Below are 57,332 nucleotides of genomic sequence, written 5' to 3'. Positions count from 1 at the left end.
CTCGGTGGTCGGCTTCAGTCCCGGGTTCCACATCGAGACCCACGATTATCCGACCGCGATCAGTTTTGTCGCGGCCGGCATCGGGGTCACGGTCCTGCCATCACTCGGCGCCGGGACGCTGCCGGCCGGCGTGGTGAGCCGCCCGCTTGTCAACCCGACACCGATGCGCACCATCTCGGTGCGCACCCGGCAGGCCGTGCGCGGCAACCCTGCCGTCCAGCGGATCATCGAGCTACTGCGCGAGCGCGTCGCAACTCCGGTGGCGGCCTGACCCACGCAGACCGTTGCAAGTGTGGTGAGGTGACTCATGGCCGACAACCAAGTAACTCAGGCAGTGGACAAAGCCACCGACAGCAACCTGTTCGAACGGGCCGCGCGCGGCGGCCACGTCGTCAGCGGGATCCTGCACCTACTGATCGCCTACATCATCCTGCGACTGGCCTTCGGGTCCGGCGGTAGTGCCGACCAATCGGGCGCTCTCGCCCAATTCTCCGGCAAACCCGGCGGCACCCTGGTGCTGTGGATCGCCGTCGTGGCATTCGTGGCGATGGCGCTGTGGCGCGTCGCGGAAACAATCGTGGGTCCGCACGCCACCGAACCCGGAAGCGGCGACTCCGGTGTCTCCGGGCTCTTCGACCGTGCGAAGTCGGCCAGCGTGGCCGTTGTCTACTTCGGGTTCGCCATCTCGGCGGTACAGTTTGCCCGCGGTAGCGGTCAATCGAGCGGCAAGCAGAACGCGGGCCTGTCGGCGCGGTTGATGGAGAACACTGCAGGCAAGACACTGCTCGTCGTGGTCGGACTGATCATCATCGCCGTCGGCGGCTATCACATCTACAAAGGCGTGACCAAGAACTTCCTCGACGACCTCAAGATCACCGACAACAAGGTGGTCACCCCACTCGGGATCGTCGGTTACACCGCGAAAGGTCTGGTCCTGGTGGGCGCAGGCGTCCTCGTGATCGTGGCGTCCGTCAACTCGGATCCGTCCAAGGCCACCGGCATCGACGGGGCCGTCAAGACCCTCGGCGACGCACCGTTCGGCCAGTTCTTGATGGTCGTGGCGGCATTCGGGATCGCCGCCTACGGGCTCTACAGCTTTGCGATGGCACGCTACTCCCGCATGTAAACCCCGAAAGTGTGCCCTTTTGGCGGACCCCACCTGGGGTTTTGTTCGCCAAAAGGGCACATTTTCGGTGTCAGGGGGTGGGGTCAGCCCAGCTTGCGGAGGCGGGGTTCGAGATCCTTCTGGAAGTTGGTGAGGAATCGCGCCTGGTCGTGTCCGGGGGCGTGGAACACCAGGTGGTTGAGGCCCGCATCGGTGTACGCCTTGACCTTCTCGACGGCTTCGTCGGGATCGGAGGCGACGATCCAGCGCTTGGCGACCTGCTCGATCGGCAGTTCGTCGGCCAGACGCTCCATCTCGGTCGACGAGTTCACGCTGTGCTTCTGCTCCGGTGTCAACGACAGCGGTGCCCAGAAGCGGCAGTTCTCCAGGGCCAGCTCCGGATCGGGGTCGTACGAGATCTTGATCTCGATCATCCGGTCGATGTCCTCGAAGTTGCGCTCGGCTTTCTCCGCGCCTTCCTTCACCGACGGGATCAGCTTCTCGGTGTAGAGCTCCATGCCCTTGCCCGAGGTGCAGATGAAGCCGTCGCCGCTACGACCTGCGTACCGCGCCACCACCGGACCACCGGCTGCGATGTACACCGGGACCGGCTGCTCAGGAATGTCATACATGTACGCGCCCTGCGTCTTGTAGTACTCACCGTCGAAGCTGACCTCTTCGCCGGTCCACAACTCGCGCATCAACTTGACCGCCTCACGCAACCGCGCAAAACGTTCCTTGAACTCGGGCCATTCACCCTGAAATCCGGTGGCGTATTCGTTGAGCGCTTCACCGGTGCCGACTCCGAGCATGATGCGGCCCGGGTACATGCACGCCATCGACGCGAAGGCCTGCGCGATCACCGCGGGGTTGTACCGGAAGGTCGGTGTCATCACCGAGGTGCCGATCTGAACCCGTTTGGTCCGCTCGCCCACCGCAGCCATCCAGGCCAGCGAGAACGGGGCATGGCCGCCGTTGTGGCGCCACGGCTGGAAATGGTCCGACACCGCAACCGAATCCATGCCGTGCTCTTCTGCGGCCACCGCGATCTCGACCAACTCACGAGGATTGAACTGTTCCGCCGAAGCCTTGTATCCGAGTCGCAAAACCACCGTGTCTCCCTTGATAACTATGTGCACCGTTGATTCCAGTTGACCACAACCCGCCGGCGGAAGCATCCGCCGGCCGATCAGCACCGCACTTCAGCTGCGGTTTGACTTCAAGTGAACTTGAACTCCTACAGTTGATGACATGAGCATGGAGTCAGTTGCCTGGAACACGATGTACCGGTCGGCGAACGGGCCCGACCTCGACCGCGAGAAACAACGAGGGAACCGCGGCGTGACGGTGCGCCGGATCATGACATTTGCCTCGCCACATCGTGGCAAGCTGACCGTCTTCATGATCCTCAGCGTGGTGGTCGCGGTCCTGACCGTCCTGACTCCGGTCCTGGCCGGGCAGGTGGTCAACCACATCGTCGACGGCGGTATGGCCTCAACGGTGGTGTGGCTGTCGGTCCTGATCGCGCTGATCGCGCTCGCCGAGGCCGCGGCCGGACTCGTGGTGAGCTGGCTGTCGTCCAGCATCGGCGAGGGTCTGATCTACGACCTACGCCGGGCGGTGTTCGACCACGTTCAGAAGATGCCGGTCGCGTTCTTCACGCGGACCCGCACCGGGGCCCTGGTGAGTCGCCTCAACAACGACGTCATCGGCGCGCAGCGGGCGTTCTCCGACACTCTCTCCGGAGTGGTGTCCAACATCGTCACGCTGACGCTGACCGTCGCGGTGATGATGTCGATCAGCTGGCAGATCACCCTGCTGACACTGGTCCTGCTGCCTCTGTTCGTCGTCCCGGCCCGGCGCATGGGTAAGCGGATGCAGGCATTGTCTCGAGAGGCCGCCGAGTACAACTCGCTGATGTCCACCCAGATGACCGAGCGGTTCTCGGCTCCGGGCGCCACCCTGGTGAAGTTGTTCGGACGCCCCGATCACGAATCGGATGAGTTCTCCATCCGCGCCGACAAGGTGCGGGCCATCGGAGTACGCCGTTCATTGGCCCAGAGCATCTTCGTCACCTCGCTGACACTGGTCTCGGCACTGGCGCTCGCGCTGGTCTACGGGCTGGGCGGCTACCTCGCGGTCAACGGTCATCTCGACGCAGGCGCCGTGGTGTCGTTGGCCTTGCTGCTGACCCGGATGTACGCGCCGCTGACCGCACTTGCCAACGCCCGGGTCGAGATCATGAGCGCCGTGGTCAGTTTCGAGCGTGTTTTCGAGGTCCTCGACCTCCCACCGCTGATCACCGACAAGGACGACGCCGTTACCGCACCTTCGGGCCCACAATCGCTGACCTTCGACAACGTCCGGTTCGCATATCCATCAGCCGACAAGGTCTCGTTGGCTTCACTCGAAGAAGTCGCGATCCTGGACACCCGCGGCGGCGACCAGGTCATCCACGATGTGTCGTTCACCGTGCCACCGGGAAAGATGGTGGCCCTCGTCGGCAGTTCCGGCGCCGGGAAATCGACCGTTGCCCAACTGGCCACCCGCCTGTACGACGTTGACGGAGGTTCGATCCGGCTGGGCGGCACAGATATTCGGGACATCGAGAGCGGATCGCTGCACCGCTCGATCGGACTGGTGACCCAGGACGGACACCTGTTCCACGAAACTGTCCGCCAGAATCTGCTGTTCGCCAGCCCCGACGCCTCCGAACAGGAGATCTGGGACGCGTTGCGTCGCTCTCGGCTCGACGGCCTGGTGGCGAGTCTGGCCGACGGCCTCGACACCGTTGTCGGAGAACGGGGATACCGACTGTCCGGCGGCGAGCGTCAGCGCCTGACCATCGCGCGATTGCTCCTGGCACAACCGTCCGTGGTGATCCTCGACGAGGCGACAGCCCACCTCGACTCCACGTCGGAAGCCGCGGTGCAGGAAGCGCTGGGCGAAGCACTCGCCGACCGGACATCAGTGGTGATCGCTCACCGCCTGTCGACCATCCGGGCGGCCGACGAGATACTCGTCTTGGAAGAGGGCCGCGTGGTCGAACGCGGCACGCACCTCGAACTGCTTGCGCGTGGTGGGCGTTACTCCGAGCTGTATCGAACCCAGTTCTCGGACAACAACTCCGCGCCGGTCAAGTGAATACGGCCACCCCTCAGGGCCGTACACCTGCCTGGGCGAATCCCTTCAGCGCAAACTTGTTGTAGCGGACTGTGGCGGGCAGCTTCCGGTAGATCGGATCGATGGCCCGAACGGCGGCGCAGAACCGCCGGTAGTTGCGTTCCTTGCGGTCACTCCACGGCAGGTCCAACTGCCGGCGTGAGCGTTCCGGCAGACCCCCGGTGGTGATGAATGCCGCAACAGGATTGACGATCGGCGAGATCACCTTCCAGACAACGGGTTTCATACCAGGAGGCAGCGGGTAGCCCTTGGTGACGAAACCGACGCCGTAGCGCGCGGTCTTGTGCGGTACGAGTACCTCGTCGACCATGTGATCCCAGTACGCAACGAAGTCGGCGTACGTCGCCGGAACCGGCCGTTCGCTGACACCGTAACGGCGATACCAGGTGACCGACTCGGCATAGATCTGCTCTTTTTCGGCGTCGGTGAGCTTCTTGATGAACCGGTCGGTCGCCGTCAGGACGATGTCGACAAACGTCGCATGTGCCCAGTAGTAGGTCTCGGGATTGAGCGCGTGGTACCGCTCCCCGCCGGGCATCTCACCCTTGATGTTGACGTGGAAGTCACGAACCGTCGGTCCGGCACTCGAACCCTCCGGCGAATAGACGGTGCCGTAGATACCCGGCAGCGAGCGCTTGACGCGAGCAAACGGGTCGTCGAAGAACACCGAATGTTCCAGGACCGCCTGTCCGAGTTCGGGCAGCATGTTCTCGAGCACGCCCGGTCGTGGACCCAGCAACGTCACCCGGCTGTCCCCGAAGTAACGCCAGGTCAGCGAGCCGGGGCCCAAGGGTGCGCCGACGAGCTCCGGGCGCGCATCGTCGGCCTCCGGCGCGGCGGCCGTCGTGTCGATTGCGTCGGTCATGAGGTCGACGGTAGCAGCAATGGAACAGATTCGGAAGATTGTGCCAACGTACGGCTAGCCGGTCCCCCGCAGGTGGGTGCGCCCGCTTCGTGCGGCCGCCGCAACGGCATCCTTGGCGAACCGCGCCGTCCTCGCGATGGCCCGACGTGCTTCCGGATGGCGCCCCGCCAGCGCGGGAAATGCGTGAACCTGCCAGGCATAACTGTGCATCTGCACCTTCACGCCGGCCGCGGTCAGTGACTCCACCAGTTCGAGCGCGTCCGGCTCGAGCATCTCGCCTTCGGCAGTGACGACGATGGTCGGCGGAAAGGCCACCGGCGACACGTCCACGATCCGGCGGGCCCCGTCGAATTCGATCGGCCCCCTGTCGAACTGCGGCCGGAGCGCGGCAAGTTTGCGAATCGGGAGGTATGCGTCGCTACGACTCGAGCGGTCGGGATTGGCGCCGAGATCGAGATCGAGGAACGGCGAATACCCGATATACGCGGTGGGAGATGGCACTCCGTCACGGTGGGCCAGCTCGACGATCTTGCCCGCGAGGAACCCACCGGCCGAATCACCCGCCACAACAACGTGTTTGAACCCGCGTTCGGTCACCAGTTCCAGGTAGGCCTGATAGGCATCGGCGACGGAGGTTCCGACGCCAGCCTCCGGAAGTTGCCGGTACGCAACCGAATACACGGGCAGGTCGACGTGCTCGCACAGCTTCCCGGCGACCGCCCGATGCGTGGCCAGGCCACACACGACGAGCGCCCCACCGTGCAGATAGAGCACGGCCGCCGCTTCATCGCGACCACTCGGGCGGGCGGGTACCGACAGTTCCACCGGTCGGCCTGCCAAGGTGATCTGCTCGCGCACCACAGACTTTCCCTTCGGACCCAGGGCGAAGATCTCATCGATGAGGTAGAGCGGCCGCAGCCCAAGGGCCCCGATGGGCCAGAGCGCGAGAGTGGGCTTCACAAAGAGCCGCGAACCCATCCAGATCGGGTACGACCGCAGGCTCGGTCGTGCATGTCTAGTCACCGACATCTGAAGTCCCCTTCGTCATGACCAGGGCATATCGTCTTGGACAGTGAATTTTAGACAAAGATTTCGTGAAGTTACACCTACCACTCCGTAGTTGGGTCGACCTGAGTACCTCACGCGAGGGGCTGATGTGGTCTCGTTGCATCGCATGTCCATGACCGGGCTGCAACACTTGTTCGGAAAACGTGGAGAGAAAGGCCCTTGGTGACAGCTCCAACCCTCGCGCAATTCAGCAGATCTGCGCAGGCGCCAACCGCACGGACCCTCATCGATGTATTGACCGAAACCGCGTCACTACATCCGGATGCACCGGCCATCGATGACGGCGACACGATTCTCACGTACGCCGAACTCATGGATCTGGTCGATGAAGGTGCGGCCTGGCTCGGCACGCGTGGGATCGGACACGGTGATCGTGTCGGAATCCGCATGCCGTCGGGGTCACGCGAGCTGTACCTGGCAATCCTTTCGACTCTGGCGGCCGGTGCGGCCTACGTGCCCGTCGACGCGGACGATCCGCCCGAGCGGGCCACCCTGGTGTTCGGTGAGGCCGGTGTGGCGGCGGTCCTCGGCGCCGAGGGCCTGCGCTGGCCGGCCGATCTCGGGCTCTCCCGTGGCGAGGGTGTCGAAAACCCGACCCCACCGACCATCGAAGACGACGCCTGGATCATCTTCACCTCCGGATCCACCGGCACACCCAAAGGTGTGGCTGTCACCCATCGCAATGCAGCGGCGTTCGTCGACGCCGAGGCATTGATGTTCTTGCAGGACGAACCACTCGGTCCCGGCGACCGGGTGCTCGCCGGGTTGTCGGTGGCCTTCGACGCGTCCTGCGAAGAAATGTGGCTGGCGTGGCGGTACGGCGCCTGCCTGGTCCCCGCGCCACGATCGCTGGTGCGTTCGGGCATGGACCTCGGGCCGTGGCTCGTTCAGCGTGACATCACCGTTGTGTCCACGGTCCCGACGCTCGCCGCACTCTGGCCTCCAGAGGCCCTCGAAGCCGTCCGGCTGCTGATCTTCGGCGGCGAGGCCTGCCCACCCGAACTCGGCGAGCGGCTGGCGGTCGACGGCCGCGAGGTGTGGAACACCTACGGCCCCACCGAGGCGACCGTGGTGGCCTGCGCCGCCCAACTCGACGGAAGCCAGCCCGTCCGAATCGGACTGCCACTGGCCGGCTGGGATCTGGCCGTGGTCGACGGCGAACAGAAGCAGGTCGACTTCGGCGAGGTCGGTGAACTGGTGATCGGTGGCGTCGGACTCGCCCGTTATCTGGATCCGGTCAAAGATGCCGAGAAGTTCTCGCCGATGGAGACCTTGGGCTGGGAACGCGCGTACCGCAGCGGCGACCTGGTCCGGTTCGAGGCCGAAGGCCTGGTGTTCATGGGCCGCGCCGACGATCAGGTCAAGGTGGGCGGGCGGCGCATCGAACTCGGCGAGGTCGACAACGCCCTGCAGCATCTGCCCGGAGTCGCCGGCGCCGCCGCGGCCGTCCGGAAATCGGCGGCAGGCAATTCGTTGCTGGTCGGCTATCTCGTCTCGACCGATCCCGACTTCGACGTGGATCGCGCCCGGGATCAACTCACCGAACGGCTGCCGGCTGCCCTGATCCCGCGACTGGTACTCGTGGACGAACTGCCCACCCGGACATCTGGCAAGGTCGACCGCAACGCGCTGCCGTGGCCGCTGCCGTCCGGCGATGGCGAGCCCGACACCGGTGACCTCAGCGCGACCGAGGCCTGGTTGGCCGGGCATTGGGCAACAGTGCTCGGTGTCGGCATCACCAACGCGAAAGCCGACTTCTTCTCCGAGGGTGGCGGGTCGCTCGCGGCCGCCCAGCTGGTGACCGTCTTGCGCCAGCGGTTTCCCACCGTCACCGTCGCCGACCTCTACGACCACCCCCGGCTGGGTTCGCTGGCGCAGATGCTCGACGACCTCAACCCGGGCGCGGTTGTCGAGCCCCGGATCGTCGAACCGACGCCCCGCCGGACCGGACTGGCCCAGATCGCGCTGTCCGTACCGCTGACGACCTTGACCGGTCTGCAGTGGGCGACCTGGCTGGCCATCGCGAACAACGTCCTGTCGGCGGCCTTCGACTCGTCCTGGATCCATCCGATCAACTGGTGGATCGTCCTCGCCGCCTTCATCATCTTCATCACCCCGCTGGGCCGGATGCTGACCGCCGCGGCGGGCATCCGGCTGTTGCTGGCCGGGGTCCGCCCCGGTGATCATCCCCGCGGCGGGTCGGTGCATCTGCGGCTGTGGATCGCCGAGCGCCTGACCGAGGCCAGTGGTGCCGCGAATCTCTCCGGCGCGCCCTGGATGATCTATTTCGCACGTTCGCTCGGCGCCCAGATCGGGCATGGCGTCGACATGCACACGTTGCCACCGGTGACGGGCATGATCACACTCGGCGACGGCTGCTCGGTGGAACCCGAGGTCGACCTGTCCGGTTGGTGGATCGACGGCGACGTCGTCCACATCGGTGAGATCGAGATCGGTGCCGGCACCAGTGTCGGTTCGCGGTCAACCCTGTTGCCGGGAGCCAGGATTGGCGCAGGCGCCGAAATCGCGCCGGGTTCCGCCGTGATGGGCCGGGTCAAGGACGGTCAACGCTGGGCCGGTTCGCCTGCGGTCAAGACCGGTAAGGCCCAGCGCCCCTGGCCGGAGGAACGGCCTGCCAGGCGCAGCTACTGGGTGCCGATCTTCGGGGTGTCGTCGGTGTTGCTGGCCGGGGTTCCGCTGGTGTCCTTGGCTGCCGGTCTGACGGTCATCGGGACCTGGGCAGGCGGCGCCGACGACCTCGAGTCGGTGACGCTGCGTGCGATGGCATTGCTTCCCGCCGCGACTCTGCTGAGCCTGCTGGTGTTCGCGGTGCTCACCGTGGTCCTGGTGCGGTTGCTGTCGATCGGCATGCAGAAGGGCTATCACCCGGTGCGCTCCCGGGTCGGTTGGCAGGTCTGGGCCACCGAGCGGTTGATGGACTCGGCCCGGACCTTCCTGTTCCCGCTGTACGCCTCACTGCTGACGCCGGTGTGGTTCCGGATACTGGGCGCCGACATCGGCAAGGGCACCGAGATCTCCACCGCCCTGGTGATCCCGAAGTTCACCACGGTCGGCGACGGTGCGTTCCTGGCCGACGACACCATGGTCGCGTCCTACGAACTCGGTGGCGGGTGGATGCACATCGACGAGGCCAAGGTCGGTAAACGCGCCTTCCTCGGCAACTCCGGCATGACCGGGCCCGGCCGTAAGGTCCCGAAGAACTCCCTCGTGGCTGTCCTGTCGGCCACACCGAGCAAGGCGAAATCGGGATCGAGTTGGTTGGGCAGTCCGCCGGTGCGCCTGCGCCGGTCCGCGGCCCAAACCGACACCTCCCGGACGTTCGATCCACCGACCAAACTGAAGATCGCCCGCGCGACCGTCGAGACGATGCGACTGATCCCGGTGATGGTCAGCTTCGGCCTTGGCCTGCTGGTGCTGATCGCCCTGCAGTACGTCGTGATCGAGACCAACTATTACGTGGCGGCCCTCGTCAGCGGGCTCGTGCTGCTGATCGCCGGTGCCGCTGCCTGCTGTATCGCGGCCGCCGCCAAATGGACTGTGGTCGGCCGTATCCGGGCCACCGAGTATCCGCTGTGGAGCTCGTTCGTCTGGCGCAACGAACTCTCGGATGCCTTTGTGGAAACGGTCGCCGCCCCCTGGTTCGCGAACGCAGCCACCGGAACACCCATCCTCAACGTCTGGCTGCGGATGCTCGGCGCCCACATCGGCAAGGGCGTCTGGTGCGAAACCTATTGGCTGCCGGAAGCCGACCTGGTGACCCTCGGCGACGGCGCCACCGTGCAACGCGGCTGTGTTGTCCAGACCCACCTCTTCCATGACCGGGTGATGGCCATGGACGAGGTCGTCTTGGGGCCCGGCGCCACGCTCGGACCACACTGCGTCGCGCTCCCGGCCTCCGGACTGGGCGCGGGCGCCACCGTCGGTCCCGCCTCACTCGTCATGCGCGGCGATGTTGTTCCCGATTCCACCCGCTGGCAAGGGAATCCGATCGCACCGTGGAACCCGTGATCGCGCTACACCTTGTTTCGGCGCCGTCGGCTCATCAGGTAGCCGTCGGCTCCGACGCGGCCGGTATCGGCGAGCCCGACGGCGACCAGGCCTGCGATCAGGGCGAGCGGCAGTTCATAGCCGTCGTCGTAGTTCCAGAACCCGTTGTCGATGTGGGCGTAGAAAATCGCGCCGATCATGTCGGCGATCAGCAACAACGACACCAATGGCGTCAGCACACCCAGGATGAGCAGGATGCCACCACCGAATTCGACCAGTGCGGAGTACCAGGCCGCTGCGGCAGGCCACGGGATGTCCAGCGACTTGAAGTACGCCTCGGTGGCATCGATTCCGTTGGTGTGCAACTTCTGCCACCCATGGAAGATGAAGATTATGCCCAGGATCACACGTGCGACCAGGGATGCGAAACTTCTCGATGTACCCATGACTATGGTCCTTGTCCTCGGGAAAAAGTACGTCGACTTCAGCGGCTATCTGCCCCACGGGTCTTGAAGCACCGTCGCCTCGGTGGCCATGTAACGTCACCACCGATCACGAATCGGCGGTGCGACGTCATAGATGTCCACCCACAAGCCATTCAACGCGATCGACGATGCACATCGGAACCGAACAGGAGGATTTGTGCCAGGTAAACTCGGCAGGCGCCCCTCCAGGACCGGGCAATCGCTGTTGGGCGACCCGTCGGACGGAATCGACCCGTATCTGCCTGCCAACGGCAATCTCGGATACCGGGTATCGCGCTACGACCTCGACCTCGAATACAAGGTCGCCACCAATCGGCTCGCCGGAGTCGCCGCCATCACCGCGACCACGGTCAGCAACCTGAGTCGCTTCAGCATCGACCTGTCCTCCGCGCTCAAGATCGAACGCGTCACGATCAACGGCAAGCGTCCGGCCCGGTACAGCCACCGCAGCCACAAGCTCAACATCACGCTTGCCACCGAACTCCCCGCAGGCGGCGGGATGATCATCGTGGTCAAGTACGCGGGCAACCCCAAACCGATCCGCGGCCAATGGGGCGAGGTCGGCTGGGAAGAGCTCACCGAGGGTTCACTGGTCGCCGGCCAGCCCAACGGGGCCGCATCCTGGTTTCCCTGCGACGACCACCCGAGTTCCAAAGCCGCGTACGGGATCTCGATCACCACCGACAGTCCCTTCATGGCGGTGGCCAACGGCGTTCTCAAGAGCAAGCGCACCAAGGCCGCCCAGACCACGTGGGTCTACGAACAGATCGAGCCGATGGCGTCTTATCTGGCCACCGTTCAGATCGGCGCGTATACCCGAAAGACGCTGAGTACCAAACCAGTTCCCATCCACGCCGTGATCCCGCCGCGACTGCGCAAAGAGTTCGACCTCGACTTCGCCAAGCAGCGGTCGATCATGGAAGTGTTCGTCGACCTGTTCGGCCCGTACCCGTTCCCGGAGTACACGGTGGTGGTCACCGACGACGAACTCGAGATCCCGATCGAGGCCCAGGGCATGTCGATCTTCGGCGCCAATCACTGCGACGGGACCGGTTCGTCCGAGCGTCTGATCGCACACGAATTGGCACATCAGTGGTTCGGCAATTCACTGACGCTGAACCGGTGGAAGGACATCTGGCTGCACGAGGGCTTCGCCTGCTACAGCGAATGGTTGTGGTCGGAGCGCTCGGGCGGACTCAGTGCCGAGGCCCAGGCCCGCAAGTACTACGGCCGGTTGTCGGCATCCCCCATGGATCTGGTGATCGGCGATCCCGGGCCCAAGAACATGTTCGACGACCGGGTCTACAAACGAGGCGCGCTGACGCTTCATGCCCTGCGGAAGCGTGTGGGCGACAACAACTTCTTCGATCTGCTCCGGGAATGGACGAAGGACTACCGCTACAGCTCGGTGACCTCGGCCGACTTCGCCGGCCTGGCCGCCAAGCACAGCCCGGAGCCGCTGAACGATCTGTGGCAGCACTGGCTCTATGAGAAGCCGCTGCCTGCGTACCCGGGTGTCTAGATGAGTCGGGTGGCCCTGGCGACCGTGATCGCCGCGGTGTCCGGCTATCTGGTCCTCTTGCTCGCGGCCCGCGCCCTCGGCGCCGACAGCTACGCAGCGTTCGCGGTGTTCTGGGCCGCTTACGGACTGGTCACCGGAACGCAGAACGGGCAACTCCAGGAAACGACCCGCGCGATCCGGGGCGCCCGGATCCGGGGCACCGACGACGCCCGGCCGATGCCGCTCAACGCCGCTGTCGGGGTCGGGTTGGCCCTGGTGGTTGCGGCAACCGCGATCGGCTGGGCCGGCGCGGTATTCGAGTGGTACAGAGTCGAATCGGTGCTGTTGCTCACCGCGGGTGTCGCGGCGTTCGGCATCTACGCCGGTCTCGGCGGCGCCCTGTCCGGCCTGGGACGGTGGGGACCGTTTGCCACCCTGCTCATCGTTGACGCGCTGATCCGGCTGGTACTCACCGTCATTGCCGTCATCGCCGGATGGGGTTTGTTCGCCTTTTTGGTGATGACCATCGCGGGCACGATCTCGTCGGCGGTTGTCGTCCTGTGTCTGCGGCCGGCCCGCGCAGCGCTGGGTGCCCGCGGCGATGTCCCGGTCCGGGCATTGGCCCGAAACACCTTCACGGCCATGGCCGCAGCATTGGCCAGTGCGGTCCTGGTGATGGGCTTCCCGGTGCTGATCAAGCTGTCCACCTCCGGCGACCTCGACTCGGTGGCCGGTGCCGTGATCTTGGCGGTGACCCTGACCCGAGCCCCGTTACTGGTGCCGCTGAACAGCTTTCAGGGTGTTCTGATCAGCCGGTTTGTCGAGAATCGCGACCGGGTCACGGCGTCTCTGATGGCCCCGCTACTGATTGTGACCGGTGTCGGCGTGATCGGTGCGATCGCGGCGTGGCTGGTCGGGCCGTGGCTACTCGAGACCATCTTCGGCGCCGACTACCGACTCTCCGGTGCCACCATCGCCGCGCTGACAATCGGTGCGGTGGCAATGGCGGTCCTCACGCTGACCGGCGCGATGGCCCTGGCCGTCGGAGCGCACCGCCTCTACGCAACCGGCTGGTGGGTGGCCACCAGCGCAAGCGTCGGCCTGCTGTTCGTGCCTGCAGACCTCGAGGTGCGGGTCTCGATCGCCCTCATCGCCGGACCGTTGATCGGGATGGCCGTCCACCTGTGGGCCGCGCGGTCCACGTCAACCGACGACGTGTCGCACGAGCGTGGAGACAATCGGCCACTGCCTGCCGAGTAGCGCTCCGGGCACCAACGTCGCCGCATTCAGCCGTGAGGTCGGGTGGCGACGCGCGGCACGGGCCGCATCGGGCCAGCCGATCTCGCAACACCGCTGTGCCTCGTCCGAAAAGAAGGCGCGTTCCTCATCGAATCGCCTGCCGTCGACCGCCTGCAGTGAACTCACCGATTCGGTGTGCCTGCGGTAGGAAAAGGTGACGCCTTCGGTGAGGACCAGCGCCCCACCGGCCCGCGCGATGTCGAGGAGCAGGGCCAGGTCGAGCACGATCTCCAGGCCGGGCCGGAATCCGATCGGCTTCGCGACCGAGGTCCGCCAGACCAGGGCCGGGAAGTACGTCCAGTTGCCGCGGTACAGACTCGCGGCCAGCTCCTCACCTTGTAGAACGGCAGGCGCCTGCGGTGTCATACGGGCCTTCACCCGGTCACCCAGCGGGTGGACGACGGAGTCCTCGGCATCGATGACCTGCACGCCCGGTTGCACCACAGCTGCGGCGGGATGCGCGTCGAGAGCGGCCACCGCGTTGGCCAAATGCTGCGGCGCCATGACGTCGTCGCAGCCCATGAGGGTGAATGCAGGTGCCTCGACAAGGTCCACACAGCGCCGGAAGTTGCCGTTGACGCCGAGATTCACCTCGTTGCGCAGATAGTGAACGCGGGCATCGCCGAGCGACTGCAGCCAACGCGCGGGCTCGGGGTCGGGGTACTGATCGTCGACAACCACCAGCCGAAAGTCGGTGAAGGTCTGATCCAGCACGCTGCGGACCGCGGCTTTCAGTTGATCCACGTCACCGTAGAACGGCAACATGACGTCGACAGCGAGCACGCTCCGCAGCGTACAGCGGCGATACCGATAGACTGCCTATCGGCCCGACAGCGGTTGGGTTGTCCGGGACCTGGTTCGGTACCCGGTCGACGTGTGCGTGGAGGTGTGGTCATCACTGTCTCACCCCTTGCCACCCCGCCTGCGGCCACCGGTAATTCCGATGTCTGGCTGATCGTTCCCGTGTTCAACGAGGAGCCGGTGATCCGCTCGGTGATCACCGCGGCCAAGAAGACATTCCCGAACATCGTCTGCGTCGACGACGGCAGCAAGGACGATTCCGTCTCCGAGATCCGGGCCTCGGGCGCCGATCTCGTCCGTCACCCGGTGAACCTCGGCCAAGGGGCCGCGATCCAGACCGGTGTCGAATATGCGCGGGCACAGCCGGGCGCGCAGTACTTCGTGACGTTCGATGCCGACGGCCAACACCAGGTCGACGATGTTGTCGCGATGCTGGCACGGCTGCGCAACGAGCCGCTCGACATCGTGATCGGCACCCGCTTTGCCGAAGACCGCAGCAAGAGCGTCCCGCTGTTCAAGCGGATGGCACTGCGCACCATCGTCTTCCTCAGTCCCCGGACCCGCCGGATGGGTCTGACCGACGCCCACAACGGTCTGCGGGTTTTCAACGCCACGGTGGCAGGCCAACTCGACCTGATCATGAACGGGATGAGCCACGCGTCAGAGTTCGTCGCACTCATCGATGAGCACAAGTGGCGTGTGTCCGAACAGCCGGTCACCATCCTCTACACCGAGTATTCGATGGCCAAAGGCCAGTCGCTGCTCAACGGTGTCAACATCTTGAGCGACGGTCTGCTCGGTGGCCGGATGAGGCGGTAGCACCCAATGCTGGTCATCCAGATACTTCTGATCCTTGCCGTGCTCCTGATGGTCGGCTACTTCATCACCCGCCGCGGCAGTGCCCGGGCCTCGGCGTGGGTGAAGTTGATCTTCTTGGCATTCCTGGCCTTTGGCGTCTACGCGCTGTTGCGGCCGGACGATCTGACGGTGATAGCGGGCTGGGTCGGGGTCGGTCGTGGTACCGACCTGGTGCTGTACGGACTGGTGGTGGCCTTTGCCTTCACCACGATCAGCACCTACCTGCGGTTCCGGGACGTCGAGATCAAATACGCGCGGCTCGCGCGGTCGGTGGCGCTGCAGAACGCTGCGCGCGAGAACGACCACGAGCCACCGGATCCACCCGCCGATCCGGCTCAGTGATGGTGCGGGTGCTCGGCGCCCATGATGTCGTGCAGGATTCGGTGCACGATGGCATCGGCCACCACGCGATAGTGGACGGAACGACCGGTCTTCGTGGTGGTCACCCAGCCCTGATCCCGTAGCGCCCGTAGAGACTGCGATGCAGCGTTCTCGGTGATCCCGGCCGCCTCGGCGAGTTCGGCCACCACCGCCCCGGGATGTTCGTGCATGTGGGTGATCAGGCGTAAGCGGGTGGAATCAGACAGCAGGGCAAAGCGTTTGGCCCACTCGTCCACATTCTCCCGCTGGGGTTCACTCACGGTGTTACGATACTGCACACCGCACATGTGTCTATAGCGACATATGTCTTTCTAGACATATATGAGAGGGTTCCACGTTGGCCTCGCCGCGACGCCCGATACTGCTCATGACCGCCTGTGCGCTGATCCTTGCCGGATGTTCATCACCTTCGGTCGACGACACCGACCGCGTGGTACTCGCCGACAGCCAGGAACTCGGCGGCTACAACCCGATATCGGGTTACGGCGCGCTGGGCGTATCCCCGATCTACGAGGGCCTGTTGCGCCCTGAGTCGGTCACCGACACCGGGTTACCAGCACTTGTCCCTTCGCTTGCCGAGAGCGCCCCCGAGCCGGTCGGTCCTCGCCGATGGCGTTTGGCGCTGCGCCCGGATGTCACCTTTTCCGACGGCTCGGGGTTCGATGCGGCAGATGTGATCGCCACCTATGCCGCGGTCCGCAATCCGGTTGTCGCATCCGAGATCTCGGCCGGCCTGGCACCTGTCGTCGATGTCGCCGCCGACGGACCGGATGCCGTGACCGTCACCATGAACACCGACGCCGACCCTTCGCCGTATCTCCTGCTCGGTATCGCGCCGTCGGAGATGGTCGAGGATGCACCGGCGGCCGACTGGGCGCTGAACACCAAACCTGTTGGTACCGGCCCGTATGAGCTGGAAAGCCTGGACGCCGATCAGGCCGTGATGGTCGCCCGCTCCGACTACCGGGGGGCGCTTCCCCAGGTGACCACACTGGTTTTCACGCACAGCCCCGACGACAACAGTCGGTCCGCACAGATTTCGACCGGTGAGGTCGACGGCGGTCCCCTACCCCCGAAGATGCTCGCCGCCCTCGACGGCCGCGACGGCATCGAGACCGTCGGAGTCCAGTCGGCCGATTGGCGCGGGGTGTCCTTTCCCAGCGGCAACGCCTTCACCGCCGATCCACGGACGCGGCTCGCCATGAACCACGGCGTCGACCGCGCTGCCATGATCACCGATGTCCTGGCCGGTCACGGTCGGCCCGCCAGCACCCCGGTGGCGGCCGTCTACGGGGACGCCTACAACCCGGATGCGGTGTTCGGCTACGACCCGGCGCAGGCCTCCGCGATGCTCGACGCTGCCGGCTGGCGGATTGCAGGGGCCGGGGATGTCCGCGAAAAAGATGGCGTCCAAGCATCATTCGAGTTGCTCTACAACGCGCAGGACACCCTTCGACGCGACCTTGCCGTCGCATTTGCCGCGGCCATGCAGCCGTTGGGCATCAAGGTCACACCCCGTGGCAGTAGCTGGGACGACATCGAAACCAGAATGGGCACTTCGGCAGTCCTGCTCGGCGGCGGAGATACGCCGTACAGCATCGACTCTCAGGTCTACAACACACTGCACACCCGGGTTCCGGATTCGTCGCCCTACTCCAACCCGGGCAACTTCACCGCCCCCGGATTGGACAACCTCCTGGAGCAGGCCCGCGAATCGGCGACCTCGCCGGAGAACGACGCCCGGTACCGCGAGATCCAGACCATGTACATGACGCAGCCGTCGTCGGTCTTCCTGGCATTCCTCGACCACACGTACGCATACCGCGACCTCGGCTGGCAACAGAGCGCGCCAATCCTCGAACCGCACTCCCACGGGGTGACGTGGGGTCCGTGGTGGCGCATCTCCGCCTGGCAACGGTGAATGCGACACGGCGCCGGATGGTCCCGGCGGTTCGCTTGCTGGGACTTCGCGCACTGATCGCGATCCCGGTGACCGTTGCGGTCTCGGCCGCCATCTTCCTGCTGGCGTCGCTGTCGCCATTTGATCCGCTGGCCGCCTATCTGGGCGACAACTATCAAAGCGCCACCCAGTCGCAGCGACAGGCAACTGCCGATGCCTACCACACCGACCAGTCCTGGTACGGCGCGTGGTGGCAGTGGATTCGCGATCTGCTTCACGGCGATCTGGGGTGGTCATCGACCCAATCTCTGCCGGTGGCAGAGGTTCTCACCAGCAGGTTGCCGTTCACCCTCGGCCTGTCCGCGGCCGCGTTGCTCGCCGCAACGCTCATCGCCGTCGGGCTCGGTGCGGTGGCCGGTATGCGCCGCGGTGGCCTCGTCGACAGGCTCTGCTCGGGTGCATCCGCACTGTTCGCATCGGTTCCGCCGTTTGTGGTGTCCCTCGTCCTGGTGTCGGTACTGGCCGTGGGGCTGCGGTGGTTCCCCACCTCAGGGGCCCGCGATCCCGGAGATCCGTACACCGCATCCGGCATACTCATGCACGCCGTGTTGCCCTTTGTGGCACTGACACTTTCACAGATTCCGTGGCTGCTCCTCACCACCCGGGCGTCGGTTGTCGAATCAATCGGCTCCGATGCGGTCCGAGCCGCAAGGGCACGGGGCATCGGCGGCGCGGCCCTGATGCGCGGTCACGTTCTTCCGACCTCGGTGGTTCCGACCCTTGCCCTGCTCGGGACCCGGTTGCCCGAGGTCATTGCCGGCGCAGCCATCGTCGAGACCATATTCGGCTGGCCGGGCGTGGCATCGGTCCTGGTCGACTCTGCTGCCGCACTGGACTTTCCCCTGATGGCCGCGCTCGCGGTCGGCTCCGCACTGGCCGTGCTGCTGGGATCCGCATTGTCCGATGCCGCCGCGACGGCGCTGGATCCCCGGATCGGGATGGCGGCATGATCGCGCAGTCACTGATGCGGCGGCGGACGGTCCGGCACTGGCCGTGGTTGCTGCTGTCGGCTATCGCGGTGTTCGCCGTCGTGGTACCGATCGTGGCAGGCGAGCAGGTGGCCGACTTCAGCCGGGCACTACTGGCTCCCGGCGCCGATCAGCTACTGGGGACCGACCATTCCGGCTACGACCTACTCGTCCGAACGGCAGAAGGTCTGCGCATCTCACTGGCGATGGCGGCGATATGTGCCGTCGTCGCAACACTTCTGGGTGTTGCCATCGGACTCTTGTCGGTGACCGCAGGCGGCTGGATCGATGCCGTGGTGATGCGGGTCGTCGACGGATTCAACGCCCTGCCACATCTGGTGGTCGGAATCGTCATCGCCGCACTGTGGCGCGGGGAACCGCTCGCGATCATCGCCTCCATCGCCCTGACCCACTGGCCCGCCGTGGCGAGGGTCGTCCGCGCAGAACTGTTGGCGGGCGCCGAATCCGGCTGGGTGCACACGGGTCGTCTGGCCGGCGCCTCACGCTGGTTTGTGGCGCGACACCACCTCTTACCTGCGGTCGGCGGTCAGGCGTTGGTGGCGATGGTGATGTTGTTGCCCCATGCGGTGTGGCATGAGTCGACGCTGTCGTTCCTGGGTGTCGGACTGTCGCCGGATCGGGCCAGTCTGGGCACTCTGCTCGGGCAGGCACGCGGCGACGTGATGCTCGGTGCCTGGTGGACGTTGGCCGTCCCCGCCTGCGCGCTTGTCCTCACGGCTCTGGCCATAGCGGCCGCCGCCTCCGGGCTACGGCGGCGGATGGAACCACCACAGGGAGTGATCTGGTGAATGCCGGCGCTGATATCCGAGGCCTGAAGGTGCAGATCGCCACGCGGGGTGGTCGGGATTCGCCGAGTGTGACCGGCCTCGACGGTGTCGACCTGACGCTGGCGCACGGGGAACTGACCGCACTCATGGGCGAATCCGGTTGCGGCAAATCACTTGTCGCGGTGGCGCTCTGCGGCCTCCTCCCACCCGGATGCAAGGTCAGTGGCGCCGTCGAGATCAAAGGCGAAGCGATCGCCGCCGACGACGAGAAGCGCTGGCGCCGGATCCGCGGGCACCACGTTGGCCTGGTTCCCCAATCCCCTGCCACCTCCTTCACCCCGGTGCGGACTGTCGGTTCTCAGATCGAAGAGTGCATTCGCGTCTTGGATGGCACCCGCAGTGCCATCGAATTGGCCGAACTGGTCGAACTTCCGGTTTCGGCGCTGGAGCTGTTTCCACACGAATTGTCGGGCGGCATGGCTCAACGTGCCGCGATTGCTGCTGCACTGGTCGGCAATCCGTCGGTGGTGGTGGCCGACGAACCGACCTCCGCGCTCGATCCCGACCTCGCCGCAGCGACCTGGAGACTCTTACGTTCGACCGCTGATGCCGGCGCAGCCGTCCTTGTCATCACCCATGACGTGACAAGCCTTTTCGCAGCAGACATCTGCGATTCCGTCGCACTGATGCGCGCCGGACGGATTGTTGCCGACGGTCCGCCCGCGTCGGTGCTACGCATCGACAACACCTATGTCAGCCAGTTCTTCGATGGAGTTGCGGTGTGAACAGCCATATCCTGCAGGCCAAGTCGATCTCTGTTCGATTCGGCGACCAGAACGTTCTGGAAAACGTCGACCTCGAGATGAGATCAGGCGAGATCACCGGCGTCGTCGGGGCTTCCGGAACCGGAAAGACAACCCTGCTCCGGGTGATGGCGGGTCTGCAGACGCCAGATTCGGGGACGGTCTCCTACAACGGCAGTCCCGATACGGCGCCCGGGTCATTGGCCATGCTCGACCAGCATCCGCGCCTGGTCTGCAATCCTCGCTGGACACTGTCGCAGATCATCACCGAACCTGCCGACATCGCCGGTCGCACTGTTGATCTCGTCGCGGTCGCCGAACGCGTCGGCCTCGATCTGCAATTGCTCACCAGATTTCCGACCCAGGTCAGCGGAGGACAACTCCAACGCGCCTGCATCGCACGGGTGCTCGTCGGCGAGCCGGCATTTCTTCTCTGCGACGAACCCACCGCCATGCTCGATCCCATCGCCACCACCGCCGTCGTCTCGCTCCTACGACAGCTATCCGAGGACGGCACGGCCATCGCACTCGTCAGCCACGACCATGCACTGCTCGATCGGCTCTGCACCTCGGCGAGAGTGCAGTTGTGAAGGCGCCGACCCAGTAGGTTCCTTCACAACTGCAGTCTCAACCAGGTGGAGACGGTGCTGCTACAGGCGTGCGTTTCGACCACACTGGTGCCCGTAACCTTGGCATTCACCTGCGGGAGGACCTCGAATGGTCAACAAAGCCGACTGGCAGCAACAACTGGAGCAGTTGGACCGGTCAGCGTGGCCGGCATTCCTCGATTCGAATTCCGGGCTTCCTGGACCACGGGGCAACATCGAGTTGGCGATGGCACTGGCAGAAGTGGCCGACAGCGACTGTGTCGACGACCTGCTCGGCAGCGGTGACGAGTATCGGATGTTCTGCGGCGCAATCTGCCTCGGCGCTCGCACCGCAGAAAATGAAGTGGCAACGCGCATGCGGGCTTTGGCCACCGACGACCGGTGGCGGATACGCGAAGGAGTCGCAATCGGTCTGCAGCGCCTCGGCGATACCGACCCGGCTGCACTGAAACTCATCGTCAACGACTGGGTAGACGATTCCGACCCATTGGTGCAGCGGGCAGCCATTGCCGCGATCTGCGAGCCACGCCTGCTGCGCAATCCGGTCGCTGCCGCGGCGGAGATCGACGCCTGCAAACGCGCCAGTGAGCATTTGGCGGCGCGACCGCTGCAGACACGTCGAGATCCAGCGGTACGCACTCTCCGGCAAGCGCTCGGCTACTGCTGGAGCGTAGCCGTCGCTGCCAATCCCCTACCGGGCCTGACCGAGTTCGGGAGCCTTGATGATTCAGATCCCGACGTCGCGTGGATCATCACCAACAACCTTCGCAAAAAGCGGCTCGCCCGCCTGCTGTGAACCGGACTCCCGACGTCGTAGCCAACGGTCGGTTCCGTCAGTGCCTGAAGGAATGCAGTGACGTCGCGTCGTGGCCTTGGGAGATTGCGCATTCGGTGAGTATGGGGAGAATCGCCGGCCAGGATACGACCCCTTGTGATCCGCACCACAGCTATGCTACTCATGAAACAGCGATACAACACACGTTTCATTGCTTCAGCCTGCACGGCCCGACAGGACAATCCGGAAAACCGGAGAGTTGTCGCTTCATGCTCGGCAGTGAGATCACCAACAGGCTCCGCATACCCACCGGGTACGGGATATGCAGCGGGGCCAGGTCTCGACACTGCGCAGAAAGGACACCACCCATGGACCAGAACCTACTCCAGCAAAGCCTGACACTGGTGGCCGCGGACGATCCCGACTTCACGGTTCGCTTCTACGAGCGTCTGTTCTCCGAACATCCTTCGGTCAAGCAGCTTTTCGGAGAAAACATCCGCCCACAGGCGGCGATGCTACAACAAGCGATAGTTTCCGTCCTGGACCATCTTGACGACCCGAGTTGGCTCCAATCGACCCTGGGATCACTCGGCAGGGTGCACGCCACACTCGGAGTCACACCGCAGATGTATGGCTGGGTAGCAACAACATTGATCACGACCATGGCTGACATCGGTGGCAGTGAGTGGACCGATGCCATGTCCGGGGCCTGGACAGAGGCCCTGGACGCGGTGGCCGAGATGATGCTCGATGCCTACCCGCCAGAATCACCTGGCGTTGAAACCGGCACTGACAACAAGCAACTACTCAGCAGTCTGGACCGGGAACGAAGGTAAGGCATGGAGATTGGGTGAGTGCCATCTATGCGACATCGTTGGTAGTTGAACTCGCCCGCATTGATTGACAACAATTCATGGACGAGAAAGGACCACTATGCTGCTTACGCTCTTTTACTTCATCGAATCCATCGACAACGCCCTCTGGGACCTCGCCGAGTCGGTGATTACTGGCAGCTCCGCCTAGCATCGACGTGCCGGTTGGCCCGCCTCGTACGTTGCGGGCCAACACACTCGTGTTCGTCGAGCACTTGCACGAACGGTGTTCGGTCAACCCCCACCGTCCTAGCCGACGGCATCCGGATCAGCCAGACCACGAAGGAATGCAGTGACGTCGTCGAAGTCCGGAAGCAGGCCGGACTGCCGCGCTTGAGCCAATGTTGGTGCGGTGGTGTCTTTGTCGGAGAGTGTGAAGGTCAGCGGACTGCCGTCGCGGGCTGCGCTGGGTAGGTTGAGGCCAAGTGCTGGGTCCAGTGGTGAGATGCCGTGTTCGCCGGTGGGGTTGTAGCCGGCCGAGCACAGGTAGGTGACCACCGAGTCGTCTTCGAGGCAGACGAATGCGTGGCCGAGGCCTTCGCCGACGTAGACCGCTTTGCGGTTGGAGTCGTCGAGCAAGACACCTTCGGATTGGCCGAAAGTCGGTGAGCCCACACGGATGTCGACGACGATGTCGTAGATGGCGCCTTTGGGGCAGCTGACGTATTTGGCTTGTCCGGGTGGGACATCGGCGAAGTGCACACCGCGTAGCACGCCGGCTGCTGAGACCGACAGGTTTGCCTGTTGCAGGTCGAAGGGGTGCCCGATGGCTTCGGAGAGCAGGTCGGCGCGGAACGATTCCATGAACAGTCCACGAGGATCGCCGAACATGGTGGGGGTGACGACAAAGGCACCGTCGATGGACAGGGTTTCGATCTGCATGATGTCAGTGTTCCATCTCGTCAGCGTTCAATTGTCGTCAGCGTTCAATTGCCGTCAGTGGTCTTTGCCGCGCTGCAGCAAGTCCAAGAGGTAGTTGCCGTACCCGGATTTGAGCAGTTTCGTTGCGGCGGCTTCGAGTTGGTTGTCGTCGATGAATCCGCGACGCCAGGCAACCTCTTCTGGGACAGCGATTTTCAGTCCCTGCCGTTGTTCTACGGTGCGCACGAAGTTCCCGGCGTCGAGCAGGGAGTCGAAGGTGCCGGTGTCGAGCCAGGCGGTGCCGCGGGGCAGGACTTCGACCTGTAGGCGGCCCTGGTCGAGGTAAGTGCGGTTGACGTCGGTGATCTCGTATTCGCCCCGTGCGCTGGGCTTGAGGTTGGCGGCGATGTCGATGACGTCGTTGTCGTAGAAGTACAGGCCCGGGACCGCGTAGTTGGATTTGGGGTGTTCGGGTTTTTCTTGCAGGTCAACAGCTTTGCCGTCGGAATCGAAATCGACAACGCCATAGTCTTCGGGGTTGCGGACCCAGTAGGCGAACACCGCACCGCCGTCGATGGACTGGAAACGGTTGAGTTGTTCACCCAGGCCGGCCCCGTAGAAGATGTTGTCGCCCAGGACCAGGGCCACCGAGTCGTTGCCGATGTGATCGGCACCCAATACGAACGCCTGCGCCAGACCGTCCGGCTTGGCCTGGACCTGATAGGTCAACGACAGACCGAACTGGGAGCCGTCACCGAGGAGAGCCTTGAACGCGGCTTCGTCGTGGGGGGTGGTGATGATCAGGATGTCTCGGATTCCGGCGAGCATCAGCGTGCTCAGCGGGTAATAGATCATCGGTTTGTCGTATACCGGCACCAGCTGTTTACTGACACCCTGGGTGATCGGATGCAACCTCGATCCGGTTCCCCCGGCCAGAATGATTCCGCGCATGGTTCACACCATAGGGTGCGGGTCCTGTAACTGCCCGGAACTGACCCGGTCGGTAGGGTTGCACCAGCGAATGGAGGCAGCAAATGCGGGTATTGATCACCGGTGGCGCCGGATTCATCGGCGCCAATTTCGTGCACCGCACCCTGGCCACCAGGCCCGATGCACAGATAGTCGTCCTGGATGCGATGACCTACGCCGCCAATGCCCAATCATTGGAACCAGTTGCCGACCGCATCGAGTTCGTCAAAGGCGACATCGCCGACAACGGCCTCGTCGACACACTGGTCGCCGAGGCCGACCTGGTGGTCCACTTCGCGGCCGAATCCCACAACGACAACTCGCTGGCCGACCCCACCAGCTTTGTCCACACCAATATCGTCGGCACCTTCTCGCTGCTCGAAGCGGTCCGCAAACACGACGTCCGCTACCACCACATCAGCACCGACGAGGTCTACGGCGACCTCGAACTCGACGACCCACACCGCTTCACCGAAGCCACCCCCTACAACCCCTCGAGCCCCTACTCCTCCACCAAAGCCGGCAGCGACCTACTCGTACGCGCCTGGGTCCGCTCCTTCGGAGTGCAGGCCACCATCTCCAACTGCTCCAACAACTACGGGCCCTACCAACACATCGAAAAGTTCATCCCCCGCCAGATCACCAACGTCCTGAGCGGCATCCGCCCCAAGCTCTACGGCACCGGCACCAACGTCCGCGACTGGATCCACGTCAACGACCACAACGACGCCGTCTGGACCATCATCGACAAAGGCCAGATCGGCGAAACCTACCTGATCGGCGCCGACGGCGAAGCCGACAACCGCACCGTCATCGAAACCATCCTCGAACTCACCGGCCAACCCAAAAACGCCTTCGACTTCGTCACCGACCGACCCGGCCATGACCTGCGCTACGCCATCGACTCCACGCGCCTGCGCACCGAACTCGGCTGGCAACCACAATTTCTCGACTTCCGCGCCGGCCTGGCCGACACCATCAACTGGTACCGCGACAACCCCCAATGGTGGCAACCCCTCAAACAAGCCACCGAAAACAAATACGCCACCACCGAAAAAGTGGCTGAGTAGCGATCGTCAGGTATCTCGGCAATCCGCCGCGAACTGAGCTCCCAACTCAGACATGGTTGCGTGGATACAACGCGCGAAATCGTCCCCCGAATCGTCGCTCAGCCACATTTCGAAACCGACCTTGAACACCGTGACCCCGACTTCGGCGAGCAGCGTGGCCGCGGTATCTGCGACACCTCGGGCGCGTAGCGCTTCGGCGATCGCCGACGCAAGTCTGGCAAGTTTGAGGAGTTCGCGTTCCTCCAAGCTGGAGTTCGCCGCGATGACGGCGGCCCGTCGACGTGCATCGTCCCGGTCGAGCAGAACCTCCCCGATGGCCTCGATCGCGGCGACCACCACATCGATCGCATCCAGTTCAGACGAGGCCGACGAGATCGCGCCGACAACAAAGTTCTGCAACTCATCGGACTTCCCGAACAACACCTCCCGTTTGTCCGCGAAGTGGCGAAAGAACGTGCGTTCGGTGACGCCCGCCCGCTGCGCGATCTCCAGCGCCGTCGTCTGCTCGAATCCGCGCTCGCCAAAGAGATCGACGGCAGCGCCGATCATGCGGCCGCGCGCGTCCGGTTCCCATCGTGCCATCGCAGAAGCTTAGCGATGTCAGCATCTGACATCATATGCTACTCTGATGACAGTTACTGACATCAGGCCCGGGAGTTCCGGACCATCGACAAGGAGAGATTCATGCGCGTATTTGTGACCGGGGCCTCCGGTTGGATCGGTTCGGCCGTGGTACCCGAACTACTCGACGCCGGACACGAGGTGGTCGGCCTCGCCCGTTCCGACACTTCCGCGGCAGCACTGGGCACCGCGGGCGTCGAGGTACATCGCGGCAGCCTCGACGACCTCGAGGTCCTACGCAAAGCAGCCGACGCCGCCGACGGCGTCATCCATCTCGCCTTCAAACACGATTTCTCCGACTTCGCGGGCGCCGGCCGCACCGAGCGCGCGGCCCTGGAAACGCTGAGCGAAACGCTTGTCGGCTCCGATCGCCCCCTGCTCTTCGCGTCCGGCGTTGCCCTCATTCGCCCGGGACATGTTGCGACAGAATATGATTCCACTCCGATGAGCGGTCCCGACGCACCCCGCGGCGGTGGCGAGGCACTGGCGCTGGGCTATGCGGCGCGAGGCGTGCGATCGGTGGCCCTTCGGTTCGCTCCCACCGTGCACGGCGACGGCGACCACGGCTTCATGTCGACGATCGTCGGGGTCGCACGCGAGCGCGGCGTGTCCGGGTACATCGGAGACGGATCGAACCGCTGGCCTGCGGTGCACGTGCGCGACGCCGCTCGAATGACGCGACTGGCCCTCGAGAAGGCACCGGCGGGTTCGGTGGTCCACGGTACGGCGGAAGAAGGCATCACCGCGCGAGAGATCGCAAACGTCATCGGCCGTCACCTCGACGTCCCCGCGCTGTCGGTGGCCCCGGAAGACGTTGCAGCACACTTCGGTTGGATCGGAGCCATCTTTGGGCTCGACATACCCGCCTCGAGCACGATCACAGGACAGCTCTTGGATTGGACCCCGACACACACCGGGTTACTCGATGACCTCGAGGCAGGGCACTACTTCCGAAAGTAGTCGACGGTCGCCGCTATGCCTTCGGTCAACGGCACCGCAGGCGTCCAGCCGAGTACCTTGCCGGCGTGTGAACCATCGATCGACGAATCCCGGACGTCACCGAGCCGAGCCGGTTCGAAGGTGGGAGTGTCTGCGGCACCGGCCGCGGCAGCCACCATCGTGTGCAGGTCACGGTCGGACGTCTGGACTCCGGTACCGATGTTGAACCGTTGTCCCCCACCATCTTCGGCAGAAGCCAACACGAACCCGGCGACCACATCGTCGACGTACACGTAGTCGCGGGTGTTGCCGCCGTCGCCGAACAACTTGGTCGGCGCCCCGGAGAGAAGATGCTTGGCGAAGATCGCGACCACGCCCGCCTCACCATGTGGATCCTGGCGTGGCCCATACACATTCGCGGGTGCGATGTGGGTGCAGTCGAGTCCGTAGAGCGACCGGTACATGTTGAGGTAGATCTCTCCGCTGACCTTGGCCGCGGCGTAGGGACTCATCGGCGCCAACGCAGCCGTCTCTGCCACCGGCAGATGCTCGGGTGAGCCGTAGATCGAACCGCCCGACGACGTGAAGACGATCTTGCGGACGCCCGCGAGCCGGGCCGCCTCGGCGAGCCGAATCGTCCCCAGCACGTTCACGTTTGCGTCATGCAGCGGATCGGTCACCGACGCCCGGACATCGATCTGCGCGGCGAGGTGGAAGACGACCTCCGGCTTGGCTTGTGCGACCACCTCATTGAGGTCGATTGTGGTGATATCACCTTCGATGATCGTCGCACCGCGCTCGATTGCGTCGGTCAGGTTCGCGCGGCGGCCCCGCGAGAAGTCGTCGAGGACAACCACCTCGTGCCCCTGGTCGAGAAGCCGATCGACCAGCGTCGATCCGATGAAACCGGCTCCGCCGGTGACCAATGTGCGCATTACCGCGTCCCGTTCCGTACTTCCTCGGTGACCTCGTAGATGGTCACGTTTCCTTGGGAAAAGATCTTCCGCAAACCCGGCGCTCCGGTCTCACGCAACTGCAGGTAGGGGTCTCCGAAGATGCCCTCTTCTGGTCGCGGAGGGCCCTGTTGGAACGACCAGTAGCTCGGCGGTGCGTCGATGACGTAGCGGATGTTCAGGTCGCGCACGATCTGATCGATCTCCGGGTCGCTGCCGATCTTTGCCACATTCCAGTGGAGATCGGCCTGACGCTCACTGAAATCGTTGGCGCGATAGAACGGGAAGAGCGGCGTCAGACCTGCCACCGGGTACATCCATCCGGTGCCCTGATCAAGATTGTTGAGGATCACCGTGTCGCGGGCATCCGGTTGCTGCGCAAGCCATTTGTAGGCATCGACGTCTTCGACGCCGATACGCAACTCGCTCCGGTACTGGGTGGCGATCTTGCCGTTGTCGGCGTAGCGCCAGACACCGGCACCCAGGACCAGCAACAAGCCGACCATGGTCACCGCCGGAATCACCAGGACGTTGTCGCGGAACCGCTCTCGTCGGCTCAGCAGACCCGCCGCCCACAAGACCGCAACACCCACACCGATTCCCGCGGCCGTCGCGGTGAACATCGACGCCACAAAGGTGAGCCGGTGCGGCGAATTGTAGAAATATCCGCCGAAGGTACCCAACAGCTTCGACGGCAGCCCACCGAAGTCGTAGATGGCATTTGCGGTGGTCGCGACGAACACGATCCACGCCGCAACCATGCCCCAGCTTCTGGACCACAACAACCAGATCAGACCAATTGCAGCCGGGATCAGCAGGTAGAACAGTGGATAGTCGTTCTCGAGCAAGTCGGTGCCCTGAAAAGCCGCGCGCGCCAGCGCATCGCCCGCGGTCGCGTCCGCTTCGCGGAACCCGTAGCCGGAGAGCTCGTTGTTGTCCGACATCTTGAGGGTGCCGATGATCACCGGGCTGATCAGCACCAGCGCCGATGCGCCGACCGCAGCCAGACCGGCGAAGTCGCCCAGTCTGCCGCGGACCGGCGACCACAGTCGCTGCAGGAGCCACCACAGTCCGACGATGACCGCCACGACAACAAGCCCGGACGGATGCGTCGCGGCGGTACCGGCGATGGCCAGCGCTGCGGCCAGAATCCGTCGTCGATCGGTCAGCGCCGAGGCGACCAGAACCGCGGTGACCGGCGCCAGGGACACACCCACCGCGTTCGGGACGGCGGTGAAGGCCAGTTCGACGTACGGAAGCGAGGGAAACACGGCGGTGATCGCGGCGGCCAGTGCGGCGAACACCGCGGCCCGATCAGGATCAAGTCGGCTGCGGCCGAGCCAGTAGGCCAGCGCCCCGATACTGATCGGCAGCGTAAAGGCCAGCACCGCGGGTGAATAGACGTTGTAGATCTCCACCGTGTTGGCGTTGGTCAGCGGATACAGCAGAGATCCCAGCGAGTGCCACGTATTCGGGTAGTAGTTGAACCCGCCCGTGTCGTAGTTCATCAGCTCGCCCATGTGCAGCGCTGACGCATCGCCGCTCTCGTGGATCCAGCGCAGCGCATCAGCATGCCAAAGCGCATCCCACACCTGCGAGATGTTGTTCAGGCCGAGGAACGTGGTGCCCATCAGCCGCCGGATCGACGACATCATGATGATCACCGCACCCAGCAGCACGCCCCCGGCCATCAGTAGCAACGACCGCCTGCTCGGACCCGGAGTGTCGGTGACCGGCGTCGGCGCGAGCCATCCCAAGCGGTGGGCGCCACGATCGTGGCCCCACGCGATCAGCCAGCACAGCACCACCATGAGCAGCGCCGTGAGCAGATTCCACGGTATGGAGACGATGCCGTACAGCACCGTGAACACGCCGACCATGCCGAAAGTGAGGGGCGCGCCCGCGGCCACGGCGACCGGCCATGGCAACGACATCCGCCGGCCGACGAGTGCGCCGGGCACGATCATGATCACCGCGGTGACCACCGTGACCCATGCGGCCAGCAGCATTCAGATCCCATCCGTCGCTTGTGAGTCTCGCTATCAGGTTTGGTTAGACCTTAAACGAGGCTTGTGCACACTAAGTTGGAGCATATGGACTGGCCACGTCATATCCCGACATTGACCGATCGGGTTATCACCTTGCGGCCACTGACCAGCGCCGATGCCCCGTCCGTGCAGGCTGCGAGTCAGGATCCGCTGACCGTGGCGTACACCGTGGTGCCGAGCCCGTACACCGCGGCCGATGCCCGCGACTTCGTGGAGAGCCGGTCGGTGCGGGTCTGGCCCGGATTCGACCTGGCCATCGTCGACGACGCGAACAGCTTCCTCGGCCTGTGTGGTCTGCACGCCGAAGACGACGACGCGATCACCACCATCGGGTACGCGGTGGCCCCGTGGGCCCGCGGCCGGGGCATCGCCACCCGCGCAACTCGGCTGCTCGTCGACTACTCATGGCAGATCGGTGCCGCCCGGGTGAGCCTGGACGCCTACGCCGAGAACGCCGGATCACGGGCGGTCGCCCGAAAGTGCGGATTCGTCGAGGAGGGCATCGCGCGGTCGGCCGCATTGGGTAAGAACGGTCGTCGTCACGACGTGGTGATGCACGGACTCCTGCGTACCGATCCCGGCGCGTGACCACTCCGAGTCAGACGACGTCATAGGTCACGTGGATCGCTGTCGAGGTCGGGGTCACGCTGCGCCGTACCAACGTGCGCGTGGGTCCGTCGGCGAACAACGGCGTCCCGGCACCCAGGATCACCGGCGCGTGGTGCAGGCTCAGCACGTCGACCAAACCGGCTGCGATCGCCGAACCGGTCGTGGCACCGCCTCCCATCAGGACGACGTCGAGATCCCCGGCTCGTTCACGTGCCGCGGCGACGGCGTCGGACAGGCCGGTCGTGACAAACGTCCAATCGAGGTCGGTGAGCCGGACCGACTCGGGCGGTGTACTGGTGACCACCACAAACGGGGGCTTGCCGACCTCCCCGGCGCCGTACCCGACGTCGTCGTCCCAACCACCCGGACCGTCGACCACGTCGAAGAGCCTGCGACCCATGACAACAGCCCCCGAACGAGCGGTCCCTTCACCCAGAACCCGTTTGTCGTCGGGATCGTCGGAAAACGCCCAGGTGTGCAGGGCGTGGCCACCGACGCCAAGCCCGTCGTCCGGACCGGCGCCGGGCCCGGTGACGAAGCCATCAAGGGAAACCGAGATGTCCGCGATGATTCGAGTCATGCCACGGTAGACCTGAACCGCCGCCCGAACTCATCGCTCACACCTCGCGAGCGGCCAGGATGTCGAGGACCTTCTTGACCAGCGTGTCCGAATCCGCGCCGGTCGTATCGATCACGAGGTCCGGATTCTCCGGAGCCTCGTAAGGCGTGTCAATCCCGGTCAGCCCCTTGAGTTCACCGGCCCGGGCCCGCGCATACAACCCCTTCGGGTCACGGCGCTCGCACTCCGCCAGTGGCGTGGCGACATGGACTTCGATGAACGGCAGGTCCGCTGCCGCACTGAGCGCCCGCGGAATCTCCCGGTCCGAGCGCAGCGGCGAGACGAGGGACGCGATGGCCACCACCCCGGCGTCGGCGAACAATCGGGTCAGATGACCGACCCGGCGGATGTTTTCGGCCCGGTCACCCGCCGAGAACCCGAGGTCGTCGGAAAGTCCGTGGCGGACGTTGTCACCGTCCAGCAGGTATGCCACCCGCCCGGCCTCGACCAGTTCGCGTTCCAGGGCAACGGCCACAGTCGATTTGCCCGACGCCGGCAGTCCGGTCAGCCAGATCACCGCACCGCGCTGACCGACCGCGCTCCAGCGATGATTTCGTTCCAGCGCCGACGGATGCCATTTGATGTCGCTGCGTTTGCGTTCACCGGGTTTGACCACCCGGGCCTCGGTGATCGTGCCGGCACCGACGGTGTCGTTGGAATTCTCGTCGATCAGGATGAACGCGCCGACGTCCTTGTTCGACGAATACGGGTCGGCCACCACGATCGAACTGGTGCGCAGCGTCACGGTTCCGACGTCGTTGAGCGCAAGTTCAACCGGGTTCTGCTCTTCACCAAGGGTTTCCGGGTCGAGACGACTGCTGATCTCCTGCACTGTTGCACGCACGGTCCGGGTGGTCTGCTTGAGTCCGATCCGGTCCCCGGCCCGCAACGGGGTCTTGGAGAACCAGCAGACCGTGACGTCTAGCTCGCGGGCGGACACCGGCAGGTGCGCGTCGTCGGAGCCGCTGACGATCATGTCGCCGCGACCGACGTCGATGTTGTCGGCCAGTTCCACCGACACCGACAACGGCGCCACCGCGATGGTGCGATCGGCGTCCAGGGTGTCGAGGACGGTGACAGTGCTCCGCGATCCGGAGGGCAACACCAGGACCGGATCCCCCACCTGCAGGGTTCCGGCCGCCAAACGTCCGGTATAGCGGCGGCGCTCCTTGTCGTCCGGCCGCGAAACCCATTGCACGGCAAGGCGAACCTCGGTGGACAGTGGAGCCGGAGCGGTCAGTTCGACACCTTCGAGGAACTCCAGCAGGGTCGGACCGGTATACCAGGGCGTGTTGTCGGAGCGGGTGACCACGTTGTCGCCGATCTTCGCCGCCAACGGGACCACCGTCAACCCCTTGACGCCGAGTCGTGCAGCGAGCGTGTGCAACTCGGCCTCGACCTCGTCGAACCGCTCTTCGCTGTAGTCGACGAGATCGATCTTGTTCACGGCTGCGACAAGATGCGGGACGCCGAGGAGCGTCGCGATCCGGGCATGGCGGCGGGTCTGCCGCACCACGCCGGCGCGGGCGTCCACGAGCAGCACCGCAACGTGGGCATTCGACGCACCGGTGAACATGTTGCGCGTATACCGCTCGTGCCCTGGCGTGTCGGCCAGGATGAAATTGCGTGTGGCCGTGGAGAAGAAGCGATAGGCGACGTCGATCGTGATGCCCTGCTCGCGTTCGGCCCGCAAGCCGTCGGACAGTGCCGCGAGGTCGGCAACACCCTCCGTGTCGGTCACGGATTCGAGGTGGTCGGTGGGCAGGCTGTCGGTGTCGTGCAGCAGGCGGCCGATCAGGGTGCTCTTACCGTCGTCCACCGATCCGGCGGTGGCGAGCCGCAACAGTTGGCGAGTCATCAGAAGTACCCCTCTCGTTTGCGGTCTTCCATCGCCGCGGCGGAGGTCCGGTCATCGGCGCGGGTCTCACCACGCTCGGACACCGTCGACGCCGAGATCTCGGTGACCACATCGGCAATGGTCCTCGCCCGGGAACGGACCGCGCCGGTGATGGTCAGGTCACCGACCGTCCGATAACGAACCCACTCGACACGTGCGATCTCTTCGTCGGCGGGACCGGTGTACTCCGAGGTGGCCAGCAGGATGCCGTCGCGCTCGAACACCTCTCGCTCATGGGCGAAGTAGATCGGCGGCAGTTCAAGACCTTCGAGTTCGATGTACCGCCAGATGTCGAGTTCGGTCCAGTTGCTCAGCGGAAACACCCGAACCTGTTCACCTTTCCGGATCCGGCCGTTGTACAGCGACCACGGTTCGGGCCTTTGCGACCGGGGATCCCACTGACCGAACTCGTCGCGGAAGCTCAGTACCCGTTCCTTGGCCCGCGCCCGTTCCTCATCACGGCGGGCGCCCCCGAACGCGGCATCGAACCTACCTGCCTCGAGAGCGTCGAGCAGGGTCCTGGTCTGCAGTCGGTTACGCGATCCGGCGCGGCCCCCGACCTCCTGCACCCGACCGGAGTCGATGGATTCCTGTACCGAACCCACGATCAGTCGATGTCCGTCCGCCGCGAGTCGCCGATCCCGAAACTCGATGACCTCGGGAAAGTTGTGGCCGGTGTCGATGTGCAGTACCGGAAATGGCAGCGGCGACGGACGAAAGGCCTTCTCCGCCAACCGCAACAGAACGATGGAGTCTTTACCCGCGGAGAACAGCAAGACCGGCCGTTCGAGTTCGGCCACCACCTCCCGGATGATGTGCACGGCTTCGGCTTCGAGTATCCGCAGTTCGTCGACGTGCGTGACGTCCCCGGTGATCTCCGTGCTGCTGCTCATGTGGGCAATCCCCTTTGTTCTGCGTCTTCGCGATAGCGCTGTACCCACTCATTCGAACGACCGTTGGCCTGCCGTTCCAGAACGGGCGGCGGCGCGGAGGCAGGATCGAGACCCAGTGCGGTCAGGATTCCCGCGATGATCGTTGTGGTGTCGCGGGCCAGATCGCGATAGTTCACCTCGATCGGCGTTATCGCCTCGTCGGCGAACCACTTTCGCCAGCCATCTTCCTGGTTGCGCAGGATGGACACGAGATGAGCAATGCCGTCGGCGTTGTACTCGGCGGTGTCGTCGAGTGCCGGCGGCGCCTGGCCACGCCAGACCTGGGTCTGCACCGCCCGCCAGAACGAAACCGCCTGCGGCACCGGGTCCTCGCGGTTCACTTTGATGAACAGGGGATCCTCACCGAGGACATCGAACAGCGCAGATCGCAGCCCGGTTCCACTACGACCGGTCAGGCCCGCAGCACGCTCGATGACCAACGGGGTCTGATTCCACATCAATTTGCCTCCCCAGACACCGTTTCCGGTGCGGCCATGACTGGAGATCCGAGTTCGCCACTCGTCGCTGGTCTCCGTTGTCGGGGTACCTGGTTCCAGTGGCGCAAGGAGTTTCAGGATCAGCGGGTCCTCGATCCCGGCAAACCACTGCCGGGGCTGCGGTGCGCGCGACGTGCTCGGCAGATACTGGAAGTACTCCTCGGGCTCACCGGCAATACCGGTGTACCGCAAGCACTCCACAAGCAGCGTGCTGCCGCTGCGCTGCGATGCGCAGACAAGGTAAGACCGGGGGCGGTTTGCCATGGCACTGAATATAGAGATATCTAGCGTCGGCGCAATTGGTGAGAGCAGCTGTTAATCAGAACGATTCAAAGTATTGACTTTGTCAGGATTTGAGTCTGACGGACAGCAGGTGCGCCTGTTCGAGCAGCAGAACACCCATCTCGCCGATCCGCTCATCCCGAAAGCGGGTCTGCACCCCCGTCAGACTCAATGCCCACGCAGGTCGTCCGGTCCGGTCGAACACCGCCGCGCCGATGCCCCAACTCCCGTCCACGATCAGCGCCGGATTGACGGCGTAGCCGGTGCGTTTGGTCAACGCGATGCGCTCCCGAATTTTCTCCTCTGAATGCACTGGGCCCCAATCTTTCTCGGGCTTCATCCGCGAGAAATAGTCGTCGACGTCGCGGTCCGGGAGGTGACTGAGAATCGACAGACCCGCCGAGGCCACACCCAACGGGAACCGGATCCCCTCGTGCAGCACATGGGACCGGAGCGGGAAGCTGCCCTCTTCCCAGAGCAGACAGACGGTCTCATCACCGCGCCGAGCCGACAGGAACGCGCTCTCCCCGGTCTCACGAGCGAGCTTGATCAGCACGTCGTGGGCCTGATCGCTGATGTCGTATCGATTGGCCGCACCCACCCCGAGCAAATACAACTCGGGGCCGAGTCGCCACCTTCCGGTCTCCAGGTCCCGGTCGATGAGTCCTTCCTCGGCCAGCGAGGTCAACAGGCGGTGGGCCGTGGGCCGCGCCAGGTCGGTCGCTTTACCGAGATCGGTGGTCGAGGCACCGCCCGGCTCGGCAGAACCCACCGCCCGCAGGAGCGCACCCACCCGGGCGACCACGTGCGAGCGAGTCGGCGTATTCGCGTTCATCAGATGAACGTACCGGACGACACCGATCGCTCCGCGAGCACTTTCGCGACGATTTGCCGGTTCACTTGATCCCCCTAGCTGCGAGGTTGTTGACTGAAACCCGACATCGTCGGCGTTTGCTCTGTGAACGTGGCCGATTGCCCGGTGAAGCGAATGGGAGAAATAGTGAGTTCAAAGGTGTACGAGTCGGCCGCGAGCGCAGTCGCCGACATCAAGGACGGCGCATCACTGGCCGTCGGAGGATTCGGGTTGTGTGGCATCCCCGACGCGCTGATCGAAGCACTGGCGGAAACGAAGGCCGCCGAGCTCGAGGTGTTCTCCAACAACTGCGGGGTCGACAACCAAGGGCTCGGCATCCTGCTGGGTCTCGGCCGGATCCGCCGGGTCACCGCCTCCTACGTCGGTGAGAACAAGGAGTTCGCCCGGCAGTACCTGGCCGGCGAACTCGAGGTCGAACTGACCCCGCAGGGCACCTTGGCCGAGCGCCTGCGTGCCGGTGGCGCAGGCATCCCCGGCTTCTACACCCCGGCCGGCGTCGGCAGCCCCATCTCGGACGGTGGCATGCCCTGGCGTTATGCACCCGATGGTTCCGTCGCCATTTCGTCCCCGCCCAAGGAGACCCGCGTTTTCGGCGACAAGCGGTACGTCCTCGAAGAGGGCATCAATGCCGACTTCGCGCTCGTGCATGCAGAACTCGGCGACACCGACGGCAACCTCGTCTTCAACAAGACCGCCATGAACTTCAATCCCCTGGCCGCGATGGCCGGCAAGATCACGATCGCCCAGGTCGAGCGACTCGTCGAACCGGGCGAGATCGACCCTGGAGCGGTACATCTGCCGGGCGTCTTCGTCCAGCGCATCGTGCACACCGGACCGCAGGACAAGAAGATCGAAAAGCGCACCGTCGCAACCGAAGGAGCCAAGTGATGTCTGCCCCCACGGCCACCGGATGGACCCGCGACCAGATGGCCGCCCGCGCGGCGGCCGAGATGATCGACGGCGAGTACGTCAATCTCGGCATCGGTCTGCCCACCCTGATCCCGACATATCTCGGCAACGACGTCCGAGTCACCCTGCATTCGGAGAACGGCATCCTCGGCACCGGCGGCTACCCCACCGATGACGCTGTCGACGCCGACCTGATCAACGCCGGAAAAGAAACGGTCACCGTCAATCCCGGTGCGGCATTCTTTGATTCGGCCCTGTCGTTCGGCATGATCCGCGGCGGCCACATCGACACCGCAGTGCTGGGTGGCATGCAGGTCTCCAAAACCGGCGACCTCGCCAACTGGATGGTCCCCGGCAAGATGGTCAAGGGCATGGGCGGGGCGATGGACCTCGTTCACGGCGCCGCCCGCGTCATCGTTCTGATGGAGCACACCGACCGCTCCGGCAACCCGAAGATCCTCGAGACCTGCACCCTGCCGTTGACCGGTCAGGGTGTGGTCAATCAGATCATCACCAACCTGGGCATCATCGACATCGTCGGCGACGGCACGCTGGTGCTGAAGGAGCTCGCACCAGGCGTGACCGCCGACGACGTCATCGCGGCCACCGGAGCACCCCTCACGGTTGAGTTGGCGCCGCCGACCTAAAGCGGAAGCGCGGTTTCCTTCGGCCCGGAGTGGTGGGTGTCGCTGACGCGGCGGAACCACTCCAGGCCGAAGGCCGCCCGCAACTCGTCGGTGGGCATGTCCAGGAACGGTCCGAAGTCGCCGACCTGCGTGGCGTGCGCGACCATCGCCGCCCTCTTGGCCTCGATGAACTCCCCCACCTGGACTTCCGTGGTGATCTGATCCCCCGGGACCCCGATCTTGTCGATGTTGGGTGCGTCCTCGGCATCCCACTGGGCGTTGGCCTTGACCAGCGCGCGGAAGTGGTCCCGGTTCATCACGCTCTCGTACGCATGGGGCGTCCCGGCGATCTGCGAGGCCCGCAGCCCCACGTGATGTACCTGGATGTGGTCGGGGTGGCCGTAGCCGCCGTAACTGTCGTAGAACGTCACGACATCGGCCCGCTCTTCGGTCAAGATGTCTGCCAACGCCTGCGCCGAAGTCTCCACCGGGAGATTCGCAAACGCCTGCGGGTTGTCGTTCTCCGGTGTCCCGGCCATACCGGAATCCGAAAAGCCCAGCATCACAACACGGTCCACACCCAGCGCCTCCGCCGACTTCGCCAGCTCATCGCGCCGCCGTTCGATCAGCGATTCACCCTCGGCCAAGATTCCCTCCGGGAACTCCCCGGCAGCACCGTCGGTGGCGGTGACGAGCACAACCCGATGTCCGGCCTCAGAGGCTTGACGCATGGTGCCGCCGGTCCCGAACACCTCATCGTCGGGATGCGCGTGAAAACATACAAGAACACTCATGACCTAACCCCTTGCTCAGCGGTACCGCAGAACCAAAGACTGCAGTCTAGCCACTGAAGCAATTCACCCGAATCCGCGCGAACAAACATTAATCTCGGTTAACCTGTGCGCGAAGTCGCCACCATGAGATCACCTTGGGGGATAGCACTCATGCCGCGTTCACACATCAGCCACCGATACCGCCTGTCAACGACGACTCTGACCCTGTGCATTGCCGTGTTCATCGGGGCGCTCATGTCCCCTGCAACGGCCGGAGCAGCACCGCTGTACCCGACGCCGCTACCGGACCGGTTCTACCAGCAACCCTCGGACCTCGCGGAAAAGTCACCGGGGGACGTCCTCGCGGCCCGCCCAATGCCCGCTTTGCCCGCATTCCCTGACACCACAGTCACTCTCATCAAGTTCCGGTCCACGAGCTCCGAGGGCGAACCGATCGCGGCGACCACCACACTGCTCACCCCGCGAAGCCACCAGAACAACGGGCCCTTACTGTCGTATCAGCACATCATCAACGGCCTGGGCACCAAATGTGCTGTGTCGCAAGAGTTGTACACCTCCGATCCGAATCTCACGATCCGGGAGGCTCCTGGCCTGAACGTCGCCCTTGCCCGCGGCTGGAGCGTGGTCCTGCCCGACCACCTCGGTCCGAACAGTGCCTACGGTGCCGCCAAGCTGGGTGGACAGATCACCCTCGACAGCATCCGGGCAGTCCAGGCGCTGCCGCAGTCGAATACCGACCAGAGCCCGGTGGCGATGGTCGGATACTCCGGCGGTGGGATGGCCACCGCCTGGGCGGCCGCTCTGCAACCCACCTACGCGCCGGACCTCGATATCGTGGGGGCCGCCGAGGGCGGCGTACCGATGAACCTCACCCAGATGGCCGAAGGTCTTGGCCTGCAACCCCATCCGGCGTTCGGACTGGCGTTTGCGGCGGCCCTCGGCCTGGAGAGGGAGTATCCTGACCGGCTGCCCATCAGCGAGCAACTCAACGCCCGAGGTTTGGCGTTGCGCAACCAGATGGCCAACGGGTGCACCAACGACATCCTCGCGGGCGGAGCGGGCTTGAGCGCACGAATGGTCGCGACATCGGAGTCGCTGGCCTCGGACCCAGGGGCTCGCGCGGTGCTCGATGAGAACAGCGTCGAACTGTACGACGGTGTCCCGACCATCCCCATTTTCGAATGGCATGCCCCGAATGACGCCTTGATCCCTGTCGCAGCGATCGAGAACACCATTCGGCGTTACTGCGCTGCGGGAACAAAGGTCTACTCCGCCCAGATCCCGAGTCCCGACCACCTGACGACTGCGGTCTTGGGCGCACCCGTGGCCTTGAACTATCTCGATGAGCGCTTCCGGGGGATCCCGGCACCGAGCACCTGCTGACGCTCTCAGAACAGATAGATCACCAGGATCGCGGTCCAGAGCACAAAGAGCCAGGCGTCGGTTGCCGTCTTCAGCCACTTCGGAGCCGATCGCACCTCCATGAAGTACCGGATGATCAGCCGGCCCTTGATGAAACCCAGCACGATCACGGTGACCGTGATCGCGACACTGGCGCCGGTCGAATCGCCGGCATGCCCAGGTGCCAGCCACCATGATCCGATCGTGATGCCACACAACACGATCCACGCATAGTTGATGGCACGGGTCGACCGATCGCCACGCTCGACCCGATCAGTTGTCGTCGTCACCGGTTCACCTCATCACATAGAGCAATGCGAAAATGACTACCCACAGCAGGTCGACCATGTGCCAATAAGTGGCCCCGGACTCGACCATCGAGACGCGTCGACGTCGGGGGTTACGAAGTTCTCGCACAACAACTCCCAGCACCACCAGACCGATGACCACGTGTAGCAGGTGCACGCCGGTGAGCACGAAGTAGAACGAGAAGAACTCATCTGAGTTGGTGTAGCCCTGCGAGATCTTCGACCACCACTCGTATGCCTTGATGGCAATGAACGCAACACCGAGCCCACCGCAGGCGTAGATCAGGCGCACGGCCCGGTCCGGATCACCGGCCCGCGCGCTGTGGACGCTGCGCGCGACGAACCATGAACTCGTCAGCAGCACAATCGTATTCACCACGCCGAGGTTGATGTCGAGATGCTGTTGCGACGCCAGATAGGCGTCCGGAGACATGGACCGGTGCACCATGAAAACGATGAAGTAGCCACCGAAAATGACCATGTCGCCGAGCACCATGACCCACATGTGGCCATCGCCGGGCAGGTGTCCGTCCCGCTCGTTTGCGGCAATCGGTTCCGATGACAGATGTTTTGTCACTGACGAAGTCCTTGGTTGTTCAGTCGAGCGGCAGGGAATCGACGGGTTCTCTCGCGGTGGCGACCCTGAGCAGGACGATCATTCCGCACAGCCACACACTGAACACCACCACCGCCCACCAGAACGAGATCGAGCCGTTCCAGGCGAACGGTCCCGAATCGAAGACAAACATCTGGGTCGCGATGACTTCGGTGATGATCTGCCAAATAGTCACGTAGGCAAACCATTTGGGGAAGATCTCGTTCTTGTCGTACAAAATTGCCACAGCCAGCGCAAAGTATGCGGCCGTGAAACATCCCAACGATCCGTTGTACGAGAGTAGGCCGAGGTCGTACAGCATCCCCAATTGCTGCGGATCCCGATCGGCACGGAACGTCGCGGTCAGGAAGACGACCGCAACAAGAAGGAATCCCGGCACCGCCCCAACTGCCATGCCGCCCATGTAGCCGTAGGCGAACACGGACCCGCACGACATCCGCTTCATGTGGTAGAAAATCAGGCCATTGGTCAGCGCCGCACCGCCGAGAATCACCAGCAGCAGCGTGAACCCGATCTGAATGGTGGTGGCGTGGGTGTGGAAGAAGTCCACCGCCTGCTGATCACTGACGTCGGGACGCGGCGGCGGAGTGACCCTGGCCAGCAGCACGAAGACGGCCCCGAAGATCGCGTAGAACGCAGGGAAGATCCAATAGACGATCCAGACATCGGGCTTACCCGCGCGCTCGGGTCGGTCCGCGTCAGACAGTCCCCGACCCGGCAGCAGGATGCTCATTGCGACACACCTTCTTCGACTGCCTGGCGCCGCAGCGCTGCGCGGAGCACGAAGAACATCACAACCACAAAGGCGGCGACGGCGCCGTTGCGCAGCCAGAACGACAGCAGACCATCCCAGGCCAGCGGCCCGGTCTTGGCCACTGCGGCACCGGCGGCGGGGAGCATCGCAATCGCGGTCGCAAGCGAGTAGTGACCCACCCAGCGCGGAAAGACCGGGTTGGGTCCGTTGTCGAAATAGACGGCGATCGCCAGGAGCAAGAACTGGGCGACCACCATGCCGATCGGCGCGATGAACGTGATCCACGCGAGGTCATTCAGCAGAAGGACCAGTTCCGGGTTGCGATCCGGCCGGAACGCCGCGACCAGGAAGAAGATGTTCGAGAGGGCGAAAATGGTGGCACCGCTGACCGCCGCGGCGAGGTAGCAGTAGGCGAACACGTGACTCTGTGTGGCCATCCGCTTCATCTGCACCACGATCACCAGGAAGAACGGCAGAAGCATGACGCCGCAGAGGTTGTAGGTGACCATGCTGAATCGGATCCAGGCGGTGTTGTCGCGGTAGAACGCCGCGACCTCCTCGGCCGGCATCGTGGGCGGCATCGGCGGCCAGAAGCCCGGGAAAGCGATGAACGCAATCAGCATCACCACCGCGAACACCGGCCCCGTCCACAGTGCGACAAGCTGTGTTCGGATATTGGCGGTCTTCGGTAGATCTTCGGCCTCTACGAGGAACTGCATGTGTCGAGGTAACCACGTGTCGCTGACTGAAGTCAGTGAATTCGCTAGACTCGTGCCGGGGCTCGAGCAGGAGGTGGACCATTTCGGTTACGGACAAGGTGTCGACGCGCGAGACCAAGCGACTTGCCACCCGCGAGCGACTCTTGGAAGCAGCGGTCGCCGAGTTTCGACGCGGCGGGATGGCGTCGGCCGACATCGGCACCATCGTCGCTGCGGCCGGCGTGGCACACGGGACGTTTTTCTTCCACTTCCCCACCAAAGAACACGTCCTGCTCGAACTCGAACGGCGCGAAGAACTTCGGATCGCGGATAGCTTGGCAAAGTTCTTCGACACGCCCCACACCGTTCAAGACACGTTGACCCAGATGGTCCGCGAACTCGAGGACCTCGAAGAGCGACTGGGCAGCAGGCTGTTCAAAGACTTTCTGGCACTGCACTTCTCGACCACTCGACCGCCCCAGGAAGAGTGGGAACATCACCCGGTGATCATCGCGGTGATCCAGGAGCTGGAACGAGCTCGCGATCGCGGTGAACTGCCACCAGAAACCGACGTCTTTCACCACGGGGTGTTCTACCTACTCGGCATGTACGCCATCTTGGTCACCATCCCCGAATCCCCCGAGGCACGTACGCCGATCGTCGAGAAATACGTGACCATTGCCTTGCAAGGCATGGCCGGCCCTACCGTGAGGACCAGATGAGACGGCTCTTGCGTCCGTACTCGGCGGAACTCTTCCTTCTCGCGATCCCCGCGAGCTATGTGCTCTTCGTGTCCATTCTCATCGTATTGGTCATGGTGGTCGATCGCACCTATGCCGACGTATCTGACGGCATATTCGTTTTCAAATCTGGTACACAGTCTCTTGTTATCTCTGGATACCCGGCACGTGGCTGATGCTGTCGGTTATCGGTCGCGCTGCAACGAAGCGACGGAACAGGGAGCGACCGCAGGTCTAAGACCGACGAGACCTACTCCGCACAGCTTCCGCACGACGAGTTCCTCTGGAGAGCAGGCGCGGATGCGGTGGACCCGGTGACTACCTAGTACTCGAGTGCGTTCAGAACCGAATCGCACGGGAAGATCCCGTCGTATCGCCCAATTTCAAGGTTGATCCGCGAACCTTGAAATTGGGGGGCTGGTTTTCAAGGCCAACGGTCTTGTAGCCGCCCCAGCCTCGACGCACGAATGGCCAAAACGCATTTAGGCCCGCCCCCGTGGGAGCGGGCCTAACAGCGTATTCGTGGAGCCGCCTGCGAGAATCGAACTCGCGACCTTTTCATTACGAGTGAAGCGCTCTACCGACTGAGCTAAGGCGGCGTGCTGCACGAGGCAGCGCCAGCCAGTCTATCCAGCGGTCACGCCGAGGACCAAACCGGCTCAGGTGACCGGCACACGAGGGGGAACCAAACCCAGGTCAAAGGACTTTTGGGCCAGATACTGCGCCGCCGCGATCTTGTCCGCGACATCGGTGCTCGCGTCTGCAACCTCGAACGCGTTTCGGATCACCGCAGAACCGACAAAGCCGGCCCACACGGTCGACGCGTCGACGTTCATCCCACGGGCGACCAGCCCGGCGGTGTACGCGTCGACGATCCGATCGATGACGTCCTCCCCGAACCCCAGCACCGGACTGTGACGTCCGAACACCAACTGACCGAGATCGAATCCCACCGCATGACGTGGCATCTGCGCCAGGTCGATGAGCACGGTTCTCCCACCGCCACTCGGATCGGCGACAAGGTTGTCCGGCGCGGCGTCGCCGTGCACCGGCGTCTGAGGGAGCTCCGACAGGTCGGCAAGGAGGAGCTCGATGTGATCGCCGACCCACAGCAGGTCGTTGATGAGGTCCGTCGGGATTGGGGTGTCGCGGGGTTCGGCCAGCATCTCGGCAAGAAGATTCAGGTCCGACTCCTGAACGCGACTGCGCGCGATCATCGATAGCGCAAACCCGTCGTCGAACTCCTGCGACAACGGCGATCCCGCTGCTGCCCGGTTGCCTGACAACTCACCCAACAGGCGCGCTGCATTCTCGAATTCACCTGCGGTGGAAAATAGTTGGACATCGCCGAGATCCTCCAGCCACATCGATCGCATATGCGAACCGTGCCACTGCGTGCCCAACAGTGTCACCGTCCGCAACCCTTCGGGGCAGCGTGCCGCCACCTCTGCCAGCACGTCCGGGTCCTGCGACCAGGGAAACGTGCGCAGAAAGAACTCTTGAACCGGCGGAGCCAGCTCGGCCAGCACCGGCCACTTCGCCGGGTGGCGTAACACCTTGACCACCGCCGACGCCTGTCCCTGCTCTCCGCGCAGGTGGACCCGCCACAGACCGGCGGTCCCCGGCGCTGCGACGTCGAATTCGAGCGGCTCTGAACGGTGGTCGACGTACTGCCCGATCTTCAACCGCCGCGCGACGTCACACAGTGTGGATTCGTCGGGCGTGGGCAGCTCGATCATGGCCGGCTCCAGGGCATCTGCTGAGTTGATGAACTCCTCCGATGGTAAGACGCCGACCACCACGACGAGCGGGTTCGGCCTGATCAGTAGGGTTGCTCAGAGGAGGTTCGATGGCCGAGAACGCGGAACTGCGGGTGGTGGCCCTGTCGATTGCGGCACTGGCCGAACTCGGTGTCGAGGTGCGCCCCGTCGACGACCCCGAGTACGACGACATCTATCTACTCGGCCCCGACGCCGAGCGCTACTTTCTCCACACCCTGCTCCGCACCTGCCAGTCCATGCCGGAGAACGAATGGGCCGACTACGTCGCGTTCTACTTCCATCAGCACGCCGAAGGTATGAACGCACCCGACGCCGAGGAGCTGACCGAACCCGCGTTGCTCGCCGAGGTGCGCACCCGGCTGCAAACGGACACCGCCGCCGACCCCCTACTGACGACGAATTATGCGCGTCCGTTCGTCGGTGACCTGGTGGTACATCTGTGCCGCGACCTGTCGACCACCGTCGAAACCCTGACCGACCAGAGCATCGCTTCCCGTGACCTCGACCTGCTGTACCAGGCCGGCCAGCGCAACACCGACGCCGAGACCTTTGACGCCATGGAGCACCGGGTTGCCGGTACCGGCGCGATCACCGTTCTGCAAGGTCCATCATTTTTTGTTGCCGCCAAAGCCCTGAACATGCCGAAGGTGATCGACACCGTCCTCGGCAGTGCGGAACACGGTGTCTTGTTCAGCGTCCCGCACCGACACGTCCTGATGCTCCACCCGGTGACCAATCTGCAGTCAACCGTCGCCCTTCGAGAGATGATCGGTTCCACCCACAGGCAGGCCGCCGACGCACCCGGCGGCAGCATCAGCCCCCACACCTTTTTCTGGTACGGCGGTCGGGTACAACAGGTCACGCAATACGACCCCGTCAGAAAAGCCGTCGCAATCGAGAATCACGGCATGTTCTTCGACGCGCTCAGTCGATTCGTCTGAGCCGTGCGCGCGTCAATGCCCCCGAACGATCAATGCCGCAGAGCCGTACCGATTTTGGCGACCATCGCGTCGACGGCGAACTTGGGTTTCACGTTGAGCCCGAGCACCTCTCGGCATTCGAGCACCGCCTCCACGCAGGTCAGCAGCTCTTCCCGGGACGCGTAACGCGCCATCCCCAGAGTCTGTTCGGCCATATCCGGATGCATCGCAACCACTCTGGCGCCGTAGGACGCGGTCAGCGCATCACGGAACAGCGCTGCCAGATCCACCAACGCCCGATCGAGGAGATCGCGGCTGGTGCGCGTCTGCCGCGATTTCTGTCGCTTCTCGAGGTCCTTCAGGATGCCTGCCGATCCGCGCAGCGCCCCGGCCGCACCCTTACCGGTGCCGCCGGCGCCCAGCGCCATTCGCATCTCCTCGGTTTCGGCCTCGTCCAGCTTGGCGCTGATCGCCTTCGCGGCCGCCTCCGCGGACTTCACGAGCTCTTCGGCCGCCTGATACGCCCGCGCACTCGATGTCGCGGCTCTGGCCAACCCCAACGCCTGCGTGCGCTCGTCACGCGACTGCTGATCGGTGGCCAGGCGGCGGGCCCGACCGACGTGGCCACCGCACACCGACGCCGCCCACTGAGCGAGTGAGGGCTCGATGGAGTCCTGCGCGATGAGAACTTCACTGATGGCTGCGGCGCTGGGCATCACCAGCGGCACGTGCCGGCTGCGCGAGCGAAGGGTCACCGAGATGTCCTCGGGGTCGATACTCGGCGCACACAGAAGGAACACGGTGCGTGGTGGCGGCTCTTCCACGGCCTTGAGCAACGCGTTGCCTGCCGCCTCGGTGAGTCGATCGGCATCCTCGATCAGAACAACCTGCCACCGACCGACACTCGGCCGACGCGCCGCGGTCTGGACGATGTCCCGCATGCCCTTGACACTGATCGACAGACCCTCCGGGACGATCCGCCGGACATCGGAGTGGGTACCGGCCATCACCGTCGTGCAGGCGTGACACCGTCCGCACCCCGGCGCGTCCGGCGTCTCGCACTGCAATGCCGCGGCAAAACACTGCGCGGCGATCGAACGCCCCGACCCCGGAGGCCCGGTGAAGAGCCAGGCGTGGGTCATCGCCGACGAGCCGTGTCGCGGTCCATCGTGGTCCGTGGCCGGAACCTCACCGTGAGACTCGCGCTCACGGATCGCGGCCAGCTGGGCTGCGGCGATGGCCGCAGATGTGAGTTCGGCCACGACCGCATGCTGGCCGACGAGCCGATCGAACACTGTTGTCACAGGTCAACCCTATCTCGAAGGCCGGACAGCGATGCTTAACTCCTGCAAGCGGCCAGCTACCGTATGCACGTGGTAGAGAGACAGTCACAGCTGCAACATGCGTGGCACACGTTGCGCTGGCTGGTGCGCACACCGTGGCCGGTGTTGGCACTGGACATGCTTCGGGCCAACATCGCCGGAGCCCTGTTCACCTTTGCTTTCCTCCGTTTCGGACTCCCCGAAAAGACTTCTGTCAGCCTGTCCCAGATCAGTGGAGTCGGCCAGCTGATCTTTGTCATCTACCTCGTCCTGGCCGGCATGGTCAGCGCATACGCGACAATCCGGCTTTCCCTGCCGGTGCTGGTCTGGCATCGACGACGATCCCGTCCCGACAACGAAGCCGCCCGGCGCCGCGCTCTTCGACTGCCTCTGCTGCTGATGCTCGTCCACGGTGGGCTGTGGCTGGTCGGCGGCGTGGTGTTCTCGTTGCTGAGTCTGTCCCAATCAGGTCGCACCGCGATCGTGGTGGCCCTGGGGTCATTCGTCGGCGCCCTGGTGACGTCGGTGCTGGGCTATATGCAGTCCGAGAAGATCCTGCGCCCGATCACCGTCGCGGCGATGGCCAACAATCCCGAGGCCGCCACCGCACCCAGCGTCACCCAGCGCATCATCCTGTTCTGGGTGATCAGTGTGGCCGCCCCGCTGGCCGTGATCATCGCGCTGGTCGTCGGCCAGAAGATCGGCATCATCGACACCGACGCCGAAGGCCTGCAACGGCCCATCCTGTGGATGGCAGGCGCCGCCCTGGTGTTCGGATCGATCGGTGTGGTGCGTGTCGTCTCCGCCATCGCCGACCCGATCAAGCAGCTGACCCTGGCACAACACGAGGTGCGTGAGGGCAACCTCGACACCTCCGTCCGCATTTACGACGGCAGCGATCTGGGCCTGCTGCAGGCCGGCTTCAACGAGATGGTCGCCGACGTTCGCGAACGACAGGAACTGCGCAACCTGTTCGGCCGCTACGTGGGCGAGGACGTCGCTCGGCGGGCCATCGAGAGCGGCACCGAGCTCGGCGGCGAAGAGCGCTATGTCGGCGTGCTATTCGTCGACATCGTCGGTTCGACCAGCCTGGCCGTCAACCTGCCTCCGCGTGAAGTCGTCGACCTGCTCAACGAGTTCTTCCGGGTGATCGTCGATGTGGTCGGGCGACACGGCGGCTTTGTCAACAAGTTCCAGGGTGACGCTGCGCTGGCCGTCTTCGGCGCGCCACTCGATCAGGAGGACTTCGCCGGCCAGGCCCTAGCGGCGGCCCGCATCCTGCGCGAGGAACTCGACGCGGCCCTCGGCGACACCGACATCGGTATCGGGGTGTCGGCGGGCAAGGCCATCGCCGGGCACATCGGCTCACAGCAACGCTTCGAATACACAGTCATCGGCGACCCGGTGAACGAGGCCGCCCGACTAACCGACCTGGCCAAATACGAACCGAGCCGCGTCCTCGGATCAGCCCGCGCGGTCTATCTCGCCTCTGCTGCCGAGGCCGCACACTGGGACATCGGCGAAGGCATTGAGTTGCGCGGCCGCGGGATCGAAACCCGCTTGGCCAGACCGAACTACGCCATCAACCCGTAATCCCACATCGTCCCCGCAGGGGGGTGCCGAGGGAGATGGTCCCTCGGCGCCCGCCCTCGGGGCCGATCATGGGGTCATTCTGATTCGGGTGCAGCCTTCTTGGCCGCGGCCTTTTTCGCCGGAGCTTTCTTGGCGGTGGCCTTCTTGGCCGCCGTCTTCTTTGCTGCAGCCTTTTTGGCCGGAGCCTTCTTCGCGGCCTTTTTGGCGGTCTTCTTCGCGGCCTTCTTCGCCGGACCGCGAGCGCGCCGGTCCGCCAGCAACTCCGACGCACGTTCGTCGGTGATCGACGCGACGTCGTCATCCTTGCGCAGGCTCGCGTTGGTCTCACCGTCGGTGACGTACGGACCGAAACGGCCGTCCTTGATCACCATCGGGCTCTCCGACACCGGATCGTTCCCCAGCTCACGCAACGGCGGCGCGGCAGCTGCCCGGCCCCGGCGCTTCGGCTCGGAATAGATCTTGAGCGCCTCGTCGAGCGTGATGTCGAAGATCTGGTCTTCGGACGTCAGTGAACGAGAGTCGGTGCCGCGCTTGAGGTACGGCCCATACCGCCCGTTCTGCGCGGTGATCTCTTGACCTTCTTCGTCTTTGCCGACAAGTCGGGGCAACGACAGCAACTTGAGTGCGTCGTCGAGGGTCACCGTCGCGATATCCATCGACTTGAACAGCGATCCGGTCCGCGGCTTGGGTCCGGCCTTCTTGGCTGCCTTTTTGGCAGTCTTCTTGGCCGTTGCCTTCTTGGTGGCGGTCAACGTGTCACCGGACGGGGCGTCCAGTGGCGTGACACCCTCGTCGAGCGGAGTCGGCGCCGGCGGCGGGGTCAGGGCGGGCACGGTGCCGCCCTCTCCACCTTCGTCTTCGGGCTCCGGCAGGATCTCGGTGACGTACGGTCCGAAACGCCCTTCCTTGGCAACGATTTCGTTGCCGGAAAGCGGATCGACACCGAGCACGCGGCCCTCTTGCGGTGTGCTGAAGAGCTTTTCGGCCAGATCCAGCGTCAGCTCATCCGGGGTGATGTCGTCAGGCAGGTTGGCCCGCTGAGATTCCGGCTCTCCCCCACCCTCCGGTGTGATCGTGCGCTCCAGGTACGGACCGAACCGGCCGACCCTCACGAACACCGGGCGACCCTGCTCGTCGTCGAACAGGCGGATCGAGTTGACCTCGCGCGCGTCGATCTCTTCGAGATTCACACCGACGAGCTTCTTGAGTCCGGTGCCTTCTTGGCCTTCGGCGCCGTCCTTCCCGAAGTAGAAGCGGGTCAACCAATCTGTGCGATTCTCGGCACCCCGCGCGATCTGATCCAGATCGTCTTCGAGGGTGGCCGTGAAGTCGTAGTCGACAAGGCGCTTGAAGTACGCCTCGAGCAAACCGACAACCGCAAACGCAATCCAGGACGGCACCAGGGCCGAGCCCTTCTTGTGCACGTACCCGCGGTCCTGGATGGTGCCGATGATCGACGCGTACGTCGACGGACGACCAATCCCCAACTCCTCCAACGTCTTCACCAGAGATGCCTCGGTGTAGCGCGCCGGCGGATTGGTGGTGTGGCCGTCCGGATTCAGTTCGGTCGCCGTGAGCGACTGTCCCTGAACAAGATTCGGCAGACGACTCTCGGCGTCGTCGGCGGTGCCACCGGCCTGCTCGTCGACGGTCTCCACGTACGCGGACAGGAATCCGGGGAACGTGATGGTGCGACCGGAGGCAGCGAAAGTACAGGTCTCACCGGTATTGGCGTTGCCACTGATCCGCAGGCTCATCGTGGTGCCACGCGCGTCGGCCATCTGAGAGGCGACCGTGCGCTGCCAGATCAGCTCGTAGAGCTTGAACTCGTCGGACTGCAGCGCGGAGGCAACCTGGCCGGGGGTCCGGAAGGATTCACCGGCCGGACGGATGGCCTCGTGCGCCTCTTGGGCGTTCTTGACCTTGCGGGTGTACTGCCGAGGCGTCGGATGAACGAAATCGGCACCGTAGAGGTCCCGTGCCTGGTTCCGGGCAGCGGTGATCGCCGATTCCGACAACGTGGTCGAGTCGGTACGCATATAGGTGATGTAGCCGTTTTCGTACAACCGCTGCGCCACCCGCATAGTGCGATCGGAGGTGAACCGCAGCTTGCGGCCGGCCTCCTGCTGCAGGGTCGAGGTCATGAACGGCGCATACGGCTTGCGGGTGTAGGGCTTTTCCTCCACCGAGGTGACCGAGAGCGACGCACCCTGCAGACCCGAGGCCAACGCCACCGCGCGGGCTTCGTCCAGAACAGTGACGTCGTCCTTCTTCAGACCGCCGGTCGAATCGAAATCGCGGCCGCTGGCCACCCTCGCACCGTCGACACTGACCAGGCGAGCACCGAAACTGCGCGGCTTCGCCGACTCTCCGGCGTCCAGCGTGGCGGCGATATCCCAGTATTCAGCCGACCGGAACGCCATCCGCTCGCGTTCGCGTTCGACGATGACTCGTGTGGCGACCGACTGCACACGGCCCGCCGACAGCTTCGGCATGACCTTCTTCCACAGGACCGGCGAGACCTCGTAGCCGTAGAGACGGTCCAGGATACGTCGGGTTTCCTGCGCGTCGACCAGATCTTCGTCGAGGTCACGCGGACTTTCGGCAGCAGCACGGATAGCCGATTCGGTGATCTCGTGGAAGACCATCCGCTTGACCGGAACCTTGGGCTTGAGTGTCTCGAGCAGGTGCCACGCGATGGCCTCACCCTCGCGGTCACCGTCTGTCGCGAGGTAGAGCTCGTCGACATCCTTCAACAGAGCCTTGAGCTCGGTGACGGTCGACTTCTTGTCCGGCGAGACCACGTACAGCGGTTCGAAGTTCTCGTCGACGTTCACACCGAGCCGAGCCCACGGCTGGCCCTTGTACTTGGCCGGCACGTCGGCGGCGCCACGCGGCAGGTCACGAATGTGACCGCGCGAGGACTCCACCACGTAATTCGGCCCGAGGTACGACGAGATCTTGCGGGCCTTTGTCGGGGACTCGACGATCACGAGACGGCGCACTGCCTTACCTGTCCCGCGAGCTGCTGTATCTGAATCCGCCACCGTAGTTGCCTGCACCTTTCATGGTTCTTCTGGCCGTTTGTACCTTATGTATAGCGGTAGTGACATCCGAGTATGCCGCCTGGCACCCGAGAAGAGCCTGATCAGGCCGCTGGTAACGCACCTTTGAACAGGGTGTATCCGCAGTTCAGAGAGCAAATCGCCGGAAATTTGATCAAATTAATGGCCAATGTGCCGCCGCGCCCGAAATGTCCGGTGGTTCACCGATCGACTCGATCAGGCGCGACAACCGCCGTTTCCCGGCGATGCGCAATGCCGGATTGGCGCCGCGTGTACCCACCAGCGTCGGCGCGATCCCCGCCCGCATCACCGCTGTCGCCAGAGATCCATGCGAGTCGGGAGCGTGCGGATCAAGGCCCAGTACGTACCGCTCGGCGTCGCGGCGACCCGCCGCAATGACCCACAACCGCAGCGCGCGGGGTCCCGGCACCCAGTTCGGGGGCATCGTTTTGATCGCGCCCTTGGTCCAGGCGCGGTACAGATCCTCGAGTTCGGTGGTGGTGACCGTGCCGACCAGGGGTGAACCTTCGGACGACAACGAGATCTCTGCAGCAACACCGCTGCGCTCGAACTCTTCGGCCAGGGCCTGAGCGCGCCAGTCCTCGGGAACGACCACCGACAGACGCGCGCCCTGCGTATTCACCGCGATCTGGCCGGCGGTCGCCAAAATCCCGGCGAGATCGTCAAGCGACGGCTCGTCGGTCTCCGCGGAGAACATCGACAGCTGACCCACGTTAGAACCGTACGGTATTTTCACCCGAAAACGACTCACCCCCGACGCCGTGGTCACGACATTCGGGGGTCAGACGCCGACACCAGATCGCGGTGCCGGATAGAAATCAGAGGTACTTCACGCAGTGAAGATCCTCGATGGAATGCCCTCGATGGGCGAACTCATTAAAGGGTGCCGCTACACTCCTCGAACACCCGTGGCCTGCGGACCTTTCGTCCCCTGACCGACCTCGAACTCGACCCGCTGGTTCTCCTCGAGAGTGCGGAAACCGGATCCCTGGATCTCGGAGTAGTGGACAAACACATCGTCGGGTCCGTCATCTGGCGCAATGAAGCCGAAGCCCTTTTCCGCGTTGAACCACTTCACAGTTCCCTGTGCCATTCTTTGTATTCCTTACTTTCACCGGATACGACGGGGAGTTACCCACGTCGGGCCGGTTCCGACCGCCATACCTACTGGCGCCGTTTACGGGTGCCCCCGCACACTGACCTTTCAGTACCACGCCCGCAACACGTTCCCAAGAGACTGGCCATTATCTTGAACGCCCCCCAGAAGCTGCGACCACAACAAGTCAATCATGTTCTGTGCGTACACAACAGTCAGGAAGTCAAACTGATTCAAATCATGGCCGACTTCGCAATCAACACTTCACAGTAGGTAATATTACGAGGTGATGAACTGGATCGATGAGTAGCTCCGACTTCGGCTCCCAACTGCTCGCGCGCACGTTGGCGGGTGTCGGCCCCGACGAATCGCCTCTGACCCATAAGGCCTTAATTCAAAGTCGGACAGCGAGTTTCGCCGACTGGCCGACATGGGTCAGCGATCCGGTCCGCGAGGCATTGATCGATTCCGGCATCCGCCGACCGTGGTCCCATCAGGTCGCCGCCGCGGAACACGCTCGCGCCGGACGCCATGTGGTGCTCGCGACCGGTACCGCCTCGGGCAAATCCCTTGCGTACCAGGTCCCCATCCTCACCCGACTCCTGGAAGATCCGCGAGCAACCGCTCTCTATCTGTCTCCCACCAAGGCGCTCGGCTCCGACCAGTTACGTTCCGTGAGTTCGTTACTGGCCGGACATAAAGAGTTTCTGCACCTACAACCGTGCGCCTACGACGGCGATACCGAACCGGCCATTCGACAATGGGCGCGTGAACATTCGCGGTGGATATTCACAAATCCGGACATGCTCCATATCGGCATCCTCTCTTCGCACGCACGATGGCGGCATTTCATGAGAGGCCTGGCGTTCATCGTCGTCGACGAATGCCACCATTACCGTGGTGTATTCGGCTCACACACCGCACTGGTCATACGCCGTCTACTGCGGATTGCGCGAGCGGCGGGAGCCAATCCCGTGGTGATCGGCGCGAGTGCGACGTCGGGCAGTCCGGGCGCAGCGATGAGCCGCATGATCGGAGCCGACTGCGCTGAGATCACCGAGGACGGTTCGCCGCATGGCGCCCGCACGGTGGCATTGTGGGAGCCCGCCTTCATCCCGGGGATCAGCGGCGAACATGGCGCCCCGGTCCGGCGGCAGGCAGGTGCCGAAGCCGCGCGCATTCTCGCCGACCTGGTACTCGAAGGTGCGCGGACGCTCTGCTTCGTGCGCAGCCGGCGCGGCGTTGAACTCACGGCGCTGTCGGCCAAACGCATTCTCGAACAGGTTGACCCGGAGTTGGCGCCGCGGGTGGCGGCCTATCGTGCGGGTTACCTTGCTGACGATCGGCGGGCGCTCGAACGCGATCTGGCCGACGGAAAGCTGCTCGGCGTTGCCACCACCAATGCCTTGGAACTCGGTGTGGACATCAGTGGACTCGATGCCATTGTGGTGGCTGGGTTCCCGGGCACGGTCGCATCCTTCTGGCAACAGGCCGGGCGAGCCGGGCGACGTGGCGAGGGATCATTGGTGGTCCTCGTCGCGCGCGACGACCCTCTCGATACGTACCTGGTCAATCACCCGGAAGCGTTATTGGACAAGCCTGTTGAGGCCACCGTCACCGATCCGACCAATCCCTACGTCCTCGGTCCGCAATTGCTCTGCGCAGCAGCAGAATTGCCACTCAAAGAATCCGAGGTCGACGCCTTCGGTGCACGTGAGCTACTCGAAGAGATGGCGACCCGCGGACTCATCCGGCACCGCAAGGCAGGCTGGTATGTCGCGCCCGGCGTCGAACCACACGCTGACGTCGACATCCGTGGCGGCATCGGCGGCCAGGTGATGATCGTCGACGAGACCACCGCCCAACTACTCGGAACCGTCGACTCTGGTCGGGCGATGTCGACCGTGCACCCGGGGGCTGTTCACATCCATCGGGGCGAGAGCTATGTAGTGGATGAACTCGACCTCGAGGACGGCCTCGCGATGGTTCACCCGGAGGAGCCCGACTGGACCACCAGCGCCCGAGAGACCACGCTGGTCGAGATCACAGACGTGATGAAGACCAGCGCATTCGGGCCGCTGACCGTGGCCTTGGTCAGGGTCGACGTGACGCACCAGGTGGTCGGATACCTGCGCAAACTGCACACCGGAGAGATTCTCGACTCGGTCGAATTGGACATGCCCGCGCAGACGCTCTCGACACGTGCGGTGATGTACACGATCGAGCCCGACACACTCGAGGCCGTCGGGGTCACGGTCGGCATGTTCCCCGGCGCTCTGCACGCCGCCGAGCACGCCGCCATCGGACTGTTGCCGCTCGTTGCCACCTGCGATCGGTGGGACATCGGCGGGCTGTCGACGAATCTCCACCCTGATACCGGTCTGCCGACGGTCTTCGTCTACGACGGATACCCCGGCGGTGCCGGATTTGCCGATCGTGGTCACGAGGCGTTTGACACCTGGATCCGCGCGACTCGAGATGCCGTGTCGCACTGCGCTTGCGAGTCGGGCTGCCCGTCATGTGTGCAATCACCCAAATGCGGAAACGGCAACGACCCGCTGGACAAGGCCGGCGCAATTCGCGTACTCGATCTGATTCTGAGAGAACTGCCGAATTCTGAGGCCTCCGACTCCGGCACCCGGTGACGGACGTGGAAATGAACAAATGTTCCCGGGTGTCGATCAGCCGCATGAAAAGCAGATCGGATGTCGCTCGATCGGCGGAGAAAATGGTGTTCTGAAGGCCCGAACGGGTTTACCGTGAGGAATCCGATCAGCCGAAAAAGGTAAAGCCAATGACGCAACCACCCGGGCAGCCCGACCCCTACGATCAGACTCGCATCAGACCCACTTCGACTCCACCACCGGCAACCCCACCACCCGCCGCTTCCGGACAGGGGCAAGCACCGGGTCAATTTGGTGGGCCGCCACAGCAGCCCTATGGCGCGCCGCAGCCGCAGTACGGCGGGCAACCCCGACCTCAGCAGCCGCAATACGGCCAGAGCCCCTACGGCGGCACGCCACAACAACAGCCGGGTCAGTCGCCTCAGTACAGTCAGGCACAGCAATACGGGCAAGCACCGCAGTACGCACAGTCCCAACCGGATTCGGCCGGACCGGTGTCTTCTGCGGTCCGGATCATCGGCTGGATGATCGCAGGTTTTGCGGTCCTCGCGATCATCGCCGCGTTCTTGCCGTGGATCTCCGGCACCGTGACCGTCAACGGCATCGGTGATTCCGACACCGGGGCCACCGACGGTGTTCTGACCGCGACCCTCGGTGTCGTCGCAGGCATCTTCGGTGTTGTCAGTGCGGCGATCGCCAAGCGCTCGGCCCTACACCTCACCGCAGGCATCATCGCCATTGTGACCGGCGCTCTGATCACCTTGATCGCCGTCATCGACATCGCCGACGTACTCGACGCCGAGAACACCTGGGGATTTGGGTTCGAGGTCGGCTTCGGCTTGTGGCTCACCTTGGTTGCCGGCATCGCAATAGTGATCTCCGGCATCGCCGCCGTCGTGAAACGGACCTGAGGTCAGATCGCCCGGAAGCCGCTGCCCACGGTATTCCGGCCGTTCAGATCGGCCAGGATCGTTGTCATCGGCGTGCTGATGGCGGGGTTGTGGACCGGGAAGTTCGGGTTGGTACAGGGGACATCGATTTCCAGGCCCGTCCCGCCGATGTCGCGGATGACGCGACCACCGTTGAGTAGTCCGACAACCTTGTCCCCGACCACGATCGGCGCGCCGGAGTCACCGTGGTTGGAGCACACCTGGCTCAGGGTGAAGGTCGGCACCTGCGGGTCGTTGCCCCACACGACGCCACAGGTGGTCCCGGTGGTGCGACCCGCCTTGCAAGCTGTCTGCCCGAAGGACGGCCGTGGGCCAGGCCCCGTGATGGTGAGCCCCCGGTAACTGCGTTGAGGCGTCACCTTCGACTTGTCGAACTCGATGACCGCGTAGTCCCACCCGAAGTTGGACTGCTTCACCACCCCGAGTACGCCTGAACCCATGCTCTTCTCGGCCTTGACCGTGTTGCCAATCCCGCCGCAGTGCCCGGCGGTCAGACCCACCAACCGTCCCGCACCGTCGTAGCCGATGGTGGTCAGCGTGCACAGTGCGTTGTCGGCGATGACGATCCCAGCGCCGCCACCGAGCCCAACCGGCGGGGCCGCACTGGCAGTTGAGGCGGTCATACCGGACACCCCGATCAACGCGATAAATCCGGTCACGATTGCCAACAGTCGCCGCATCAAGCCCCCACCAATTCCCTGTAGTCGTCCGAGTCTCCCCGCACCCTATGCTGCCGCCGCATCCGACCGCCACCCGCAGGCAAGACTTCGACATCCACGGCCTACGACCAAGAACGCAACATCCATGAAAGCTCTTGCTGCAGGGCACCTTTCAGGAGTCGGATCCCGCCAGCTCACGAGCTTCATTCCTGCCTTGTCCATCGGCACCTTGCGGTTGTCCATTTCGACAGGCCGTGATTCCCTACGTCATTCGATCCACGTTCGCCTGATCGACGTCGGTCGCATTTTGACCGGTGCGCATGTCCGTCGTTCGACAACAATTGCGAAGCACTCGAATACTGCAGTATTCCTAGAATTGATCCCCTGACCACTCGCGATCGGCTCGCGACCTGTTTGATCAAGCCGCACTTGGAATTACGAGATATTTTGGCACTCCAAACCGGACACCTATACGACGCGAATGCAGGGACAGCTGACCCAAAACCCCAGTACAGGGCATTTCCAGGGTGTTCAATGTCAGTATGTCCGATGACACGGAGCCCTCCGTTTCGGAGGGTCTTCGAGCATACGAAATAGACCGCCGACCGTGGCAGGACACGGCAAGCGCCTCAACATCTCCCACGATCTCGTGACCAGCTATGCGCACTCAACGAGGCTCGCGACCATTGCGACCATCGCTGTAGGGTTCGAGTCGTTCTTCTCCCACCCGCTGGAGGTCGAACGGGCTCTGAGTGCAGAGCGGATCATCGGCGACATTCAGGACCGCAAGAGAAGACGCGTCACAAGGCTTCTCATCGAGTACCTCACCCAACGCCGGCCGACCGAACGGCAGGCCGACGCCCAGTCGCAGAAGAACTAGAATCGGCTGGAGATAGCAAAATACCCTGTATTCGAGACCATTGCTGGTGTCGAATACAGGGTATTCGCAAATTGTG

54 protein-coding genes and 1 tRNA gene (1 of these 55 running past the window's edge) are annotated in these 57,332 nt (G+C 64.1%); 27 read left to right on the top strand and 28 right to left on the bottom strand.

The window, feature by feature from the left end; translation table 11 throughout:
• Positions 1-271, top strand: partial view of a LysR family transcriptional regulator gene (locus tag AC1D75_RS19500; protein ID WP_495516983.1) — the end only. It extends 626 nt beyond the left edge of the window; only the last 271 of its 897 coding nucleotides appear in the window; its start codon lies off the left edge, out of view; its stop codon occupies positions 269-271.
• 36 nt (positions 272-307) lie between these two features.
• Positions 308-1,126, top strand: coding sequence for a DUF1206 domain-containing protein (locus AC1D75_RS19495; protein WP_495516982.1), 819 nt, complete (start codon positions 308-310; stop codon positions 1,124-1,126).
• Between the two features lie 83 nt (positions 1,127-1,209).
• Here the strand turns inward: AC1D75_RS19495 and fgd are convergent, their stop codons facing one another.
• A complete protein-coding gene (gene fgd, locus AC1D75_RS19490) occupies positions 1,210-2,217 on the bottom strand; it encodes a glucose-6-phosphate dehydrogenase (coenzyme-F420) (protein ID WP_495516981.1) in 1,008 nt (335 codons plus the stop codon).
• 139 nt (positions 2,218-2,356) lie between these two features.
• Between fgd and AC1D75_RS19485 the strand changes: the two genes are divergently transcribed.
• Positions 2,357-4,249, top strand: coding sequence for an ABC transporter ATP-binding protein (locus tag AC1D75_RS19485; protein WP_495516980.1), 1,893 nt, complete (start codon positions 2,357-2,359; stop codon positions 4,247-4,249).
• Between the two features lie 13 nt (positions 4,250-4,262).
• On the opposite strand, the gene AC1D75_RS19480 is transcribed toward AC1D75_RS19485, so the two are convergent.
• A complete protein-coding gene (locus AC1D75_RS19480; protein WP_495516979.1) occupies positions 4,263-5,153 on the bottom strand; it encodes an oxygenase MpaB family protein in 891 nt (296 codons plus the stop codon).
• Positions 5,154-5,207: 54 nt separating this feature from the next.
• Entirely contained in the window at positions 5,208-6,182 is a 975-nt protein-coding gene (locus AC1D75_RS19475) for an alpha/beta hydrolase (RefSeq protein WP_495516978.1), read from the bottom strand.
• 201 nt (positions 6,183-6,383) lie between these two features.
• Here AC1D75_RS19475 and AC1D75_RS19470 point away from each other — a divergent pair, with 201 nt between their 5' ends.
• On the top strand, positions 6,384-10,250 hold the full coding sequence (locus tag AC1D75_RS19470; protein ID WP_495516977.1) for a Pls/PosA family non-ribosomal peptide synthetase: 3,867 nt from the start codon (positions 6,384-6,386) through the stop codon (positions 10,248-10,250).
• A 5-nt stretch (positions 10,251-10,255) separates the two neighbouring features.
• On the opposite strand, the gene AC1D75_RS19465 is transcribed toward AC1D75_RS19470, so the two are convergent.
• On the bottom strand, positions 10,256-10,675 hold the full coding sequence (locus AC1D75_RS19465) for a DoxX family protein (RefSeq protein WP_495516976.1): 420 nt from the start codon (positions 10,673-10,675) through the stop codon (positions 10,256-10,258).
• Between the two features lie 196 nt (positions 10,676-10,871).
• Here AC1D75_RS19465 and AC1D75_RS19460 point away from each other — a divergent pair, with 196 nt between their 5' ends.
• Entirely contained in the window at positions 10,872-12,236 is a 1,365-nt protein-coding gene (locus AC1D75_RS19460; protein WP_495516975.1) for a M1 family metallopeptidase, read from the top strand.
• Positions 12,237-13,475, top strand: coding sequence for a polysaccharide biosynthesis protein (locus AC1D75_RS19455; RefSeq protein WP_495516974.1), 1,239 nt, complete (start codon positions 12,237-12,239; stop codon positions 13,473-13,475).
• On the opposite strand, the gene AC1D75_RS19450 is transcribed toward AC1D75_RS19455, so the two are convergent.
• Positions 13,419-14,279, bottom strand: coding sequence for a glycosyltransferase family 2 protein (locus AC1D75_RS19450; protein WP_495517654.1), 861 nt, complete (start codon positions 14,277-14,279; stop codon positions 13,419-13,421). The two genes, AC1D75_RS19455 and AC1D75_RS19450, sit on opposite strands and share 57 nt — an antisense overlap.
• A gap of 123 nt (positions 14,280-14,402) precedes the next feature.
• Here AC1D75_RS19450 and ppgS point away from each other — a divergent pair, with 123 nt between their 5' ends.
• Positions 14,403-15,134 carry a polyprenyl-phospho-N-acetylgalactosaminyl synthase PpgS gene (gene ppgS / locus AC1D75_RS19445; RefSeq protein WP_495516973.1) on the top strand — a complete coding sequence of 244 codons (732 nt, stop codon included), beginning with the start codon at positions 14,403-14,405 and terminating at the stop codon, positions 15,132-15,134.
• A gap of 6 nt (positions 15,135-15,140) precedes the next feature.
• Positions 15,141-15,515, top strand: a complete 375-nt coding sequence (locus AC1D75_RS19440) for a DUF2304 domain-containing protein (RefSeq protein WP_495516972.1) — start codon at positions 15,141-15,143, stop codon at positions 15,513-15,515.
• Here AC1D75_RS19440 and AC1D75_RS19435 read toward each other — a convergent pair.
• A complete protein-coding gene (locus AC1D75_RS19435; protein ID WP_495516971.1) occupies positions 15,509-15,814 on the bottom strand; it encodes an ArsR/SmtB family transcription factor in 306 nt (101 codons plus the stop codon). The genes AC1D75_RS19440 and AC1D75_RS19435 overlap by 7 nt on opposite strands.
• A 107-nt stretch (positions 15,815-15,921) precedes the next feature.
• Between AC1D75_RS19435 and AC1D75_RS19430 the strand changes: the two genes are divergently transcribed.
• The 7 genes from AC1D75_RS19430 to AC1D75_RS19400 all read left to right on the top strand — a co-directional run bounded on the left by AC1D75_RS19430 (position 15,922) and on the right by AC1D75_RS19400 (position 22,292).
• Positions 15,922-17,475, top strand: coding sequence for an ABC transporter substrate-binding protein (locus AC1D75_RS19430; RefSeq protein WP_495517653.1), 1,554 nt, complete (start codon positions 15,922-15,924; stop codon positions 17,473-17,475).
• 17 nt (positions 17,476-17,492) lie between these two features.
• Entirely contained in the window at positions 17,493-18,464 is a 972-nt protein-coding gene (locus tag AC1D75_RS19425) for an ABC transporter permease (RefSeq protein WP_495517652.1), read from the top strand.
• Positions 18,461-19,291, top strand: coding sequence for an ABC transporter permease (locus AC1D75_RS19420; RefSeq protein ID WP_495516970.1), 831 nt, complete (start codon positions 18,461-18,463; stop codon positions 19,289-19,291). The genes AC1D75_RS19425 and AC1D75_RS19420 overlap by 4 nt, the downstream gene beginning before the upstream one ends.
• A complete protein-coding gene (locus AC1D75_RS19415; RefSeq protein ID WP_495516969.1) occupies positions 19,288-20,055 on the top strand; it encodes an ATP-binding cassette domain-containing protein in 768 nt (255 codons plus the stop codon). Before AC1D75_RS19420 ends, AC1D75_RS19415 begins: the two co-directional genes overlap by 4 nt.
• Positions 20,052-20,663: an ABC transporter ATP-binding protein gene (locus tag AC1D75_RS19410; RefSeq protein WP_495516968.1), complete on the top strand. Its 612-nt coding sequence runs from the start codon at positions 20,052-20,054 to the stop codon at positions 20,661-20,663. Before AC1D75_RS19415 ends, AC1D75_RS19410 begins: the two co-directional genes overlap by 4 nt.
• Positions 20,664-20,790: 127 nt before the next feature.
• On the top strand, positions 20,791-21,477 hold the full coding sequence (locus tag AC1D75_RS19405; RefSeq protein ID WP_495516967.1) for a HEAT repeat domain-containing protein: 687 nt from the start codon (positions 20,791-20,793) through the stop codon (positions 21,475-21,477).
• A gap of 347 nt (positions 21,478-21,824) precedes the next feature.
• Complete coding sequence (locus AC1D75_RS19400; RefSeq protein WP_495516966.1) at positions 21,825-22,292, top strand: globin domain-containing protein; 468 nt, start codon at positions 21,825-21,827, stop codon at positions 22,290-22,292.
• A gap of 285 nt (positions 22,293-22,577) precedes the next feature.
• Here AC1D75_RS19400 and AC1D75_RS19395 read toward each other — a convergent pair whose 3' ends face one another.
• Complete coding sequence (locus AC1D75_RS19395) at positions 22,578-23,210, bottom strand: dTDP-4-dehydrorhamnose 3,5-epimerase family protein (RefSeq protein ID WP_495516965.1); 633 nt, start codon at positions 23,208-23,210, stop codon at positions 22,578-22,580.
• Between the two features lie 54 nt (positions 23,211-23,264).
• On the bottom strand, positions 23,265-24,140 hold the full coding sequence (gene rfbA, locus AC1D75_RS19390) for a glucose-1-phosphate thymidylyltransferase RfbA (protein WP_495516964.1): 876 nt from the start codon (positions 24,138-24,140) through the stop codon (positions 23,265-23,267).
• Between the two features lie 83 nt (positions 24,141-24,223).
• On the opposite strand from rfbA, the gene rfbB reads away from it, so the two are divergent.
• Entirely contained in the window at positions 24,224-25,228 is a 1,005-nt protein-coding gene (gene rfbB, locus AC1D75_RS19385) for a dTDP-glucose 4,6-dehydratase (protein ID WP_495516963.1), read from the top strand.
• Between the two features lie 6 nt (positions 25,229-25,234).
• Here the strand turns inward: rfbB and AC1D75_RS19380 are convergent, their stop codons facing one another.
• Positions 25,235-25,810, bottom strand: a complete 576-nt coding sequence (locus tag AC1D75_RS19380) for a TetR family transcriptional regulator (RefSeq protein ID WP_495516962.1) — start codon at positions 25,808-25,810, stop codon at positions 25,235-25,237.
• Between the two features lie 102 nt (positions 25,811-25,912).
• Between AC1D75_RS19380 and AC1D75_RS19375 the strand changes: the two genes are divergently transcribed.
• Positions 25,913-26,809, top strand: a complete 897-nt coding sequence (locus AC1D75_RS19375) for an SDR family oxidoreductase (RefSeq protein WP_482141323.1) — start codon at positions 25,913-25,915, stop codon at positions 26,807-26,809.
• On the opposite strand, the gene AC1D75_RS19370 is transcribed toward AC1D75_RS19375, so the two are convergent.
• Both AC1D75_RS19370 and AC1D75_RS19365 read right to left on the bottom strand, forming a co-directional pair.
• Positions 26,794-27,723: an NAD-dependent epimerase/dehydratase family protein gene (locus AC1D75_RS19370; RefSeq protein WP_495516961.1), complete on the bottom strand. Its 930-nt coding sequence runs from the start codon at positions 27,721-27,723 to the stop codon at positions 26,794-26,796. The genes AC1D75_RS19375 and AC1D75_RS19370 overlap by 16 nt on opposite strands.
• Positions 27,723-29,750 carry a DUF6541 family protein gene (locus AC1D75_RS19365; protein WP_495516960.1) on the bottom strand — a complete coding sequence of 676 codons (2,028 nt, stop codon included), beginning with the start codon at positions 29,748-29,750 and terminating at the stop codon, positions 27,723-27,725. The genes AC1D75_RS19370 and AC1D75_RS19365 overlap by 1 nt, the downstream gene beginning before the upstream one ends.
• Before the next feature lie 84 nt (positions 29,751-29,834).
• Between AC1D75_RS19365 and AC1D75_RS19360 the strand changes: the two genes are divergently transcribed.
• The gene (locus AC1D75_RS19360) at positions 29,835-30,377 is read left to right on the top strand and encodes a GNAT family N-acetyltransferase (RefSeq protein ID WP_495516959.1); all 543 of its coding nucleotides are present in this window, start codon (positions 29,835-29,837) and stop codon (positions 30,375-30,377) included.
• Between the two features lie 10 nt (positions 30,378-30,387).
• Here the strand turns inward: AC1D75_RS19360 and AC1D75_RS19355 are convergent, their stop codons facing one another.
• The 5 genes from AC1D75_RS19355 to AC1D75_RS19335 form a co-directional block, all read right to left on the bottom strand.
• Positions 30,388-30,978: a dihydrofolate reductase family protein gene (locus AC1D75_RS19355; RefSeq protein WP_495516958.1), complete on the bottom strand. Its 591-nt coding sequence runs from the start codon at positions 30,976-30,978 to the stop codon at positions 30,388-30,390.
• A gap of 37 nt (positions 30,979-31,015) precedes the next feature.
• Positions 31,016-32,875 carry an adenylyl-sulfate kinase gene (gene cysC, locus AC1D75_RS19350; protein ID WP_495516957.1) on the bottom strand — a complete coding sequence of 620 codons (1,860 nt, stop codon included), beginning with the start codon at positions 32,873-32,875 and terminating at the stop codon, positions 31,016-31,018.
• A complete protein-coding gene (gene cysD / locus AC1D75_RS19345; protein ID WP_495516956.1) occupies positions 32,875-33,807 on the bottom strand; it encodes a sulfate adenylyltransferase subunit CysD in 933 nt (310 codons plus the stop codon). The genes cysC and cysD overlap by 1 nt, the downstream gene beginning before the upstream one ends.
• Positions 33,804-34,607 (bottom strand): trehalose 2-sulfotransferase, encoded by an 804-nt coding sequence (gene stf0 / locus AC1D75_RS19340; protein WP_495516955.1) that lies wholly within the window; start codon positions 34,605-34,607, stop codon positions 33,804-33,806. Before stf0 ends, cysD begins: the two co-directional genes overlap by 4 nt.
• A gap of 82 nt (positions 34,608-34,689) precedes the next feature.
• Complete coding sequence (locus tag AC1D75_RS19335; RefSeq protein ID WP_495516954.1) at positions 34,690-35,460, bottom strand: IclR family transcriptional regulator; 771 nt, start codon at positions 35,458-35,460, stop codon at positions 34,690-34,692.
• Positions 35,461-35,613: 153 nt separating this feature from the next.
• Here AC1D75_RS19335 and AC1D75_RS19330 point away from each other — a divergent pair, with 153 nt between their 5' ends.
• Entirely contained in the window at positions 35,614-36,387 is a 774-nt protein-coding gene (locus AC1D75_RS19330) for a CoA transferase subunit A (protein WP_495516953.1), read from the top strand.
• Entirely contained in the window at positions 36,387-37,055 is a 669-nt protein-coding gene (locus tag AC1D75_RS19325; RefSeq protein ID WP_495516952.1) for a 3-oxoacid CoA-transferase subunit B, read from the top strand. Before AC1D75_RS19330 ends, AC1D75_RS19325 begins: the two co-directional genes overlap by 1 nt.
• On the opposite strand, the gene AC1D75_RS19320 is transcribed toward AC1D75_RS19325, so the two are convergent.
• Complete coding sequence (locus tag AC1D75_RS19320; protein WP_495516951.1) at positions 37,052-37,828, bottom strand: PIG-L family deacetylase; 777 nt, start codon at positions 37,826-37,828, stop codon at positions 37,052-37,054. The genes AC1D75_RS19325 and AC1D75_RS19320 overlap by 4 nt on opposite strands.
• Positions 37,829-38,062: 234 nt before the next feature.
• On the opposite strand from AC1D75_RS19320, the gene AC1D75_RS19315 reads away from it, so the two are divergent.
• The gene (locus tag AC1D75_RS19315; RefSeq protein WP_495516950.1) at positions 38,063-39,211 is read left to right on the top strand and encodes a lipase family protein; all 1,149 of its coding nucleotides are present in this window, start codon (positions 38,063-38,065) and stop codon (positions 39,209-39,211) included.
• Positions 39,212-39,216: 5 nt separating this feature from the next.
• Here AC1D75_RS19315 and AC1D75_RS19310 read toward each other — a convergent pair whose 3' ends face one another.
• The 4 genes from AC1D75_RS19310 to AC1D75_RS19295 form a co-directional block, all read right to left on the bottom strand.
• Positions 39,217-39,519 carry a cytochrome C oxidase subunit IV family protein gene (locus tag AC1D75_RS19310; protein WP_495516949.1) on the bottom strand — a complete coding sequence of 101 codons (303 nt, stop codon included), beginning with the start codon at positions 39,517-39,519 and terminating at the stop codon, positions 39,217-39,219.
• Between the two features lie 4 nt (positions 39,520-39,523).
• Positions 39,524-40,042, bottom strand: a complete 519-nt coding sequence (locus AC1D75_RS19305) for a cytochrome c oxidase subunit 3 (protein WP_495517651.1) — start codon at positions 40,040-40,042, stop codon at positions 39,524-39,526.
• Positions 40,043-40,133: 91 nt separating this feature from the next.
• Positions 40,134-40,886, bottom strand: a complete 753-nt coding sequence (locus AC1D75_RS19300) for a hypothetical protein (protein WP_495516948.1) — start codon at positions 40,884-40,886, stop codon at positions 40,134-40,136.
• Entirely contained in the window at positions 40,883-41,626 is a 744-nt protein-coding gene (locus tag AC1D75_RS19295) for a hypothetical protein (protein ID WP_495516947.1), read from the bottom strand. Before AC1D75_RS19295 ends, AC1D75_RS19300 begins: the two co-directional genes overlap by 4 nt.
• Positions 41,627-41,724: 98 nt before the next feature.
• Here AC1D75_RS19295 and AC1D75_RS19290 point away from each other — a divergent pair, with 98 nt between their 5' ends.
• Positions 41,725-42,327 carry a TetR family transcriptional regulator gene (locus AC1D75_RS19290; RefSeq protein WP_495516946.1) on the top strand — a complete coding sequence of 201 codons (603 nt, stop codon included), beginning with the start codon at positions 41,725-41,727 and terminating at the stop codon, positions 42,325-42,327.
• Between the two features lie 541 nt (positions 42,328-42,868).
• On the opposite strand, the gene AC1D75_RS19285 is transcribed toward AC1D75_RS19290, so the two are convergent.
• Together AC1D75_RS19285 and AC1D75_RS19280 are read right to left on the bottom strand one after the other, a co-directional pair.
• Positions 42,869-42,944, bottom strand: a tRNA-Thr gene (locus tag AC1D75_RS19285).
• Between the two features lie 60 nt (positions 42,945-43,004).
• Complete coding sequence (locus AC1D75_RS19280) at positions 43,005-44,084, bottom strand: phosphotransferase (RefSeq protein ID WP_495516945.1); 1,080 nt, start codon at positions 44,082-44,084, stop codon at positions 43,005-43,007.
• Positions 44,085-44,194: 110 nt separating this feature from the next.
• Between AC1D75_RS19280 and AC1D75_RS19275 the strand changes: the two genes are divergently transcribed.
• The gene (locus AC1D75_RS19275) at positions 44,195-45,067 is read left to right on the top strand and encodes a hypothetical protein (protein WP_495516944.1); all 873 of its coding nucleotides are present in this window, start codon (positions 44,195-44,197) and stop codon (positions 45,065-45,067) included.
• A gap of 29 nt (positions 45,068-45,096) precedes the next feature.
• Here AC1D75_RS19275 and AC1D75_RS19270 read toward each other — a convergent pair whose 3' ends face one another.
• On the bottom strand, positions 45,097-46,350 hold the full coding sequence (locus tag AC1D75_RS19270; RefSeq protein WP_495516943.1) for a DNA polymerase III subunit delta': 1,254 nt from the start codon (positions 46,348-46,350) through the stop codon (positions 45,097-45,099).
• 63 nt (positions 46,351-46,413) lie between these two features.
• On the opposite strand from AC1D75_RS19270, the gene AC1D75_RS19265 reads away from it, so the two are divergent.
• Positions 46,414-47,961, top strand: coding sequence for an adenylate/guanylate cyclase domain-containing protein (locus AC1D75_RS19265; protein WP_495516942.1), 1,548 nt, complete (start codon positions 46,414-46,416; stop codon positions 47,959-47,961).
• Between the two features lie 74 nt (positions 47,962-48,035).
• Here the strand turns inward: AC1D75_RS19265 and topA are convergent, their stop codons facing one another.
• From topA to AC1D75_RS19250, 3 genes are all read right to left on the bottom strand, one after another.
• Positions 48,036-51,008 carry a type I DNA topoisomerase gene (topA, locus tag AC1D75_RS19260; RefSeq protein ID WP_495516941.1) on the bottom strand — a complete coding sequence of 991 codons (2,973 nt, stop codon included), beginning with the start codon at positions 51,006-51,008 and terminating at the stop codon, positions 48,036-48,038.
• A 172-nt stretch (positions 51,009-51,180) separates the two neighbouring features.
• Complete coding sequence (locus AC1D75_RS19255) at positions 51,181-51,759, bottom strand: hypothetical protein (protein ID WP_495516940.1); 579 nt, start codon at positions 51,757-51,759, stop codon at positions 51,181-51,183.
• 177 nt (positions 51,760-51,936) lie between these two features.
• Complete coding sequence (locus tag AC1D75_RS19250; protein ID WP_495516939.1) at positions 51,937-52,140, bottom strand: cold-shock protein; 204 nt, start codon at positions 52,138-52,140, stop codon at positions 51,937-51,939.
• A gap of 305 nt (positions 52,141-52,445) precedes the next feature.
• Between AC1D75_RS19250 and AC1D75_RS19245 the strand changes: the two genes are divergently transcribed.
• Complete coding sequence (locus AC1D75_RS19245; RefSeq protein ID WP_495516938.1) at positions 52,446-54,788, top strand: DEAD/DEAH box helicase; 2,343 nt, start codon at positions 52,446-52,448, stop codon at positions 54,786-54,788.
• A 149-nt stretch (positions 54,789-54,937) separates the two neighbouring features.
• On the top strand, positions 54,938-55,678 hold the full coding sequence (locus AC1D75_RS19240) for a hypothetical protein (protein ID WP_495516937.1): 741 nt from the start codon (positions 54,938-54,940) through the stop codon (positions 55,676-55,678).
• 2 nt (positions 55,679-55,680) lie between these two features.
• Here the strand turns inward: AC1D75_RS19240 and AC1D75_RS19235 are convergent, their stop codons facing one another.
• Complete coding sequence (locus AC1D75_RS19235; RefSeq protein ID WP_495516936.1) at positions 55,681-56,340, bottom strand: S1 family peptidase; 660 nt, start codon at positions 56,338-56,340, stop codon at positions 55,681-55,683.
• 643 nt (positions 56,341-56,983) lie between these two features.
• Between AC1D75_RS19235 and AC1D75_RS19230 the strand changes: the two genes are divergently transcribed.
• Positions 56,984-57,256, top strand: coding sequence for a hypothetical protein (locus AC1D75_RS19230; RefSeq protein ID WP_495516935.1), 273 nt, complete (start codon positions 56,984-56,986; stop codon positions 57,254-57,256).
• The last annotated feature ends 76 nt before the right edge of the window (positions 57,257-57,332 follow it).

The sequence above is a fragment of the Williamsia sp. Y712 genome (assembly GCF_059445525.1).
Note: the sequence above shows the minus strand (reverse complement) of the source record. Positions and strands in the feature narration are given on the sequence as shown.

Bases quoted from the DNA above. Each gene is read 5' to 3' on its own strand.
- AC1D75_RS19420 (WP_495516970.1), top strand. From the start codon at position 18,461: ATGATCGCGCAGTCACTGATGCGGCGGCGGACGGTCCGGCACTGGCCG.
- cysC (WP_495516957.1), bottom strand. From the start codon at position 32,875: ATGACTCGCCAACTGTTGCGGCTCGCCACCGCCGGATCGGTGGACGAC.
- AC1D75_RS19380 (WP_495516962.1), bottom strand. From the start codon at position 25,810: ATGGCACGATGGGAACCGGACGCGCGCGGCCGCATGATCGGCGCTGCC.
- AC1D75_RS19395 (WP_495516965.1), bottom strand. From the start codon at position 23,210: ATGCAGATCGAAACCCTGTCCATCGACGGTGCCTTTGTCGTCACCCCC.
- AC1D75_RS19235 (WP_495516936.1), bottom strand. From the start codon at position 56,340: ATGACCGCCTCAACTGCCAGTGCGGCCCCGCCGGTTGGGCTCGGTGGC.
- AC1D75_RS19250 (WP_495516939.1), bottom strand. From the start codon at position 52,140: ATGGCACAGGGAACTGTGAAGTGGTTCAACGCGGAAAAGGGCTTCGGC.
- AC1D75_RS19430 (WP_495517653.1), top strand. From the start codon at position 15,922: ATGACCGCCTGTGCGCTGATCCTTGCCGGATGTTCATCACCTTCGGTC.
- AC1D75_RS19375 (WP_482141323.1), top strand. From the start codon at position 25,913: ATGCGCGTATTTGTGACCGGGGCCTCCGGTTGGATCGGTTCGGCCGTG.
- AC1D75_RS19335 (WP_495516954.1), bottom strand. From the start codon at position 35,460: ATGAACGCGAATACGCCGACTCGCTCGCACGTGGTCGCCCGGGTGGGT.
- AC1D75_RS19495 (WP_495516982.1), top strand. From the start codon at position 308: ATGGCCGACAACCAAGTAACTCAGGCAGTGGACAAAGCCACCGACAGC.
- AC1D75_RS19325 (WP_495516952.1), top strand. From the start codon at position 36,387: ATGTCTGCCCCCACGGCCACCGGATGGACCCGCGACCAGATGGCCGCC.
- AC1D75_RS19450 (WP_495517654.1), bottom strand. From the start codon at position 14,279: ATGTTGCCGTTCTACGGTGACGTGGATCAACTGAAAGCCGCGGTCCGC.
- AC1D75_RS19455 (WP_495516974.1), top strand. From the start codon at position 12,237: ATGAGTCGGGTGGCCCTGGCGACCGTGATCGCCGCGGTGTCCGGCTAT.
- AC1D75_RS19485 (WP_495516980.1), top strand. From the start codon at position 2,357: ATGAGCATGGAGTCAGTTGCCTGGAACACGATGTACCGGTCGGCGAAC.
- AC1D75_RS19480 (WP_495516979.1), bottom strand. From the start codon at position 5,153: ATGACCGACGCAATCGACACGACGGCCGCCGCGCCGGAGGCCGACGAT.
- AC1D75_RS19440 (WP_495516972.1), top strand. From the start codon at position 15,141: ATGCTGGTCATCCAGATACTTCTGATCCTTGCCGTGCTCCTGATGGTC.
- AC1D75_RS19300 (WP_495516948.1), bottom strand. From the start codon at position 40,886: ATGAGCATCCTGCTGCCGGGTCGGGGACTGTCTGACGCGGACCGACCC.
- AC1D75_RS19245 (WP_495516938.1), top strand. From the start codon at position 52,446: ATGAGTAGCTCCGACTTCGGCTCCCAACTGCTCGCGCGCACGTTGGCG.
- AC1D75_RS19475 (WP_495516978.1), bottom strand. From the start codon at position 6,182: ATGTCGGTGACTAGACATGCACGACCGAGCCTGCGGTCGTACCCGATC.
- AC1D75_RS19465 (WP_495516976.1), bottom strand. From the start codon at position 10,675: ATGGGTACATCGAGAAGTTTCGCATCCCTGGTCGCACGTGTGATCCTG.
- AC1D75_RS19320 (WP_495516951.1), bottom strand. From the start codon at position 37,828: ATGAGTGTTCTTGTATGTTTTCACGCGCATCCCGACGATGAGGTGTTC.
- AC1D75_RS19425 (WP_495517652.1), top strand. From the start codon at position 17,493: ATGGTCCCGGCGGTTCGCTTGCTGGGACTTCGCGCACTGATCGCGATC.
- cysD (WP_495516956.1), bottom strand. From the start codon at position 33,807: ATGAGCAGCAGCACGGAGATCACCGGGGACGTCACGCACGTCGACGAA.
- AC1D75_RS19370 (WP_495516961.1), bottom strand. From the start codon at position 27,723: ATGCGCACATTGGTCACCGGCGGAGCCGGTTTCATCGGATCGACGCTG.
- AC1D75_RS19400 (WP_495516966.1), top strand. From the start codon at position 21,825: ATGGACCAGAACCTACTCCAGCAAAGCCTGACACTGGTGGCCGCGGAC.
- AC1D75_RS19365 (WP_495516960.1), bottom strand. From the start codon at position 29,750: ATGCTGCTGGCCGCATGGGTCACGGTGGTCACCGCGGTGATCATGATC.
- AC1D75_RS19360 (WP_495516959.1), top strand. From the start codon at position 29,835: ATGGACTGGCCACGTCATATCCCGACATTGACCGATCGGGTTATCACC.
- AC1D75_RS19240 (WP_495516937.1), top strand. From the start codon at position 54,938: ATGACGCAACCACCCGGGCAGCCCGACCCCTACGATCAGACTCGCATC.
- AC1D75_RS19305 (WP_495517651.1), bottom strand. From the start codon at position 40,042: ATGTGGGTCATGGTGCTCGGCGACATGGTCATTTTCGGTGGCTACTTC.
- AC1D75_RS19405 (WP_495516967.1), top strand. From the start codon at position 20,791: ATGGTCAACAAAGCCGACTGGCAGCAACAACTGGAGCAGTTGGACCGG.
- AC1D75_RS19280 (WP_495516945.1), bottom strand. From the start codon at position 44,084: ATGATCGAGCTGCCCACGCCCGACGAATCCACACTGTGTGACGTCGCG.
- rfbA (WP_495516964.1), bottom strand. From the start codon at position 24,140: ATGCGCGGAATCATTCTGGCCGGGGGAACCGGATCGAGGTTGCATCCG.
- AC1D75_RS19355 (WP_495516958.1), bottom strand. From the start codon at position 30,978: ATGACTCGAATCATCGCGGACATCTCGGTTTCCCTTGATGGCTTCGTC.
- AC1D75_RS19330 (WP_495516953.1), top strand. From the start codon at position 35,614: ATGGGAGAAATAGTGAGTTCAAAGGTGTACGAGTCGGCCGCGAGCGCA.
- AC1D75_RS19315 (WP_495516950.1), top strand. From the start codon at position 38,063: ATGTCCCCTGCAACGGCCGGAGCAGCACCGCTGTACCCGACGCCGCTA.
- rfbB (WP_495516963.1), top strand. From the start codon at position 24,224: ATGCGGGTATTGATCACCGGTGGCGCCGGATTCATCGGCGCCAATTTC.
- AC1D75_RS19275 (WP_495516944.1), top strand. From the start codon at position 44,195: ATGGCCGAGAACGCGGAACTGCGGGTGGTGGCCCTGTCGATTGCGGCA.
- stf0 (WP_495516955.1), bottom strand. From the start codon at position 34,607: ATGGCAAACCGCCCCCGGTCTTACCTTGTCTGCGCATCGCAGCGCAGC.
- AC1D75_RS19265 (WP_495516942.1), top strand. From the start codon at position 46,414: ATGCACGTGGTAGAGAGACAGTCACAGCTGCAACATGCGTGGCACACG.
- AC1D75_RS19295 (WP_495516947.1), bottom strand. From the start codon at position 41,626: ATGCAGTTCCTCGTAGAGGCCGAAGATCTACCGAAGACCGCCAATATC.